This is a genomic window from Corallococcus caeni, assembly GCF_036245865.1.
Classification (GTDB): Bacteria; Myxococcota; Myxococcia; order Myxococcales; family Myxococcaceae; genus Corallococcus; species Corallococcus caeni.
Genome location: NZ_BTTW01000013.1, coordinates 173014 through 230684 on the forward strand (window position 1 = coordinate 173014; position 57671 = coordinate 230684).

Consider the following 57671-nt stretch of genomic DNA (forward strand, 5'->3'; position numbering starts at 1 on the left):
AGGGCCAGACGCTCACCCGCTACTCCGCCCCCAAGGCGCAGCTGTTCGCGCTCATCATCGACGGCATCCTCACGCAGCGGCTGCCGTGGGACCTGGTGCTGCTGGGCGTCTTCATCGCGCTGATGCTGGAGCTGTGCGGCGTGTCCTCGCTGCCCTTCGCGGTGGGCGTGTACCTGCCCATCAGCAGCAGCGCCCCCATCTTCGTGGGCGGCATGGTGCGCCACTTCGTGGACAAGCTGCGCGGCGGCAGCGCGGCGGAGTCCGAGTTCTCCCCCGGCACGCTGATGTCCTCCGGCTACATCGCGGGCGGCTCCATCGCGGGCGTGCTCATCGCGTTCCTTGAGATCGCCAGCGACGGCGCCTGGACGCGCGCCATCAACCTGCCCGCCCTCTTCGGGCACGAGAACGCGGTGGGCGCGTTCCTCAACGCCGTGGGCGAGAGCGAGCTGGCGCACCCGACGTGGTCCAACGTCTGGGGCCTGGCCTTCTTCGCCGTCCTCACCGCGGTCCTCTTCCGCTCCGCCCTCAAGGGCAAGAGCGGCGCGGAGGCCCCGCCGCCGTCGCACTGACGGCGCGCTACAGCGCGGGCACCGACGGCGGCACCTCCGGGTCGCCGCCGCCGGAGTCCGCCGCCCCCTTCGCGCAGACGTACTCCGCGCGCAGCGGCGTCACGATGCCGAAGGTGAAGGCGTAGACGAACGGGCTCCACCACGGCCAGTACACGTCCACCCGCGACAGGCCATGCCGGCACTCCGCCGCGGCCACGTTGGACGTCGTCAGCCCCTCCACGAAGCTCGCCCCGGTCTGGGTCTCCGGTGCGCCCTCGCGCGGCGCCGGACTGCGCACGCTCATGCGGAAGCACCCCGTGAGGGACGCCAGGACCAGGGCGGACGCGGCCAGTCGCTTCATGGACGGGGACTCCGGCAAGCAAAGGGGCCCCCTGCCTAACACACCCGGGATTCACCGCCAGTCCGCCCGGCGTTGCCCAGCTGTCACTTCAACCCTCTGGATTCTGGGCGTTTCTCGGATTGGGAGCCGACAGGAGACAGGAGTACACTCCGGGTTCCCCCAGCGGGGCCTTCCGCCCCATCCGGATTCTTCCAGGTTTCATGGCACAGCCCCAGAAAGTCACGGACGCGAACGCGGAGCCGGAGCAGTCGCCGGAGGTTCGCGAGAAGGTGGAGCTGGCGAAGACGTTCGCGTTCCACCTGCTCAAGGGCATCAAGCAGATTGGCATGTACCGCCACAACGAGGCGCGCTTCCCGGAGTTCCTCTCCAAGGCGCAGGAGGCCATCTCCTCGTACACGGAGAAGTACGGGCCGCTCTCGCTGAAGGTGGAGCAGCAGAACTTCATGCTGTACGGCGAGGCGCTCTTCTCCGAGGAGTCGCCGCTCCCCTACAAGTTCTTCCGCGACGGCATCCGCCAGCTCATCTTCCGGCCGGGGCTGCCGCTGGAGGAGCTGGTCACCCTCACGCTCATCGCGCTGTCGGAGCCGGAGCGCGGCGCGGACGACGTGCTCGCGCAGCTGTGGCGCGCGGGCATGCAGCAGGTGGAGTACGTGGTGGTGGAGGGCTTCTCCATGGAGGGCGCCTCCGAGGACGAGGTCCAGGTGGAGGTGGACAAGGTGGTGGGCTACCTCTACTCCCGCCTCCAGACGAACTCGGATGACTTCCTGCGCTTCGCGCGCGTGTCCGCGGAGGACCTGGACGCGAAGCTGGACGGCGTGGAGCAGATCCGCGGCCTCGTCGTGGGCGGCCGGCACGCCACGGACGACCTGAAGGCCCGCATCCAGCGGGAAATCACCGAGGAGGAGAACGCGCGCCTGTTCCCGAAGCTCGTGGGCGCGGTGTTCCAGGTGGTGGAAGGCGGCGTGGATGATCCGGTGCTGCTGGAGGAGATCTTCCTGCAGCTCTTGGACATGCTGCTGCTCCAGGACGACTTCGCCACGGTGAACCAGATCGTCCTCAAGCTGCGCGCGCTCTCCCAGCGCGAGGGCGGCGAGGACCTGGGGCGCCTGCTCAACAACTTCCTCCACAAGATGGGCGAGGAGCAGCGCCTCACGCGGCTGGGCGAGTCGCTGAAGACGACGCGCACGCGGCAGCCGCAGGACGTGACGCGCTACCTGCAGGCGCTGGGCCCGGACTCCGTGCTGCCCCTGCTCAGCGTGCTGGAGACCATCGAGCTGCCGGAGAACCGCCTCCTCCTGGGCGACGTGCTGGCCACCTTCGCGAGGGAGCTGCCGGAGCCGTTCGTGGCGCGCCTGCTGTCGGACCGGCCGCAGACGGTGCGCGACATGGTCTACATCCTGGAGAAGAGCAACCACCCGGAGCGGGTGAAGATGTTCGGCCAGGTGATGAAGAGCCCCAACCTGGTGGTGAAGCTGGAGGTCATGCAGATCATCGGGCGGGGCCGCACGGCGGAGGCCCGGCGCATCATCGCCGACGCGCTCACCGACGGCGTCTCCCAGGTGCGCATGCTGGCCGCGAAGCTGTTGCCGGAGTTCGACCGCGAGCGGGCCTTCACGGACCTGGTGCGGCTGGTGCGCGACCCCGGCTGGGACAAGAAGACGTCCGACGAGAAGGCCGCCGTCTACGCGGCCATCGGCGCCACCAACCTGCCCGCGGCGCTGTCCATGATGCAGCAGCTGCTCACGGTGAAGCCGTCGCTGCTCAACAAGCGGCGGGTGATGGAGGACAAGCTGCTGGCCATCACCGGCCTGGGCGGCGCGGGCTCCATCCAGTCCTACAAGATGTTGCAGGCCGTGGTGGAGGACAAGACGCAGCCCCTGGACGTCCTCACCGCGGCACGCAAGGCGATGTACCAGACGCGCAAGGCCCTGTTCGGGGACTCGGCGCTTCCGGAAGAGGCGAGCTGACACCATGGCCGACAACCTGAAGATCAATCAGACCCAGGACGAGAACCTGGGGGAGTACGGGCGCGAGCACAACGAGAAGCTCCAGAACCTGTCGCGCTCCATGCTCGCGGGCCTCTACATGCTCGTGCGCTCCGTGAAGATGTACGACCCGGAGAACGCCGTCTTCGAGAAGCCGCTGCACCAGCTCCAGGACATCATCAACCAGATCATCGGCAAGGAAGGCCGGCTGGAGCTGACGGGCGTCAAGGACTCCTTCTACCTCAACGGCATGCTGGTGAAGGTGGACCTCAACTCCATCGAGAACCAGCGCTACCTCTTGTCGGAGCTGCGCGCCAAGGACGTGGGCGGCATCACGCTGACCAAGCCCGTCACCACGCAGGAGCTGAAGAACTTCGTCTGGATCTTCAGCAAGGAGCAGTCCTCCACCGCGGAGGAGGACGGCCTGCAGGGGCGCAAGCTCCTCAACATGCGCGTGGCGAAGTTCTCCAAGCTCAAGGAGAAGCTGAACAAGGACATGGACACGCCGGGCGACCAGAAGGTCGACCGCAAGAAGTACGCGATGACCGTGTACGCGCGCGCCGTGTTCTTCCTGCAGAAGTACCTGGAGTCCGTGCGCGCGGGGAAGCCCATCGGCTCCTCGCGGGCGCTGCGCCTGGTGCAGGACTTCGTGGACATCTCCTACGATCAGCGCACCCACTTCCTGGGCATGACGACGCAGAAGCGCGAGGAGGACTACCTCGTCTACCACCAGGTGAACGTGGCGCTGATGTGCATCGTGTTCGGCGCGGAGCTGGGCCTCACCAAGCCGCAGCTGCGCGACCTGGGCTACATCGCCCTCTTCCACGACGCGGGCATGACGACGCTGCCGGAGGAGCTGTCCACCAAGCGCGGGGCGCTCACCGCGGACGAGAAGACGGCGGTGGCGCGCGCGCCGCTCATCAGCGTGCGCAACATCCTGATGGAGAAGGGCTTCAGCCGCTCCACGCTGCTGCGCGTGGTGACGACGTTCGAGCACAAGACGGACTACGGCACCGCGGTGCGTGACGCGCGCGGCAACATCCAGATGATCATCCCCAAGACGAACCTGGGGGTGTACGCGAAGATCATCGCCATCTGCGACGCGTACGACGCGCTCACCTCCCGCAGGCCCTACCGGGACGCGTACGGCCCGGAGGTGGCGCTGATGCTGATGTGGACGGAGATGCGCCAGAAGTTCGACCCGGAGCTCCTGGCCGTCTTCATGCGGGTGATGGCCATCCAGCCCATCAAGGTCCTCTCCCGCCGCCAGCAGCAGCTCAGCGTTTCCGGCCTGTAGCCTTCGCCGCCGGCTTCTTCGCCGCGGGCTTCGCCTTCACGGGAGGCCCGGCGGGGATGTTCGCCTCACGCAGCAGCGCGAGCGCCTTCGTGAAGTCCTCCGGGAGGGGGGCTTCCAGGTCCAGCCGCTTGTGGGTGCGCGGGTGTTCGAAGGCCAGTCGCCACGCGTGCAGCGCCTGGCGGCCCAGCGCCTCCTGCGCCTGCGCCACCGCGCCCTTCGCCTTGCGGCCCGCGCCGTAGAGCGCGTCGCAGAGCAGCGGGTGCCCGGCCTCCGCCAGGTGGACGCGGATCTGATGCGTGCGGCCGGTGAGCAGGTCCACCTCCACCAGCGCGGCGCCGTCGAAGGACTCGCGCACGCGGAACAGGGTGATGGCGGGCTTGCCCTCCTTCACCTTGCCGGTGAACTTCTGGCGGTGGATGGGGTGGCGGCCGTAGAGCGTCTCAATCCGCCCTTCCGCGGGCGGCACGCCGTGCACCAGCGCCAGGTACGTCTTCTGGACCTCGCGCGTCTTGAAGGCCTTCTGGAGGGCCACCAGGGCCTGCTCGTGCTTGGCGACGACGAGGCAGCCGGTGGTGTCCTTGTCCAGCCGGTGGACGATGCCGGGACGCAGCTCGCCGCCCACGCCGGCCAGGTCCTTCACGCGGTGCAGCAGCGCGTTGACCAACGTGCCGGAGGCGTGCCCCGCGCCCGGGTGCACCACCATGCCGGCGGCCTTGTCCACGACGACGAGGTCCCGGTCCTCGTGCAGCACGGACACGGGCAGCGCCTCGGCCTGGGGAATCGCGGCGACGGGCGCGGGGACGTGGAGCGACAGCAGCTCCCCCCCGCGCAGGCGCTGCGCGGCCTTGCCGGGCTTGCCGTCGGACAGCACGTGGCCGTCGGCGATGAGGCCCTGGAGGCGGGAGCGGGTGAGGTCCGGGAACGCGCGGGCGAGGTACGCATCCAGCCGCTCGCCCCGGGCTTCCGGGAGGGCGCGGTGCTCGCGCGTGTCGGGTGAGGCCACGGCGGAGGGCGCTACCAGATCTTCGACTTCACGTGCGCCTTGGAGCGCAGCACGATGTCGTTGATGGCGCGCTCGAAGAAGTTCGCCTGGGTGCTGATCTCCGCGCTCACGCGGCTCTTGTAGAGCGCGCGCCCCTCTTCCAGTTCCTCCTTGAGGACCTCGAAAAGGTTGTCCTGCTCGATGCCCTTGATGATCTTCTGCTCGTTGTAGAGCGAGATATCGGAGGCGATCGCGCGAGCGAGTCGCATCGCCTTGACCTTTTCCTCTTCCGTCATCGTGCCACTACTTAGGCACCCACCCCGTGCGAGTCAACTTTTCCCGTCGCACGGGAGGGTGCCCGGCCGCCGCCGGGTCAACGGCCCGACTTGGCGGGTTTCTCGGAGAACAGCGCCAGGTAGCTCTTGGACACGCGCAGGGGGTCCAGGCCCAGCTCGCGGGCGAGGTTCATGAGGATGCCGCGCAGGTACACGGTGGTGGGGAGCGCGGTGTAGCGGTCCGCCTCCACGTTCTCCAGGTGACGCACGGAGATGCGGGTCCGGTCGGCGAGTTGCTGGATGGACAGGCCGCGGGCCTCGCGGACGCGGCGCAGCAGCTCGCCGTTGAACTCGGCGTCGGCGGGGATGTCCACGCCCCGGGGGCGGGCCTCGCGGACCTTGGCGGCCACCTGGGCCAGCGCGGACTCGGCGGTCGCGATGGCGGAGTCCTGCGCCAGGACCTGGGCCTCCCCGAGCTTGCGGACCGTGGGGCCCTTCACGCTGCCCGGCCCCGTGGGGCCGTGGGCGCCAGGACGCGAGTCGATGGGGCGCGACGTCAGGGGCCGCACGGCGGCGCGGGAGGCACCCGTGGCCGGGGTCCGGGCCAGCGCGGTGGTGCTGGCGTCCGGGGCGGGGTTCGGATCCGACTCGCCCTGGGTGGTCGTCACGGCCGCCGCGCTGGTGGCGTCCGGCGTGGGGCTCGGGGCCACGGCCGCGGGCTCCGGAGGCGCCGTCACCGCGCTGGCCTCTGGAGCGGACCGCGAGGCCGGGGCCTCCGTCGAGGCTTCGACGGCGGGAGCCTGGGGAGCGTCCTCGGAGACCGGCGGGCTCGAGACGGCGGGAGAAGGAGCCGCCTCCACGCGGTCCGGGGCCGTGGCGGATCCGTCAGCGACCGGCGCGGATCCGGTGGACCCCGTACCGACCGCGTCGGTGTTCACCGGGGAACCCACGGGCGCGGTGGCGGCCTCGTCAGCATCCACCGTGGAACCCGCGAGCGCGGTGGCGGAACCGTCGGCGGCGGGCACGGGGGTGGATCCGGTCGCGCTCGCCACGGGGGCCGACAGCGCCGGGGCGGCGGCCTCCGTGCGCTCCGGGGTGGAACTTGAGGAGGCCTGCGCCGCCACGTCCTGCGCGGGAGCGGACGTGCTGGACGCCTCGGCCTCCACGGCCTTCGGCTCTCCGGACGGCTTCGCGTCCACAGCGGGCGCCGGAGCTTCGGCGGCTCCCCTGCCCTGCCCGCGCAGCGGACCCGCCGGGACATAGACGAACGACAGGCTCCGGGTGAACGAGGCACGGAAGGCCTCCACCACCGCCACGCCCCCCACCCTCACCGGCTCGGGGGGCACGCCTGGAGCGTCCTTCGCCGAGGACTCCTGCCGCTTCGACTCCTCACCCCGCATCCGCTCCTCGCTCTTTCCGGGCGTCTCGCTCGCGCGCGGCGCCTCCCCTTCCGTGTCGCTCACGGACGCCGCGGCCTTCAGTCGCGACTCCGCCTCCAACCGTTCGGCGTCCACCGCGCCCGCGGCCTTCGCCAGCGCCGCGGCGGCGGTGGCCAGGGCCTCCGCGACCCGCGCGGCCGAGTCCACCTTGTCCGCGGCATCCGCCGTCACGGCCGCCTTCGCGAGCCGCTCCGTGGACAGCCCGATGGAGCGGTCATACTCGACGCGCAGGTCCGCGTCGGTAAGCATCTCCATCGCTTCGTTCATCCGTTCACGCAGCGCGTCCACCTGGTCCGGATCCCCCAGCGCGTACACCGCGATGGACTCCGGTGAATACAACTCCATCAGGCGCTCGTGGGCCGCGCGGATCTCCGCGTCGGAGGCCGTGGGCGGCACCTCCAGGAGCTCGTAGTAGGTCTGCTGCGCGAAGGGCTTCATGGGATGGCGGACTCGGGGGAAGGGCCGTCGAGCGTCAGGATGCGCGCGGCGATGCGCTGGAGCCCCTGGGCCACCGGCGAGTCGGGCCGCTCGATGAGCACCGGCTTGCGCTTGCGCACCGCGCGCCACGCCTCGTCGTCGTAGCGCAGGGCGCCCAGGTCATCCATGTCGATGCCGAAGAACTTCTTCCACGCGGACACCATCGCGGCGCCCACCTTCTCGTCCGCGTCCGTGCGCGCCTGGTTCACGACGAGCCGCACGCGGAACGCCGCCAGCTCGCGCTCCAGCCGCTCCGCGTCCGAAGGGGCCTTGCGCCGCACCTGCGCGACGACGTCGTGCAGCGTCCGCAGGGCGCCCTCGCGGGTGGACAGCGCGCCTTCGACGAGGTCCTGGATGCCGTAGCGCGCCTCCGTCTGCTGGAGCTTGCGGAAGAAGGCCGCCTTGACGAAGCGGTACGCGTTCTCCACGGACGTGGGCTCCGGCAGCACGACGAGCAGGCCGTGGTCCGCGATGAGGAAGAAGTCGAGCGTGTTGAAGCTGGTGCCCGCGCCCAGGTCCAGGATGAGGTAGTCCGCCGTCGTCTGCGACAGCAGCGTGCGCAAGAGCTTCTGCTTCTGCGCGTACTTGAGGTTCGCCGCGTCCAGCGAGTCCTGCGCGCCGGCGATCAGCGACAGCCCGGGCACGCCAGTGGAGACCATCACCTCTTCGAGGTTGGCCTTCCCGCGCCGGAGGAAGTCCGACAGCGTGGCCTCCGGAGGCCCCACGCCCAGGCACGTGTGCAGGTTGGCGCCGCCCAGGTCCGCGTCCACGAGCAGCACCTTGTGGCCGGCCTGCGCGAGCGCGACGCCCAGGTTCGCGGACACCATCGACTTGCCGATGCCGCCCTTGCCGCCGCCCACCGCGATGATCCGCCGCGAGCGGGCGCGCCGCGCGAGGCCCGCGGGCCCTGCAGGCGACACGTCATTGGCCGCACGCGGCGAAGCGCCAGCAAGCGAGGCGGGAGCGGATGGAGGCAAGGGGGCGGGCTTCACGAAGGCTCGCATCAAAGCCCGTCCTACCGCCCGAGTCGACACCCCGCCATTTCACGGCCGTTCCCCACGGCCCCGGTGCCCGCGCCCCGGCGCCAGGAGGCTCGGGGAGCAGGCGGCCGGGGAACCGTTCGCTGTCACTCGTCGAGCAGCTCGACGTTCCAGTACGACACGTCCGCGAGGTGCAGGAACGGCAGCCACTCACGGTAGGTGACCTTGCGGATGGCGCCGCGGAACAGCGGCGTCCAGCGCGGGCGCACGGGCTTCTTGAGCAGCCGCATGCCGGCCTGCTCGGGCGTGCGTCCGCCCTTCTTCAGGTTGCAGGGGACGCAGGAGCACACCACGTTCTCCCACGTCGTCTTGCCCCCCTGGGTGCGCGGGTTGACGTGGTCCAGGTTGAGGTCGCTGCGGGGCAGCTGCTTCGCGCAGTACTGGCAGGTGTCGTTGTCGCGCGCGTAGATGTTGAGGCGCGAGAAGCGCACCTTGGCGCGCGGCAGGTGGTCATACGCGCCGAGCACGAGCACGCGCGGGACGCGGATGGTGCGGTCGATGGTGGTGATGCTGTCCTGGGTGGCGCTGAGGGCGGCCCAGTCCTCGAACTCATACAGGCGGTACTGCTCGTCGATGGCTTTGGCGACGCCCTGATACAGCAGGGAAAAAGCCCGTTTGACCGACGTCACGTGAACCGGCTGGTAGTACCGGTTTAAAACGAGCACGGCGCTGTTGATCATGGCTGGTTTCCCGAACGGGCGGCCGCCACAGCCTGCGCGACCTGCCCCAGGTCCTCCTCTGAGAGACATCGGACGTCGAGAACAACCTCGTCATCCGCAATCCTGCCAATAACGGGCACCTCGGCTTCGCGCAGACGTTCCAGGAATACTTTCGGCGCTTCTACGGTGAGGCTGCAAGCGTAGGAAGGCAACCGGGCCAGAGGCATGGCACCTCCACCCACCTGTCCATCCACGGACACGACCCGGCCCACGACGCCGCGCGCCGCGAGCAGGGCCGCCAGCCGTTCGGCACGGGCTTGCAACAAAGCTGGCTGCTGGGTGAGCAGGCTTTGGGTGGGGACCGCGTCCGGGCGGCCATCCCGGTACAGCTCCAGCGTCGCCTCCAGGGCCGCGACCGTCATCTTGTCGACACGCAGCGCGCGTGTGAGCGGGTGGGATTTGATGCGCTGGAGCAGGTCCCCGCGGCCGACGATGACGCCTGCCTGGGGGCCCCCGAGGAGCTTGTCGCCGGAGAAGGCAACGACGTCCGCGCCGTCGCGGATGGCCTGGCCCACGGTGGGCTCCGGAGTGAGGCCCGGGCCGGACAGCGGCACGAGCGCGCCGGAGCCCAGGTCCTGGAAGACGGGCACGTCACGGGAGCGTCCCAGTTCGGTGAGTTCCGCGAGGGACGCCTCTTCCGTGAAGCCGACGAGCGCGAAGTTGGAGCGGTGGACCTTCACGATGAGGCCGGTGTCCGGGGTCAAGGCGTTGGCGTAGTCCGCGCGGCGGGTGCGGTTGGTGGTGCCGACCTCCACGAGCTTCGCGCCGGACTGGCGCATGACGTCCGGGATGCGGAAGCCACCGCCGATTTCGACGAGCTCACCGCGGGACACGACGCACTCACGGCCGGAGGCCAGCGCGGCGAGGACGAGCAGCACGGCGCCCGCGCAGTTGTTGACGACGATGGCGTCCTCCGCGCCCGTGAGCGTGCGCAGGTGGCCGATGAGGGGCGCGTAGCGGCTGCCGCGCTCCCCTTCATCCAGGTCGTATTCGAGGTTGGAGTAGCCGCGCGCCACGGCCACGACACGCTCCACGGCTTCCGGGGCGAGCGGCGCTCGGCCCAGGTTCGTGTGGAGCACGACACCCGTGGCGTTGATCACGCGCCGCAGGTTCGGCGTGGCCAGGGACGAGAGCGCCGCCTCCACGTCCGCGTCCTCGAAGGGACGCGGGTCTCCCGCGAGCAGCCTGGAGCGCACGCGTTCGACGGCGAGCCGCAGGGCCGCTACTGCACGGGCATGAGGAAGATTCGCGAGCCGGGGCTCCAACGACGGCCGCCGCAGGAGTTGTTCAATGGAGGGAAGGCCACGCAGGAGCGCGTTCTTGCCTTCGGGGGGGTTCGACACGGCACCCATGGCTCCGGAGTCTACCCGGACCTCCGTGCCCGCGGGCATGCCCCACGGCTTTTCCCCATCGCAAAGCCATACATCAATGCCAGACATCTTTCTCCTGCAAGGGCCTGGTTGGCGTTCGCTCAACCGGGGACACCGTTCCGCTGTGCCTGCAATGGCCGCCTCCCCCTGGGTCAAAACCCGCTGTCCACTGGCCCTGTCGGAGCCCGGGATGTTTCGTGAGACATTCGCGGGGTTCTCAACGTTTTCATGCCCTCCAGGGCGATGATGGAAACCATGACGTCACCCTCGGACGACAAGCGGGCCCTGCTGGCGAAGCTCCTCCAGGAGAAGGTCGCGGCCCCCAGGCGCGCTCCGCTCTCCTTCGCGCAGGAACGGATGTGGTTCCTCGAGCAGTGGAGCCCGGGTGGAGCGTCGCTGAACATGCCGGTGGCCGTGCGGCTCACGGGCGAGCTCCAGGCGCCGGTGCTCCAGCGCGCGCTCCAGGCGCTGGTGCTCCGCCATGAGGCGCTGCGCACCACCTTCTCGCTGGCGGACGGACGGCCCGTGCAGGTCGTCGTCCCCACGCTGGAGGCGGCGCTCCCGGTGGAGGACCTGGAGGCGCTTGCCCCGCCAGAGCGGGAGGCCCGGGCCGTCCAGCGCGTCGCGGAGGTGGCCCGTGAGCCCTTCGACCTGGGACGGGGGCCGCTGTTCCGGGCGCGCCTCTTCCGGCTGTCCGCGCGCGAGCACCTGCTGCTCTTCGCCATGCACCACGGGGTGTCGGACGCCTGGTCCATGGGCGTCGTCGTCCGCGAGCTGACGGCGCTCTACGCGGCCTTCCTGGAGGGGAAGGCCTCCACTCTGCCGCCGCTGCCGTTGCAGTACGGCGACTACGCCGGCTGGCAGCGCCGGACCCAGGAGGGCGCGGAGGCGGAGGCGCGACTCGCCTGGTGGCGCGAGCGTATCGACGCCCACGCGCTGCTGGAGCTGCCCACGGACAAGCCGCGTCCGGCGGTGCTGGGCACGCGCGGCGCGCGCGAAGCGCTCCAATTGCCCGCCGCGCTCACCGCGGACCTCAAGGCCTTCGCCCGGAAGGAAGGCCGCACGCTGTTCGTCACCCTGCTGGCCGCGTTCCAGACCCTGCTCCACCGCTACACCGGCCAGGAGGACCTCGCCGTCGGAACGCCCGTGGCCAACCGTCCCCGCGCGGAGCTGGAGGGGCTCATCGGCCTGTTCGTCAACACGGTCGTCCTGCGCACGGACCTGTCGGGCGCCCCGTCGTTCCGGGAGCTGCTGGCGCGGCTCCAGCCGGTGGCGCTCGACGCCTTCGCCCGCGAGGAGCTCCCCTTCGAGCGGCTGGTGGACGCCCTCAAGCCGGGCCGCGACCCGAGCCGCGCGCCCCTCTTCCAGGTGATGTTCGTCCTCCAGAACGCACCGCTGCCGCCCCTGGAGGCGCCCGGCCTGCAACTGGAGGCGCGTCCGGTGGACACGGGCTCCGCCCAGTTCGACCTGACGCTCATCGCCGAGGACCTGCCCCAGGGGCTGCGCCTCACCGCAGAGTACGCCACGGACCTGTTCGAGCCCGGCACCGTCCGCCGGATGCTGGCGCACCTGAGCCGCCTCCTGGAGGGCGCCCTGGCCGCGCCGCAGGAGCCCCTGTCGCGGCTGCCCCTGCTCACCCCGGACGAGCGCGAGCAGGTGCTGGGGACGTGGAGCGGCGGCAATGCGCCCTACCCGCACGAGGACGGCCTGCACACCCTCTTCGAGGCCCAGGCGCGCCGCACGCCCGACGCCGTCGCGCTCAGCTTCGAGGGGGAATCGCTGAGCTTCCGGCAGCTGGACGCTCGCGCCAACCAGTGGGCCTGGCACCTGCGCGGGCTGGGCGTGGGGCCGGAGACGTACGTCGGGCTGTGCGCCTCGCGTTCGTTCGACATGGTGGTGGGCATGCTCGCGACGCTCAAGGCGGGCGGCGCGTATGTCCCGTTGGATCCGACCTATCCCGCGGCGCGGCTGGCCTTCATGCTCCAGGACTCCGCCGTGAAGGTGCTGCTGGCCCACCGGCCCCTGCTCGCGGGACTGCCTCCCGCGCCGGGCGCGCGCGCGGTGTGCTTCGAGGACGGGGCCCCGGACGCGGACACCTCGCGGGCGCCCCCTGGAACGCCGCTACCGGACGGCCCCGCCTACGTCATCTACACCTCCGGCTCCACCGGCCAGCCCAAGGGCGTCGTGGCCACGCACCGCGCGGCCTGCAACCTGGTGGTGCACGAGGCGCGCGTCAGCGAGCTGGGCCCGGGCTCGCGCGTGCTCCAGTTCTCCAACCCCGGCTTCGACGTGTCCGTGGAGGAGATCTTCGCCACCCTCACCGCCGGCGGCACCCTGTGCCTGGCGCCGGTGGAGCGGCTGATGCCCGGCGAGCCGCTGCACCAGCTGCTGAAGCAGCAGGCCATCACCGTGCTCAACGCCACCCCCACGGCGCTCGCGGCCACCGACGCCACGGGCCTGCCCGCGCTGCGCACCGTCTTCTCCGGCGGCGAGGCGTGCACCGCGGAGCTGGTGGCGCGCTGGGGCGAGGGCCGGCGCTTCATCAACGGCTATGGCCCCACGGAAGTGACGGTGACGGCCACCGCGACGGAGGTCCGCCCGGAGGGCCGCGCGCCGCCGCTCGGCCGCCCCATCCCCAACGTGCGCGTGTACGTGCTGGACGCGCGGCTGTCGCCGGTGCCGGTGGGCGTCCCCGCAGAGCTGTGCGTGGGCGGCGTGGGCCTGGCCCGCGGCTACCTGAACCTGCCGGGCACCACCGCCGAGCGCTTCGTGCCGGATCCCTACGCGTCGGAAGCCGGCGCACGCCTCTACCGCACGGGAGACCGGGTGCGCTGGCGGGCGGACGGGGAGCTGGAGTTCCTGGGCCGGCTGGATGGCCAGGTGAAGCTGCGGGGCTTCCGCATCGAACTGGGAGAGATTGAAGCGGCGCTGCGTCAGCACACCGCGGTGGAGGAGGCCGCCGTGCTCATCCAGGACACGCCCGCGGGGGGCCAGCGGCTCGTCGCGTGGCTCGTCCCGGCCACGGCGGGACCACCGCCCACCGCGAAGGCGCTGCACGTCTTCCTCCAGGAGCGGCTCCCGCCGCACATGGTGCCGTCCGCCTTCGTCGCCGTGCCCGCGTTCCCCCTCACCGCCAACGGCAAGCTGGACGTGCGCGCGCTGCCGCCGCCCACGTCCGGGCAGCTGGACTCGGGGCGCACGTTCGAGGCGCCGCGCACGGAGCGGGAGGAGCAGCTGGCCCGGCTCTGGAGCGAGGTGCTCCAGGTGGAGCGCGTGGGCCTGGATGATCCGTTCTTCGAGCTGGGCGGCAACTCGCTGCTCGCGCTGCGGCTGCACCAGCGGCTGCGCGCGGAGCTGGGCGTGGAGCTGCCGCTGACGGTGCTCTTCCAGCACTCCACGGTCCGGGCCCTGGCGGAGCGCATGGCGCAGGGCGGTGGCTCCGACAGCGGCGCGAAGTCCGGACGCGACCGGTCGCGCCGGCGGCAGGCGTTCGCGCGCAGGATGGTGGCCGCGCCCGCGCGGGACGAGGACGACCCGGACCTGGAGCCGGAGCTGGACCTGGAGCGGGACGGGGATGGCGATGTCTGAGGAGACGGCGGACACGGTGGAGCGCATCGCCATCGTCGGCATGTCGGGACGCTTTCCGGGCGCCCCCACGCTCGACGCCTTCTGGGACAACCTCCGGCGCGGCGTGCACTCCCGGCGCGAGCTGACCGAGGCGGACCTGGAGCAGGCCGGGGTGCCCAAGGCCCAGCGCGAGCGGCCGGACTGGGTGCGCGCCGCGTATCCGCTGGACGCGCCCACGCACTTCGACGCGGGGTACTTCGGCTACAGCCCGCGCGAGGCGGAGGTGCTGGATCCGCAGCAGCGCGTCTTCATGGAGACGGCGCTGGAGGCCCTGGAGGACGCGGGCTACGACCCGGAGCGCTTCCCGGAGGCCATCGCCGCCTTCGCGAGCACCAGCACCAGCTCGTACCTGTTCCAGGCCCTGCTGCGGCGCCCGGAGCTGTTGCAGACGGTGGGCCTGTACAACCTGTCGCTCGCCAACGACAAGGACTTCGTCGCCACGCGCACCTCGCACCGGCTGGGCCTGCGGGGGCCGAGCGCCACCGTGCAGACGGGCTGTTCCAGCGCGCTGGTGGCGGTGCACCTGGCCTGTCAGAGCCTCCTGTCGGGTGAGTGCGAGATGGCGCTCGCGGGCGGCGTCTCCGTGGCGTTCCCGCAGGCGGCCGGGTATGCGTACCAGCCGGGGATGATCATCTCCCCGGACGGGCTGTGCCGCGCGTACGACGCCCGCTCGCAGGGCACCATCTTCGGCTCGGGCGTGGGCGTGGTGGTGCTCAAGCGCCTGTCGGAGGCGGTGCGGGACCGGGACACCATCCATGCGGTCATCCTGGGGTCGGCCGTCAACAACGACGGCTCCGCCAAGGCGGGCTTCACCGCCCCCAGCGTGGAAGGCCAGGCGGCCGCCATCGCGGAGGCGCTGGGCGTCGCGGGCGTGGAGCCGGAGGACCTCCAGTACGTGGAGGGGCACGGCACGGCGACGGCGCTGGGCGACCCGGTGGAGGTCGCCGCGCTCAACCAGGCCTTCGGCGGCGCTCGCTCGGGCACGCGGCGCTGCGTGCTGGGCACCGTGAAGGCGAACATCGGCCACCTGGACTCCGCCGCGGGCGTGGCGGGGCTGCTCAAGACGGTGCTGGCCCTGAAGCACGCGGTCATCCCGCCCACGCCCCACTTCCAGCAGCCCAACCCCGCCATCGACTTCGACGGCGGCCCCTTCTTCATCACCGCCGAGCCCCGGCCGTGGGACGGGGCGGTGAAGCGCCGGGCCGGGGTCAGCTCGTTCGGACTGGGAGGCACCAACGTCCACGTCGTGCTGGAGGAGCCGCCGCGCGCGAAGGTCGCCGGCACCCGGCGCGCGTGGCACGTGCTGCCGCTGTCCGCGCGCACGCCCCGGGCGCTGGACGAGGCCACCGCGAGACTCGCCGCGCACCTGGAGCGCGCTCCGGGCCTGGAGCTGGCGGACGTCGCGTCCACGCTCCAGCGGGGCCGCCGCACGCACGAGCACCGGCGCGCGCTGCTCTGCCGGGACCTGGAGGATGCGCGGGCCGCGCTGGCGGATCCGCGCCGCCACCTGGGGGGCTTCAGCGTGAACACGCGCCGCCCCGTGGTGTTCCTCTTCCCGGGCCACGGCAGCCACCACGTGGACATGGGCCGCGCGCTGTACGCAGCCGAGCCCGTCTTCCGCAAGCACCTGGACGCGTGTCGTGACGCGCTGGCCGCGCACCTGGACCGAGACCTGCGCTCCGTGCTGTTTCCGGATCAGGCAGTGCAGGAGGCCGAAGCGCTGCTGGAGCGGATGACCTTCGCGCAGCCCGCGTTGTTCGCGGTGGAGTACGCGCTCGCGCAGCTGTGGCGCTCGTTCGGCGTGGAGCCGGAGGCCATGGTCGGTCACAGCACGGGCGAGTACGTGGCCGCGTGCCTCGCGGGCGTCTTCTCGCTCCCGGACGCGCTGGCGCTGGTGGCCGCGCGCGGACGCCTCATGGACGCGCTGCCTCCTGGCGGCATGCTGTCGGTGTCCCTGCCGGAGGACGCGCTCGCACCGCTGCTGCCGCCGGGGGTGTCTGTCGCGGCGGTGAACGCGCCCGCGCTGGTCGTGGTGGCCGGGCCTGCCCCCTCGCTGGAGGCACTGGAGGCGACGCTGGCCGCCCGGGGCGTGAGCACCCGGCGGGTCCGCGCCCTGCACGCGTTCCACTCGGAGGCCGTGGAGCCCATGGTGGCGGGCTTCCTCCAGGAGCTCTCGCGCGTGCGCCTGTCGCCGCCGAAGCGGCCGTACGTCTCCAGCCTGACCGGGACGTGGATCACCGCCGCGCAGGCCACGGATCCACGAACCTGGGCGCGCCACCTGCGCGAGCCCGTCCGCTTCGCGCAGGCCGCGACCCCGCTGCTCGGGGGCGCGGAGCGGCTCTATCTGGAAGTCGGTCCGGGCCAGGCCCTGGGGACGTTCGTCCGGCAGTGCGCGCCCGCGGGCAGCCCTCCTACCGCGCTCACGTCACTGCCCCGCCCACGCGATGGCCAGGACGCGCACCTGCACCTGACGGAGACCGCCGCACGGCTGTGGCTTGCCGGCGCCTCCATCGACCTGGCGACGCTGTACGGCAAGGAGCCCCGCCGCCGCGTTCCGCTGCCTCCCTACCCCTTCCAGCGGGAGCGCTTCGACCTGCTCGCGGTCGCGTCCGTTCCGGGCGCCCGGCTTCCAGCCTTCGCCGTGTCCGAGGTCCCCCGCGAGGACGTCACGCCCGCGCTCGAGTGCGCGGTGCCCACGTGGCAGCGCGTCGCGGGCGCCCCCGTCCCCCGATTCGACGCTCAGCGCTGGCTGGTGCTCGAGGACGCGAACGCCCCTGGCGGCAGCATCGCGCGGCGGCTGGAAGCATTGGGCGCGGACGTGCTCGCGCTGGGACCGGGCGCGTCCTGGGCACGGCTCGAGGCGCGATGGGCGGCTGGCTCAGGGCCGGAGCACGTCGCGTTCCTGTGGCCCCTGGCTCCGGCGGAGGGCCCGGGCGCGGTGGACCGCGTGCTTCACGGGCTGCTGGAGCTGGCGCGGCGGTTGGGGCTGGCAGCGGTCAAGCGGCCCGTGACGCTGGCCGTGCTCACGTGCGGCGCTCAGGACGTGACGGGCGAGGAGCCCCTGCGCGCATGGCAGGCCACCGTGACCGGCGTGTGCCGGGTGCTGTCCCAGGAGTCCCCGGGGCTGCGCTGCCGCGCCATCGACGTGAGCGCGCCACGGCCGGAGGAAGGTCCGCGCTGGGCGGAGCGGCTGGTGGCGGAGCTGGGCGCGGGTGGACCGTCCGTGGTCGCGCTGCGTGGGCCGCACCGCTTCACGGAGTCGTTCGAGCCGGTCGTCCCGCCACGCGCGGCGACATCCCCCTCGCCCTTGCGCGAGGGCGGTGTGTACGCGGTCCTGGGGGACCTGGAAGCCGGAGGCCTCGCCGTGGCCGAGGCGCTCGCCACCACCGCGCGGGCGCGGCTGGTGCTGCTGACCGATACCGTGCCACAGGCCTCCCTCCTGGCGCGCCTCGGGGGCCTCGAGCGCGCGGGGGCGCAGGGCATGCTCCTCGCGCCGATGGGCGCGGGTGAGCCCGAGCCGCTCCTCCAGGGGCTGCTCGCCGCCGAGGCCCGCTTCGGTGCGATCCACGGCGTCTTCTTCGTGCCGGAGGGCACGGCGGGCGCGGCCAGGCAACTCCTGGCGGAGGCCACTCCCGAGGCGTGGGCACCTGTCTTCCGCTCCCGCGTGGGAGTGCTGGGCGCGCTGGCCGGGGCCCTCCAGGGGCGTGCCCCGGACTTCGTGACGGTGTGCTCCTCGCTGACGGCCGTGGTGGGAGGCGTGGGGCGTGGCGTGCTGGCCGCCGCGCATGCCGCGATGGACACCTTCGCGGCGGAGCAGAACCGGGGCCCGGGCCCGCGCTGGTACGTGGTGGACCTGGATGCATGGCGGGAGGAGGTCATCCCGATATGGCTGGGCCTGCTCGCCGCCTCGGCTCAAGGGGGACGCTGGTGGATCTCCCGCGGCCCGCCGCGCGCGGAGGAGCCGGAGGCCGGTGGGACTTCCGGGACGGCCGCGGATCCGACGGACGGCTCCCGGCCCCGGGACACCGGACGGCATCCGCGCCCGCCGCTGGCGACGCCGTACGTGGCCCCCCGTGGGGACACCGAGCGCCGCGTGGTGGAGCTGTGGCAGGAGATGCTGGGCATCGACGCGCTCGGCGTGGACGATGACTTCTTCGAGCTGGGCGGCCACTCGCTGCTGGCCACCCAGGTGCTCGCGCGCGTGAGGTCCGCCTTCGCCGTGGAGCTGCCCCTGCGCGCGTTCTTCGAAGCGCCCACGCCCGCGAGGCTCGCGGAGCGCGTGGACGCCGGAGCCGCCGGCTCATCCGCGAGCGTCCTCCCGCCGCTGATGCCCGTGCCCCGCGACGGACAGCCCCTGCCGCTGTCCTTCTCCCAGCAGAGCCTCTGGTTCCTCGAGCAGCTGCACCCGGGAGGCAGCGCCTACAACATGCCGTCCGCCCTCCGCCTGGAGGGCCGCGTCGACATGGCCGCGCTGGAGCAGGCCTTCACGGAGCTCGTCCGCCGGCACGAGGCGCTGCGCACCACCTTCCACGCGGACGGCGGCGCGCCCCTGCAGCGCATCCACCCGCCGACGGCCTTCCGGCTGGCGGTCCTGGACGTGTCGTCCCACGGCGCCCCCGAAGCGGAGGCGCATCGGCTCGCGGCGGAGGAGCAGCTGCGTCCGTTCGACCTCGCCGCGGGGCCCCTGCTGCGCGCGGTGCTGATCCGCCTGGGAGAGGCGCGGCACGTGCTGGTGGTGACGATGCACCACATCGTCTCCGACGGCTGGTCGCTGGGCGTGCTCGTCCGGGAGATGGTGGCGCTCTACCAGGCCTTCGCGTCCGGACAGCCCTGCGCGCTGGCCCCCCTGCCGGTGCAGTACGCCGACCATGCCGCCTGGCAGCGCGCATGGCTTCAGGGCGAGGCCCTGGAGTCGCGGATCCGCTGGTGGCGTCAGCAGCTGGAAGGCGCTCCTGCGTTCCTGACGCTGCCCACCGACTTCCCGCGTCCGCCGGTGGCGTCCTTCCGGGGCGACGCGGTGCCCGTCGCCATGCCGCGCGCGCTCTCCGAGTCCCTGGCCGCGCTGTGCCAGGCCGAAGGCGTCACCCCGTTCATGGCCCTGCTGGCCGGCTTCCAGGTCCTGCTCGGCCGCTACTCGGGCCAGGACGACGTGAGCGTCGGCAGCGCCATGGCCGGCCGCCGCTTCGCGGAGCAGGAAGCGCTCATCGGCTTCTTCGTGAACACGCTGGTGTACCGCACGCGCCTGCACGCGGACCCCACGTTCCGCGAGCTGCTCGCCCGCGTGCGAGACACGACCCTGGAGGCGCACGCCCATCAGGACCTGCCCTTCGAGAAGCTCGTCGAGGCGCTGCGTCCGGAGCGGGACCCTTCGCGCTCGCCGCTCTTCCAGGTGAACTTCACGTTCCAGAACATGCCCATGGGCACGCTGGAGGCGCCGGGGCTGCGCTTCGAGCCCATCCCCCTCGAGGGTGGCACGGGCCGCTTCGACCTGACGCTGGTGCTCACCGACACGCCGCGGGGCCTGACGGGCGTGCTGGAGTACGCCAGCGACCTGTTCCGTCCGGGGACGGCGCTGCGTCTGGTCACCCAGCTGCACGTGCTGCTGGATGCGGCACTGCGAAGCCCCCACCTGCGGCTGTCCGAGCTGCCCCTGCTCACGGACGCCGAGCGCCGTGAGCTGCTGGTGGACTGGAGCGCCAGCGACGCGGACTTCCCACGCGAGGCGAGCCTGCACTCGCTGTTCGAGGCGCAGGTCCAGCGCACGCCGGACGCGCGCGCGGTCGTCTTCGAATCGCAACACCTCACGTACCTCCAGCTGGACACGCGCGCCAATCAGATCGCGCACCAACTGCGCGCGCTGGGCGTCGGCCCCGAGGTCATCGTGGGGCTGTGCGTGGAGCGCTCGGTGGAGGGCGTGGTGGGGATGCTCGCCATCCTCAAGGCGGGAGGCGCCTTCCTCTGCCTGGATCCTGCCCACCCCGCCGCGCGACTCGCGCTGATGCTGGAGGACTCGGGGCTCCAGGTGCTGTTGACCCAGGACGCGCTGCTGGACGTGCTGCCCCTGTCCTCGTCCTGCGTGCCGTGCTGTTTCGACACCGACGCGGCCGCCATCTCGCGCCGCCCCACGACGCCACCGCAGGTGGAGGTCCACGCGGGGCACCTGGCCTACGTCATCTACACCTCGGGCAGCACGGGCCGGCCCAAGGGCACGCTCCTCGCGCACCGGGGTCTGTGCAATTCGGCGCTCGCGGCCGTCAGGGCCCATGACCTGTCCCCCACGCGCCGCGTCCTCCAGTTCGCGTCCCCGACCTTCGATGCCGCCGTCCTGGAGACCTTCGCGCCGCTGCTCGCGGGCGCCACGCTGGTGCTGGCCCCCCGGGAGCGGCTGCTGCCGGACGCGCCCCTGCGAGCGCTGTTGACCGAGCAGGAGATCACGACGGTCACGCTGACGCCGTCGGTGCTGGCACAGTTGACGTCCGAGGACCTTCCCAGCCTGCGCACCGTCATCTCCGCGGGCGAGGCCCTGTCTCCGGAGATCGCCCGGCGCTGGAGCGAGGGCCGCACCCTGCTCAACGCCTACGGTCCCACCGAAGCCACTGTCTGTGCCTCCATCACGCCAGGGCCTGTCCGAGCCGACGCGCCCGGCATCGGCAAGCCGTGGCCCAACACGCGGCTCTACGTGCTGGACGCGCACCTGCGGCCGGTGCCCGTGGGCGTGCCCGGGGAGCTGTTCATCGGGGGCGTGGGACTGGCCCGTGGCTACCTGGGCCGTCCGGAGCTCACCGCGGGGCGCTTTGTCCCCGACCCCTTCGGCACGGAGCCCGGCGCCAGGCTGTACCGCACCGGAGACCGCGTGCGCTGGAGACAGGAAGGGGACGTCGAGTACCTGGGCCGGACCGACCTCCAGGTGAAGCTGCGCGGCTTCCGCATCGAGCTGGGAGAGGTGGAGGCCGCGCTGCAAGCGCACGCGGCGGTGCTCCAGGCCGTGGCCCTGGTGCGCGAGGACGCACCGGGGCTGCCCAGGCTGGTCGCGTACGTGGTGCCCACCGGAGACGGGCCCCCGGACGTGGCCGAGCTGCGCGCGTTCCTCCAGCAGCGTCTGCCGGAATACATGGTGCCCGCGACGCTCGTCGTGCTGGACGCGTTACCGCTCACCTCCAGTGGCAAGGTGGACCGTCAGGCCCTGCCTTCACCCGAGCTCCGCGCGAGCGGTACTCCGGGCCATGTGTCCCCGCGCACGCCCACGGAAGTGCGGCTCGCGGCGCTCTGGGCGCCGCTGCTCCAGGTGGAGCAGGTGGGCGCGGAGGATCACTTCTTCGAGCTGGGAGGCCATTCGCTGCTGGCCACCCAGCTCGTCTCCCGGATCCGCGCGGACTTCGGCGTGGAGCTGGCGCTGCAAGCCCTCTTCGAAGCCCCGACGCTCTCCGCGCTCGCACGCAGGCTGGACGCCGCCCGGCCCGAGGACGCCTCGCACGCACCGCCCCTGCTCCCGGTGCCGCGCACGGGCGCCCTGCCGCTGTCCTTCGCGCAGCAGCGCCTGTGGCTCATCGAGCAGATCGAGCCCGGTGGCACCGCCTACAACATCCCCACGGTGCTGCGCGTCCGCGGACGTCTGGACCGGAGCGCGCTGGGCAGGTCCTTCAGCGGGCTCGTCGAACGGCACGAGTCCCTGCGCACCGTCTTCGCCACGCACGACGGCGAGCCCGTGCAGGTCATCCAGCCTCCCACGGAGTTCGCGCTCCCAGAGGTGGACCTGTCGGACGCGCCGAACGCGGAGCGCGCGGCCCGGGTCCGGCAACGCGCCGAAGCGGAGACGCAGCGTCCGTTCAATCTGGCGGAGGGGCCGCTCCTGCGAGCCCTGCTGCTGCGAGTGGGCGAAGAGGAGCACGTGCTGGTGGTGACGATGCACCACATCGTCTCCGACGGCTGGTCCATGGCCCTGCTCGTGCGCGAGGTGGCCTCCCTCTACGCGGCCTTCTCCTCGGGCCTTCCTCCCTCGCTTGCGCCCCTGCCCCTCCAGTACGCCGACTTCGCCTCCTGGCAGCGGCGGTGGCTGCAAGGCGACGTCCTCTCGCGCCAGCTCGACTTCTGGCGCCAGCACCTCCTGGGGGCTCCCGCCCTGCTGGAGCTGCCCACCGACAGGCCCCGCCCCGCCGTCCAGTCCTCTCGCGGCGCGTACGTCCCCGTCCAGCTTCCCCAGCCCCTCACCTCCCGCCTCCTCACCTTCTGCCAGCAGCAGGGCGCCACCCCCTTCATGGCCCTGCTCGCCCTCTGGCAGTTGCTCCTCTCCCGCTACTCCGGCCAGCACGACCTCAGCGTCGGCGCCCCCATCGCGGGCCGCACCCGAGCCGAGACCGAGGGCCTCATCGGCTTCTTCGTCAACACCCTCGTCCTGCGCTCCCGCATCTCCCCTCACCTCTCCTTCCGTCACCTCCTCTCCCAGGTCCGCGCCACGACGCTCGCCGTCTTCGAGCACCAGCACCTCCCCTTCGAGAAGCTCGTCGAGGAGCTCCAACCCCAGCGCTCCCTGCGTCACTCTCCTCTCTTCCAGGTGATGTTCACGCTGAGGAACACGCCGGACGCCGCCATCCAGGTGGACGGGGGCGCGTCCGCGCTGGAGCTGAGTCCAGTGGAGTCGGACGTCGTAGCCGCGAAGTTCGACCTGAACCTCTCGCTGGCGGAGACACCCGAGGGCCTGGCCGGGGAGATCCTCTACCGCACGGACCTGTTCGACGCGGCCACCCTCGTCCGCATGGGCGAACACCTGCGCACGTTGACGGAGGCCGCGCTCGCCGCGCCGGATGCACCGGTGGGCGGCCTGTCCCTGCTGTCCGCCGGGGAACGCGCGCGGTTGCTGGAAGGCTTCAACGCGACCTCGGAGGCCTTCGTCGCGCCGGGCCCCCTGCACGCGCTCATCGAGGCGCAGGCCGCTCGCCACCCGGAGCGGCCCGCGGTGGCCTGCGGTGATCAGGTGCTCACGTATGGAGCGCTGGACACGCGCGCCAACCAGTTGGCGTGGCGGCTGCGCGCGCTGGGCGTGGGGCCCGAGGTGCGCGTCGGGCTGTGCCTGGAGCGCTCGGTGGACATGGTGGTGGCCCTGTTGGGGGTCTGGAAGGCCGGGGGTGCGTACGTCCCGCTGGAGCCGTCCCAACCCGCGCGGCGGTTGCGGTCCCTGGTGGAGGAGGTCGCGGCGCCCGTCGTCGTGACCGCGTCCCGTCACGCGGAGGCCTTCACTTCGCTGGCCACGCAGGTGGTCCGGATGGACACGGACGCGCAGGAACTCGCGGCCCAGCCACGGGAAGCGCCCATCCACGGCGCCACCGCGCGGTCCCTGGCCTACGTCCTCTTCACGTCGGGCAGCACGGGCCGGCCCAAGGGCGTGGCCGTGGAGCATGCCCAGCTCTTCCAGTACGTGCGGGCCGCCACCGAAAGGCTGCGGCTGGAGGAGTGCGCGAGCTTCGCGCTCGTCTCCACCTTCGCCGCGGACCTGGGCAACACGGTCCTCTTCCCCGCGCTGTGCACGGGAGGCCTGCTCCACGTGCTGCCGCAGGAGCTGGCCAGCAGTCCCAAGGAGGTGGCCGCGTACTTCCAGCGTCACGCGGTGGACTGCATGAAGATCGTCCCGTCGCACCTCGCGGCGCTGCTGACGGCGGCCGAGCCCTGTCACGTCCTGCCCCGGAGGAAGCTGGTGCTGGGAGGCGAGTCCTCCTCGCCGGCCCTGCTGGAGCAGGTGCGCGCGCTGGCGCCGCACTGCGAGCTGTTCAACCACTACGGCCCCACGGAGACGACCGTGGGGGTGATCGCGGGTCCTGTGGAGGTCCAGCCCCAGGCACCGGTGCCGCTGGGCCGGGCCCTGGCGCACACGCGGCTGTACGTCCTGGACGAAGGGCTGCGGCCCGTACCCGTGGGCATCCCGGGCGAGCTCTTCATCGGAGGCGCGCAGGTGACCCGCGGCTACCTGGGACGGCCGGAGCTGACGGCGGAGCGCTACCTGCCGGACGTGCACAGCCCGCTGCCAGGCGCGCGCATGTACCGCAGCGGGGATCGGGTGCGCTGGCTGCCGGACGGGCGCGTGGAGTTCATCGGTCGCGCCGACTTCCAGGTGAAGGTGCGCGGCTTCCGCGTGGAGCCGGGAGAAGTCACCACGGCCCTGAGCGAGCACCCCGCCGTGAGGGAAGCCTGGGTCGTGGCGCGTGAGGACATGCCCGGGGCCCCGAGGCTCGTGGCCTACGTCGTGAGCACGGCGGAGCCCGTGCCCGCCGGGGAACTGCGCGCCTTCCTCCAGCAGCGGCTGCCGGCCTACATGGTGCCAGCCGCCTTCGTGCACCTGGAGGCGATACCGCTCACCTCGAACGGCAAGCGGGATCGCAAGGCCCTGCCCGCGCCGGAAGACACGACCCGCGAGGCGGCCTTCATCGCCCCGCGAACCCCCACCGAGGAGCGGCTCGCGGCCCTGTGGGCCGGGCTGCTGCGCGCGGAGCGGGTCAGTGTGGAGGAGGACTTCTTCGAGCTGGGAGGCCACTCGCTGCTGGCCACGCAGGTGGTCTCCCGGGTCCGCCAGGCCTTCGACGTGGAGCTGCCGGTGCGAGCCCTCTTCGAAGCGCCCACCGTGGCCGCGCTCGCGGCGCGCATCGACTCCGCCGCGCGCACCCAGGCCCCCGTGCTGCGTCCCGTCCCGCGCGATGGAGATTTGCCCCTCTCCTTCGCCCAGCAGCGCCTCTGGTTCATCGACCAGCTGCAGCCGTTGAGCGCCGCCTACCACATGCCCACCTTCGTGCGGCTGGTGGGTCCCCTGGATGAGGCCGCGTTGCAGCGCGCAATGGATGAGCTGGTGCGTCGTCACGAAGCCCTTCGCACCACCTTCGTCCAGCACGAAGGCCAGCCGCTTCAGCGCATCTCGCCCACCGCGCAGCTGCCGCTCGTCGTCGTGGAGTCAGACGCCCGTACACTGGAGTCGCAGCTGCGCGAGGAGGCTTCACGCCCCTTCCAGCTCGACGTGGGCCCGCTGGCCCGCGCGAAGCTCTGGCGCCTGGGCCCCACCGAGCACGTGCTCGCGCTGACGCTGCACCACATCGTCTCCGACGGCTGGTCCATGGGCGTGCTGGTGCGTGAAGTGGCCGCCCTCTACGAAGCCTTCTCGCAGGGCAGGCCTTCTCCCCTGCCGCCCCTGCCCGTGCAGTACGCCGACTACGCCGTCTGGCAGCGGCAGTGGCTGCAAGGCGACGTCCTCCAGGCACAGCTGGACTACTGGAAGCAGCAGCTCTCCGGCGCCGCTCCGCTGGAGCTGCCCACGGACAAGCCCCGGCCTCCCGTGCAGTCCTCCAACGGCTCGCAGGTGCCCGCCGTGCTGCCGGCCGAGACGTCCAGCCGAATCAAAGCCCTGGCCCTCCAGGAGGGTGTCACGCCCTTCATGCTGCTGCTGGGCGCCTTCCAGGTGCTGCTCTCCCGCTACGCCGGCCAGGAGGACGTCACCGTCGGCTCGCCCATCGCCGGACGTCAGCGCGGAGAACTCGAAGACCTCATCGGCTTCTTCGTCAACACGCTGGTGCTTCGTGCACGCGTTGCCCCCACCCTCTCCTTCCGGGCCTTGCTCGCGCAGGTGAAGGAGACGGCGCTGGGGGCCTACGCCCATCAGGACGTGCCCTTCGAGCGGCTGGTGGAGGAGCTCCATCCTACGCGCGACATGAGCCGCGCTCCGCTCTTCCAGGTCCTCTTCTCCCTGCAAGGCGCGCCCAACACGGAGCCCCTTCGAGAGCAGGCCCTCTCGCTGTATCCCCTGGAGGCGGATACCGCCACCTCCAAGTTCGAATTGCAGCTCATCCTCTCCGACACCCCCGAAGGCTTCCGGGGCACGCTCGCCTTCAACACGGACCTCTTCGAGGTGAGCACCGCCTCTCGCCTGGTCGCGCACTTCGGCCGCCTCATGGACGCGCTGCTGGCTCGGCCTGACGCGCCCCTCGCATCCGTCTCCATGCTCAGCGAGGACGAGCGGCGCCAGGTGCTCGTGGAATGGAACGCCACCGCATCCGACTTCCCACGCGACGCCAGCATCCACTCGCTCTTCCAGGAGCAGGCGCTGCGGACTCCGGATGCCATCGCCGTCGAGGCGGAAGGGGCGACGCTCACCTATCGGCAACTGGATGCGCGGGCCAATCAGCTCGCGCGCTTCCTGCTGACGCTGGACCTGGGCACGGAGCCGCGCATCGGGGTGTGTCTCCACCGGAGCGTGGAGCTGGTGGTGGGGCTGCTGGGTATCCTCAAGGCCGGTGGCTGCTACGTGCCGCTGGATCCTTCCTACCCGGCCCAGCGGTTGGCGTTCCTGCTCGAGGATTCGGGAGTGGCGGCGGTGCTCACGCATCAGTCGCTGACGCCAGTGCTTCCGGAGTCCTCGCGCCCGGTGGTGTGCCTGGACTCCGACGGGGAACGGATTGCACGTCAGCCGGCGGAGGCGCTCCACGCGCCCGTCCGTGCGGAGCAGCTGGCGTATGTCACGTACACGTCGGGTTCGACGGGGACGCCCAAGGGCGTGGCCATTCCCCACCGGGGCGTGGTGCGGTTGTTGATCGGCTCGCGCTTCGTGAAGCTGGGGCCCTCGGAAGTCGTGTTGCAGCTCGCGCCGCTGGCGTTCGATGCGTCGACCCTGGAGATCTGGGGTGCGCTGTTGCACGGCGGCCGGTTGGTGCTCTTTCCCCAGGCGGTTCCGGCGCTGGAGGAGCTGGGCCAGGCCCTGCTCCGGCATCGGGTTTCGGTGCTCTGGCTGACGGCGGCGCTCTTCGACCAGATGCAGCAGGAGCAGCCCCGGGCCCTGGCGGCGGTGGCGCAGCTCCTCGCCGGAGGCGATGTGCTCCCCGTGCCGCGGGTCCGCGAGCGGCTGACCCTGTCGCGCGGCCTCGTGAACGGCTACGGGCCCACGGAGAGCACGACCTTCACCACCTGCCATGTGATGGCTCCCGGAGACGTCGTGGACGGCTCCGTGCCCATCGGCCGGCCCATCGCCAACACCCAGGTCTACGTGCTGGATGCGGCGATGCAGCCCGTCCCCGTGGGAGTGCCGGGCGAGCTGTACATCGGCGGCGACGGCCTGGCGCGTGGCTATCTGGGACGGCCGGCCCTCACCGCGGAGCGCTTCGTGCCGCATCCCTACGCGGCGTTCCCGGGCGAGCGGCTGTACCGCTCCGGGGACCGCGTGTGCTGGAGCGCGGGCGGCACGCTGAGGTTCCTGGGGCGCATGGACTTCCAGGTGAAGCTGCGCGGCTTCCGCATCGAACCGGGCGAAGTGGAGGCGGTGCTGCGCGAGCACGCCGCGGTGACCGACGCAACCGTGCTGGTGCGCGAGGATGTCCCCGGAGACAAGCGACTGGTGGCCTACGTCGTGCCCGCCGAGCTGGACACCGCGCGGCTGCGCGACCATCTGCGCCAGCGGCTGCCGGAGTACCTGGTGCCGTCCGCCTTCGTGACGATGAAGGCGTTGCCGCTGTCGGCCCACGGCAAGGTGGACCGCAAGGCCCTGCCCGCGCCGGAAGCCTCACGCGGCTCCGCGGCAAGCGAGCCTCCGCGCAACGCACTGGAAAGCCAGCTGGTCGCGCTCTGGGAGAAGGTGCTGGGCCGGGAAGGCATCGGCATTCACGATCACTTCTTCGAGCTGGGAGGCCACTCGCTGCTGGCCACGCAGGTGGTCTCCCGGGTCCGCCAGGCCTTCGACGTGGAGCTGCCGGTGCGAGCGCTCTTCGAAGCGCCCACGGTGGCCGCGCTCGCGGCGCGCATCGACTCCGCCGCGCGCACCCAGGCCCCCGTGCTGCGTCCCGTCCCGCGCGATGGAGACCTGCCCCTCTCCTTCGCCCAGCAGCGCCTCTGGTTCATCGACCAGTTGCAGCCGTTGAGCGCCGCCTACCACATGCCCACCTTCGTGCGGCTGGTGGGCCCCCTGGATGAGGCCGCGTTGCAGCGCGCAATGGATGAGCTGGTGCGTCGTCACGAAGCCCTGCGCACCACCTTCGTCCAGCACGAAGGCCAGCCGCTTCAGCGCATCTCGCCCACCGCGCAGCTGCCGCTCGTCGTCGTGGAGTCAGACGCCCGTCTACTGGAGTCGCAGCTGCGCGAGGAGGCTTCACGCCCCTTCCAGCTCGACGTGGGCCCGCTGGCCCGCGCGAAGCTCTGGCGCCTGGGCCCCACCGAGCACGTGCTCGCGCTGACGCTGCACCACATCGTCTCCGACGGCTGGTCCATGGGCGTGCTGGTGCGTGAAGTGGCCGCCCTCTACGAAGCCTTCTCGCAGGGCAGGCCTTCGCCGCTGTCTCCCCTGCCCGTGCAGTACGCCGACTACGCCGTCTGGCAGCGGCAGTGGCTGCAAGGCGACGCCCTCCAGGCACAGCTGGACTACTGGAAGCAGCAGCTCTCCGGCGCCGCTCCGCTGGAGCTGCCCACGGACAAGCCCCGGCCTCCCGTGCAGTCCTCCAACGGCTCGCAGGTGCCCGCCGTGCTGCCGGCCGAGACGTCCAGCCGAATCAAAGGCCTGGCCCTTCAGGAGGGTGTCACGCCCTTCATGCTGCTGCTGGGCGCCTTCCAGGTGCTGCTCTCCCGCTACGCCGGCCAGGAGGACGTCACCGTCGGCTCGCCCATCGCCGGACGTCAGCGCGGAGAACTCGAAGACCTCATCGGCTTCTTCGTCAACACGCTGGCACTGCGCATCCAGGTGGACGGGCAGAAATCGTTCGTCCACTTGTTGCGACAGGTGAAGGAGACAGCACTGGGGGCCTACGCCCATCAGGACGTGCCCTTCGAGCGACTGGTGGAAGAGCTTCAGCCCAAGCGCGACATGAGCCGCGCTCCGCTCTTCCAGGTCCTCTTCGCCCTGCAGAATGCTCCGGCCGCGCCTCTTCGCGAGCAGGCCCTGTCGCTGCAACCCCTGGAGGTGGAGGCCGCTACCTCCAAGTTCGAATTGCAGCTCATCCTCTCCGACACCCCCGAGGGCTTCCAGGGCGCCCTCGGCTTCAACACGGACCTCTTCGAGGTAGGCACCGCCTCCCGCATGGCCGCGCACTTCGGCCGCCTCGTGGACGCGCTGCTGTCTCAGCCGGACGCGCCCCTCGCTTCCGCATCCATGCTCGGGGAGGACGAGCGGCGCCAGGTGCTCGTGGAGTGGAACGCCACCGAGGCCAGCTACCCGCAGGACTCCACCCTTCCGGAAGTCTTCGCTCAAGTCGTCGCCCGCTTCCCGGACAAGCTCGCACTTGAGTTCGGAGACGCGCGCCTCACCTACCGGCAGTTGGATGAGCGGGCCAATCGCCTCGCCCACCACCTGCGCGGCCTCGGCGTCACCACCGACTCGCGCGTGGCCATCGCTCTGGAGCGCTCGCTGGAGCTCGTCGTCGGTCTGCTCGCCATCCTCAAGGCCGGCGGTGCCTATGTGCCGCTGGACCCGAGCTACCCGCGTCAGCGTCTTGAGGCCATGGTCGAGGACGCCCGTCCGCGGCTCCTCCTCACGTCCCGTGCACTCCTGGCGAGGCTCCCTGCGGCATTGCTCTCCTCCGCGACAGCGGGCGGCACGTCCGCCACTACGAAGTCCCATGCGTTGAGCACCGTGGTGCTGGAAGACGTCCAGCTGGAGGACTTGCCCTCCCATGCTCCTGCGTCGTCCGCGCAGCCACTGAGCCTCGCCTATATCGACTTCACCTCGGGCTCCTCCGGCAGACCCAAGGGTGTCGGCACGCCTCACCGCGCCGTCCTCCGTACCCTCTTCGGCACGGGCATCACCCACTTCGGGCCTGACGCGTCCTTCCTGCTGCTGGCCCCCATCTCCTTCGACGCCTCCACCTTCGAAATCTGGGGCGCCCTGCTTCATGGCTCCCGCCTCGTCATCGCCCCGCCCGCTCCTCCCTCCCTCGAGGAGTTGGGCGCCCTGCTTCAGCGCTTCAACGTCACCACCCTCTGGCTCACCTCCGGCCTCTTCTCGCAGATGGTCGACGGCCACCTTGAAGGCCTTCGCACCCTCAAGCACCTGCTCACCGGTGGCGACGTCGTCTCGCTTCCTCACGCGCGCCGCGTCCTCGACGCCCTCCACCTGCCCGTCACCAACGGCTACGGCCCCACCGAGTCCACCGTCTTCGCCACCACCTTCCAGTTGGAAGACGCCTCGTTCCCCGGTGCCTCGCTGCCCATCGGCCAGCCCCTGGCCAATACCCGCGTCTACATCCTCGACGCCCACGGCCTCCCGCTTCCCATCGGCCTGCCCGGTGAGCTCTTCATCGGCGGTGACGGCCTCGCGCGCGGCTACCTTGAGCAGCCCTCACTCACCGCGGAGCGCTTCGTACCCGACCCCTTCTCCTCCTCGCCCGGTGCGCGCCTCTACCGCACCGGCGACAAGGCCCGCTGGCGTCCGGACGGCTCGCTCGAGTTCCTCGGCCGCCTCGACTCCCAGGTGAAGCTGCGCGGCTTCCGCATCGAGTTGCCCGAAGTCGAAGCCGCCCTGCTGCTCCACCCCGACGTGCGCCAGGCCGCCGTGCTGCTTCGCGAGGACGTCCCCGGCGACAAGCGCCTCGTCGCCTACGTCACCGCCCCGGACACCCTCGCCACCTCCAGCCTTCGCGCATTCCTCCTGCGGCACCTGCCCGAATACATGGTGCCCTCCGCCTTCGTGCGCCTGGACACCCTCCCCCTTACCGCCCACGCCAAGCTCGACCGCAGGGCCCTGCCTCTTCCCGACGCCCACGCCTCTCCTCACCCCTACGTCGCCCCGCGCACGCCCACCGAAGCACTGCTGGCCACGCTCTGGGCGGAGCTGCTCCACAAGGAGCAGGTCGGCATCCACGACGACTTCTTCGCGTCGGGTGGCCACTCACTGGTCGCCGTCCGTCTGGCCGCGAGCATCCGCGCGCGGACCGGCAAGAGCCTCCCGCTCGCCGCGCTCTTCCAGGCCCCGACCCTCGAGCAGCTCGCGGCCGTCATTGATGGCGGGCCTGCCCCGACGTCCTCGCTCGTCGTCATCCAGCGTGGAGGGACCCGCCAGCCCTTCTTCTGCGTCCACCCCGCGGGAGGCAACGTCCTCGCTTTCGCGGACCTCGCGCGGCGTCTTGGGCCCGAGCAGCCCGTCTACGGACTCCAGGCACAGGGCCTCGACGGCCGGCTGCCGCCACTGGACTCCATCGACGCCATGGCCCGGCACTACGTCGCGACACTCCGTTCCGCCCAGCCTCACGGCCCCTATCGACTGGGAGGCTGGTCGCTCGGCGCGGTCATCGCGGCGGAGATGGCACGCCACCTCCATCAGGCCGGCGAAGTCGTGGAGCTGCTCACCCTCATCGAGCCCAGCCCGGCCCACGCCGCGATGGGCGATGCCGACTCGGAGCTGGCCCTTCACTTCGCGCTGGACCTGGCCCGCCTCGCCGGACTGCCTCCGCGCCTTCCCGCGCAGGTCATCGAGGGAGGACCGGAGGCACTGCTGCACCACCTGCACGCTGAAGGTCAGCGGACCGGGCTCTTCTCCGCGGAGTCCGGACTGGAGGAGCTCCGCATCCTCCTCCGCGTCTTCACCGCCAACGTCCGCGCGCTCGCGAGGCACACGCTCGCCCCGCTTCCGGTGCCCGTCACGCTCATCGTCGGCGTGGACTCCGGCAGTCCGGACGCGCGCGGCTGGGAGTCCCTTGCTCCCCGCCTGGACGTCGTCCCAGTCCCCGGTGACCACTACACGCTGCTGCATCCCCCCCAGGTGGAGGGGCTCGCGCGCATCCTCGCGCCGCTGTTGGAGCACCCCTCCCCCGCCACCCCCCTTCAACCCGATGAGCCCCCATCCCCGCCGTCCCGCGTGGAAGGAGAGACGCCTTGAGCGCGATACGAGCGACCCCCGCCGCGATGGTCCACGCCGACGTCACCGAGTCCTCCTTTCCGGAGCTGCCCCCGGCCCTGCGGGCCGCCTTCGAGGCCCTGCCCGAGGACGAGGTCCGCTCCCGGCTGGAGGGCTTTGTCACCCTCACGCTTCAGCGGCTGCGGGCCCCTGCCTCCAGCCCCGTCCCCCCGTCCGTCCCCGCCCGTGTCATCGCCAGGGCCTTCGAGGCGCCGCTCCCGGAGGAGGGGCAACCCATCGAGGCCATCCTCGAGGATGTCGCCGAACACGTGATGCCCCACGGACGTGACAAGCGCTCGCCCACGTGGTTCGCGCAGCTGGACGTCCCGCCCACGGACTACTCCGTCTTCAGCGGTCTGCTCATCCGCGCCCTGGCGCAGGACCCCATCACCTTCTCGTCCGCGCGCTCGGGCACGTTCGTCGAGCGGCAGGTCCTCGGCTGGCTCACGTCGCTCGCGTTTCCGGACATCCCCCAGGCCGGAGGCTGCTTCACCTCCGGCGGGACGCAATCCAACTTCCAGGCCCTGCTCATCCTGCGCAACGAAGCGCTGCGCCGCGCGGGGGCGGACGTCAACGCGCTGGGGCTCGTGGAGGCGCTGTCGCGCACGGGCCACCGGGGGATGCGTGTCTTCGCGTCCGAGGCCTCGCACCCCAGCATCTTCGCCGCCGTCCGCCAGCTGGGGCTGGGAGACGCGGGACTGCACCGCGTTCCTACCGACCCGGAGGACCGGCTGTGTCCGAGCGCCCTGGAGGCCGCGCTGGTGGAGGCGCGGCGCCAGGGCCAGCTTCCCGCCGTGGTGGTGCTGACCGCGGGAAGCTCGGGAGTGGGCGCCATCGACCCCTTGCGCGAGGGCATGCGGCTCGCCCGTCAGTACGGCGCGCTCGTCCACGTGGACGCGGCCCACGGCAGCCTGATGCTCTTCTCCCAGCGCCACCGGGGCCTGCTCGACGGCCTCCAGGACGCGGACACCGTCACGCTGGATCCCCACAAGGTGCTGGGCCTCAACGCGCAGCTGGGCGGCCTGCTGGTGCGCGACGCGCGGCTGCTCACGCTGCTGGGCAAGGTGAGCCTGGACTACTTCGTCGCGAGCGAGGTGCCCGACCTGGGCGAGGTGACGCTGGACGGCTCGCGCGCGCTCAACTCGCTGGGCGCCTGGCTGCTGCTGCGCCACTTCGGCCGTGAGGGCTACGGCCGGCTCGTGGACCACCTCTTCGCGCTCGCCCGGGACTTCACGCGGCGCCTGAGGAACAGCGGCTGCTTCGAGCTCTTCCCTGACACGCCGGCCATGAACATGCTCGCCTTCCGCCTCATCCCGAAGGCCGAAGGTGGGACGCCCGAAGGGCTCGCGAGGGAGAACGCGCGCAACGACGCGCTGCTGTCACGGCTGATGCAGAGCCGCAAGTTCGCGGTGAGCTGCTACCGGCACGCCAGCGGCCGCCTGTACCTGCGGGCCGTCTTCATCAACCCGGCCTCCCGGCCTGAACACATGGCCGCGCTGGCCGACGCGCTCATCCAGCTCGCCCGCGAGGAGGCCCGGTAGCCCCGGGCCGTCGGGGGACCCGGGGGAAGGCTCCGGAGCCGCCTACCAGGCGGCGTCCACGCTCCGGTAGTAGTCGCGGAAGTACGGCACCATGCGCTCGCGGTCGTTGTCGACGACGTAGACGAACTCCGGCGGCAGCACGTAGTCGGTGCCAATCTCCTCGTAGACGGTGGTGATGGTGCGCTTGAACATGCGAGCGAACGTCTCATGCCAGCCGACCTTGGGGATGCGGATGCCGTGCTCCCAGCCGGCTGCGGCGTAGTGCCGCGCCGTCTCCTCCATGGCCTCCTCGCGCGTGAAGCGGTTGATGGGCTTGCGCTCGGGGGGGAAGACGTTCTCCATCAGGCCGTCCTGTCCCAGGATGAGGCCGGCCATGTGCTGCGCCACGAGCGGAGAGAGGAACAGCCCGTCGCGGTAGGTGCCGGAGGCGATCCACAGGCCCTGCACCGACGTCCCGCCGATGAGCGGCAGCGTGTCGATGGCGATGGGGCGGTTGCCCACCGCCGTGGAGATGAGCTTCGCGCCCTGATAGCCCTGGTGGATCTGCTCCATCATGCAGTCCATCAGGAAGAACACGTCCGACACGGTGGGCCGGTCCGCCGGCGCGAGCATCGTGTTGTTGGTGGCGCCCACGTAGACGCGGTTCGCGCCGCGAGGCACGACGTGCAGGCCGCAGGCGAAGGCGCGGTTGGGCGTGCGGATGACGCTGGGGTTGAGGGGGAAGTCCGTCGTCTCCAGCACCAGCGACGTGCCCATGCCGGGCAGCAGGCGGGGCACGCGCCGGGCCAGGTCCGGCAGCGAGTCCAGCACCTTCTGGCTCTGCACGCCCGAGGCGAGCAGCACGTGCTTCGCGGACAGCTTCTGGCCATCCGCCAGCTGCACGCCCACGGCGCGGCCGCCCTCCACGACCAACGCGCTGACGGTGTCCTCCAGGAAGGAGACGCGCGACGAGCGCACCGCGGCGCCGGCCAGGCCCGCCAGCAGGCGGCTGGAGTCCAGCGAGCCCTCATCCGGCATGAAGAGCGCGGCGGTGGGACGGCTGTCGCCGGCGGGGTGCATGCCGGTGATGTGGAGGGGGTTCACGTCCTCGAAGCGCTCCTGGTACTCCTGGAGCGTGCGGCGCATGACGGTGAAGTTCTCATCCTCGATGAGCCCGGAGCGGTTGTTGGCCACGACGAAGGTGCCGGGCGTGATGGCCAGCCGGTCCGCCTCCGGGAGCTGCGCGTTGAGGGCGGCGAGCCACGTGGGCCACAGCTTACGGGCCTGGAGGCCCAGCCCCAGCTTGATGGGGCCGTACTTCCCGGCCACGGACGCCCGGGTGATTTCACCGAAACATCCCATCATCGCGCCGGCCGCCGGCGAGGCACCGTAGGTCCGGGCCACGGGGCCGATGACCGCGACGCGGACCTCCGGGTCCCGGGCAATCAGCGCATTGGCGGTGGAAAGCCCCAGGACCCCATTGCCAATGATGAGAACGTCGAAGCTGCCAGCCATGACGGAATGCTCCTGCTCGAGGTGTGCGTCAGCCTGGGCCGCGCCCCGAGAAAGTATCACGCCGTCTTCCGCGTTACCCGGGCTCGCCGTCTTTCCCCGGACCCTGAGGTGTCACTCCTGACTGGGATTGGATGTATCACCAGCCGCCGTAGGGCACGGTGATGGCTTCCATGTAGTGGCCATTCGGGTCCTGGAAGTAGACCCCGCGACCTCCGTCATGGGTGTTGATCTGGTTCTCCTGCCGGCCGAACGGGTCCGCCCAGTGCTGGATCTTCCGGTCGCGGATCTTCGCGATCAGCGACTCGAAGACCTCCTCCGTCACCAGGAACGCGTAGTGCTGGGCGGAGATGGCGTCCTGCGTGGTCATGTAGTCGAGCGACGCCCCATCCGTCAGCTTCACCACGTGGAAGTGCCCGAAGCGCGTGGGCTCCGGCAGTCCGAGCAGCTCCGCGAGGAATCGCGCGGACGCGACCTGATCCTTCGCGTGGATGATCGTGTGGTTGAATTTGACAGACATGGCGGGCCCCCTGCGGAAGGAGCCCGCTATAACGCGCGCCCGCGCTGGAGTGCCAGCGGCCACAGCTTCGCCAGTTCAGCGCGCAGCACTGTTGCGCTGGCGTAACGCTCCTCCGGCCGCTTCCGCATCAGCTTGAGGACGGCCTGCTCGAAAGCTTCCGGCAGCTCCGGACGCAGCTTCCTCGGCGGCACGGGCGCCTCCTGCACGTGCATCAGCATCAGCGGCACGGGCTGCGCGTGACGGAACGGCAACTGCCCGGTGAGCAACTCGTACGCCACGACACCCAGCGCATACAGGTCCGTGGCCGGTGACACCTCCGCCCCTGTCACCTGCTCCGGCGCCATGTACTCCGGCGTCCCCAGCGTCGCGCCCTGGGCCGTGTTGCCCATCACGTGCGCGCTCTTGGCGAGCCCGAAGTCCATCAGCTTCAGCACCCCCGTGCGCGTGATGAACAGGTTCCCAGGCTTCACGTCCCGGTGCAGCACGCCGTGCGCGTGCGCGTGCTCCAGCGCCACCGTGGCGTGCGTCAGCCACCGCAAGGCATTGGCCAGCGTCGGGCGCCCCTCCAGCATCACCTGCCGCAGGTCCTTCCCATCCAGCAACTCCACCGTCAGGTAGTGCCGGTCCCCATCCGAGCCCACGTCGAAGACGTGCAGGATGTTCACGTGCTCCAGGGCGCGGGCGTGATCCACCTCCTGGCGGAAGCGCGTCACCATCGCCTCGTCCGCGTACGGCACCGCCAGCACCTTGAGCGCCACGCGCTGGTGATTCTTCAGGTCCAGCGCCTGGTACACCGCCGATGTTCCGCCCACGCCCAGCCACTTCTCCACCCGGTAGCGCCCCGCCACCACCTGCCCCGGGACGAGCCCCTGGCTCGCGGGCGACGGGGGCCGCGGCGTCACGGCCCCCTGGATCAACGTGCCGCCTGGAGACACGGGCGTCCGCACCTGCGGCAGCGTCGGCTCCGAGCCGTCCTCGGCCACCGCGTTGCCCGGACGCGCGTTCAGCGCCTCCGGGCCCAGGTAGGTCAAACCTCCGCTGTCTCTGTCCTTGGGCTCCACCCGTCACGACTCCAACAGCGAGACGGGGGCCGGCGCACCCGCGCCTTCGATGTCCAGGTGCGGCGTGGGCAGGTTGTACTCCGCGGCGGCGATGGTGGCCTCCACCATGATGGGGCCGGAGATCTCCGACGGCTCGCCCTGGCAGAGCACCTCCACCACGTGCTCCAGCGTCCACTTGCCCATGCGGCCCACCTCCAGCCGCGGGCCGTTGAACTTCGCCGTGTCCGACAGCGCGTCACTCGCGGAGAGCTTCGCTTCCACGGAGTCGCCCAGGTAGCCGCGCGCCAGCGTCAGCACCCGGTCGATGACCGAGTTCCAGGCCTGGAGGTGCGTGCGGTCCTGCGCCTCGTCGATGATGTCCAGGCCCACCTGCAGCCGCTCCATGCGCTCCAGGAACTGGTGCACCAGCTTGCCCCGGATGATGCGGCCGTGCTGCGGGGCGATCATCTCCACCGCGGGCGTGAGCTTCCGGATGGCCGCCACCGCGCGCACCAGCGCCGAGTTCACCGGCATGTAGATTTGATGGAACGCCCGGATGCCCGTCCAGTCGGACTCGTCCGCCCACAGGCCCTGCGCCTTGCTGTCCGTGAGGCCGCCGAAGAGGTCCCCCGTGAAGAGCACCCGCGTCTGCGGGTCGTAGAGCATCACCGCGCCCCGGAAGTGGCAGAAGGGCGACGGCACCGGCAACAGCTTGTGTCCCGTGGGCACGCTCAGCCCGGCCGTGAACTTCTCCGTCGGGATGAAGCGGTTGCGCGGCAGGTTGAAGTGGACGATGAGCCGCCAGGTGTCCTCGGAGCACAGGATGCTCGCGCGCGGCGAGTAGCGCGCGGAGATGATGTTCGCCGAGGACCCCACGTCCGGGTCCTGGTGGTTGATGAAGAGCGCCGACAGCCGGTCCATCCCACCAATCAGCGACACCACCTTCGTGTGGATGGTGGAGAAGTCGCTGCTCGACCCGGGGTCGATGAGGAGGTTGAACTCAGAGGGTTTCTTCGTCCGCGCGTCCGTGCCCCGAAACCGGCGCAGGTACGGGTTGGCGAAGAAGATGCCGCCGGGCTCACGCTTCCCGACCCAGAAGGTCTCGGGGGCGATCTCCACGGCGGTGCGGTTGAGGTCTATCTGTTGAGGGCTGGGGGCGCTGGGCTGGCTCATGGCGTGTTTCCTTCACGCAAACGAGAGGGGGATTTGCCCCATAAACCTATCAGCCTATCCCTGCCCCCGAGCCCTTTCCCTCGCCCACGGCCAGGAGGGCATGAGCGCCGCTTCTCGCTCTGCCCCCACCCGGAAATCAGGACCAATTCAGTACTCGCCAGACTCCTTGCCTGGCCGGTCGTCGAAGAGCTGCACCCAGCGTCCGTCGAAGCCGCCGTTCTGGGGCAGATACCACCCGCCCTGCAACCAGAAGCCCTGCTCCTGCCCGTCGATGTCGTCCGTCACGCCCGAGTGCACGAAGTAGTCGTGCTGCCACCAGTACGCGTTCGCGGAGGCCGGGTAGCCGCTGGCGCTCGCGCGCGTCTGGCCTCGCGAGTCCACCACCGTGCTCGCCCAGGCCTTGTCGCCGAATGAGCCGCCGCCACCGCCCGTGTCGGACGCCTTGTCGTTGAGCTCGAACGTGCCGAAGAACCACGCCTTCGCCGGGTAGCCCTCGCGGTCGTCCTCCCCTTCCACGTCGCGCGTCTTCGAGAAGAAGCGCTGCATCCCCGCGCTCACCTCCGCCTGCCCCGCCTCGTTCACCACCGGGCTCTCCAGGTAGAAGAAGCGCGGCGAGTCCGGCAGCCAGTGCGTCGCGTAGCCGCCGAACTCCCAGTGCGTGGGGAGGATGTCCGCCAGGTCCTGCAGCTCGTACGTGACGCGCTTCACGGCGGGCCAGTTGGCGGAGGTGCCGTTGTCGTAGCGGCTGGCCTGCGCGTCCGCCGTCGAGTACCGCACCGGCTGCGCGTTGAACGCCGCCACCGCCGCCGCGTCGTCCTCCGGCACGAACGCGAAGTGCAGCTTCTTTCGCCCGTCGTCGTTGTTCACGTCCGCCTCCGCCTTCCCGCCCGACGCCATCCGGCCCGCGAAGAACGAATACGGCTCCGTCACGAAGCGCAGCTCCTGCCCGTGCGGCGCCAGCAGCTTGTCGGACCACTCCGCCTGCCAGATGAGCAGGTGGCTGCCCGTGCCCGTTTGCATGAAGTTCAGGTCCGTGCTGCCCTGCCGGCGCACCACGTTGCGCTTGTGCTGCGTCACGACCGCGAACGCCACGGACTCCCCGCTGCCCGGGTTGCCCACCACGTTGCGAAGCTGGAGCTCGACGCGCTCCCAGTCGTGGAGCTGCCAGTTGCCCGCCGCGTTCTTATCCAGCGCGTGATACAGGTGATACACGAGGACGAGGTTCTTCCCCCCGTCCATGTACTCCAGCAGCGACGTGTAGAGCGTGGGCCGGATGCGCCATTTGTCGAAGGCGCTGGGCCCCGTGCGCGACGCGTCCACGTACTGGTTGATCTGCTTCCAGTGCAGCTTGTTGTTGGAGAAGTCCCCGTCCTGGTCGAAGTCGAAGCTCGTCAGCCAGTCGTAGCCGTGCTTGCCGTCGTTCGCGTTCGCGCGCTTGAAGATGACCGGCGCGTAGTAGCGCAGGAACGCCTGGCGCTGCGCGTTCGTCAGCGACCAGGCCTGCGCCTCGGCTTGCGCCGGGAAGCACAGGCCCACCAGGGTGAACAGCGCGACCGCGAGGGGAGCGATTCTCGTTCGGAGGGGGAACATGGCGGCCGACGAAACCACGGCCCGCCCCTCCCCCTCCACAAAGAATACGCGAATTCAGGCTTCAGCCAGGATTACACACTAACGCGAGGCACTGGGCATCACCGGCACCTTGGGCGCGCGGCCGTAGAGGAGCTGGTAGGTGTTGTAGGAGCGCAGCACGCGCTTGATGTAGCCGCGCGTCTCCGCGATGGGGATCTCCTCCACCCACGCGTCCAGGGGCAGGTCCGGGCTGGCCGCGCGCCAGCGGTTCACCGCGCCGGAGCCCGCGTTGTAGCTGCCCACCGCGTAGGGCGTGTGGCCCTTGAACTGTTTGATCAGGCCGCCCAGGTAGTGCGCGCCGAAGCGGATGTTCAGCTCCGGCTGGAGCAGCGAGTCCACGGTGAACTTCTTCACCTTGAGCTCGCGCGCCACGCCCTTCGCCGTGGAGGGCATCAGCTGCGTGAGGCCCATGGCGCCGGCCCAGGACAGGGCCTTGGGATCCAGCGCGCTCTCCTCGCGCATCAGCGCCTGGAGCAGGTCCGGCTCCACGCCCGCGGTCGCGGTGTGCTTCTCGATGAGGTCGCGGAACGCGTTGGGATAGGCCACCTCCCACACCGGCCGCGTCTGCGCGGTGATGCGGCCGCTCAGGTCCTTGCGCAGCGCGAGCCGCGCGATGGCGTGCGCCGAGCGCGCGTCGCCGGACTGCGACAGCACCATCACCAAGAGCCGCATGGACTCCGGCGGCTGGTTGGTGCGGTTCACCAGCATCAGCTCCGAGGACACGGAGTCCGGGAAGCCCAGCCGCAGCAGCTCCACGCCCGCGCGGAAGTGCGGGTCGTCCCCCATGGGGCCCGCGAACATGGGCCAGGGGCTGGCCGCCTCCGGCACGTCGAAGATGGACGCCGACACGCGCTCCAGCCGCTTCGGGTCCAGCTCACCCAGCTTCGAGCGCGCCATCAGGCCGTAGTACGTGGCCGGGTGCTCCACCGCGAGCTTCTCCATCAGCTCCGCGGCGCCCTGGATGTTGCCGCGCTCCTCCAGCGTGCGGGCCCGCCAGTAGCGCGCGCGCTCCACGTCGTAGGACTCGTCCGCGTTGGCGAACTGCTCCTCGATGCGGTCCAGGAAGGAGAAGCCCCCGTCCTCCACCTTCGACGTGCGCGCCACCCAGAAGGCCTTGAAGAGCGCCTCGCCCAGGAAGTCGCCCTTGGGGTACAGCCGGGCCACCTCGTCCAGGCGCGCCATGGCGTCCTTGGGGCGGTTCGTCTTCACGTACAGGTCCGCCGCGTAGAAGAGCGCGTCGTCCGCGAACGAGTGGTCCGGGAACTCCTTCGCCAGCCGCTCGTAGGTGTCCGGGCCGTGCTGCTGATCCACGATGGAGCGCGACGAGCCCAGCACGTACAGCGCGCGGGCCAGCAGGTCGCGGTCCTTGCACTGCTCCACCACCGGCGTGAGCACCTGGATGGCGGCGGTGTGCTGACGCTCCTTGCGCTGTCCCTTGCCGAAGGCGAAGTGCGCGCGGCACGCGAGCGCGTCCGGCAGCTTCAGCGTCTTGAGCATCGGCTCCAGGATGGCCATGCCCTGCTTGTTGCGGTGCGCTTCAATCAGCGCCTCCGCGCGGCCCACCTTGGCGTCCGTGGGCGGCGTCAGCCCCTTGAGGCGCTTCTCCACCTGCTTGACGATGGGCGACAGGGGCTGGCTGGCCCACAGCTTCCACAGCGCGGCCTTCTCCGCGGCCTTGTCCTTCTTCTCCACCGCCAGGTCCGCCGTGGCGATGAGCGCCTCCGCGCCCACGTTGCGGCCCCAGCCCGTCATCATGCGCTGGGTGAGCGGCGTCAGCGCCTCCATGGCGCCGTCGTAGTCCTTCTTCTTGCGCAGCACGCGCGCCAGGCCCAGGCGCGCGTCCACGTACATGCGCGAGCCCTCCGGCACCTGCTTGAAGCTCGCCGCCGCGTCGTCCAGCCGGCCCTGGGACTCCAGCGCCACGCCCGCGTGCGTGAGGCAGCGGTCCTTCAGCGCCGGGTAGTCGTTGGCGAGCGCCGCCATCTCCGTCGCCGCCGCCTTGTCGTCCCCGGCCCGCACCGCCGACAGCGCGCGCAGGTAGCGCACCGGCAGGCTGTCACCCTCGCCCTCCAGCAGGGTGCGCGCCCGGGTGTACTGGCCCTTGTCGAACGCGTCCTTCGCGTCCCGCTTCTTGCCGTCCGTGAAGTACGGCGTCAGGTCCTCCAGCCCGTAGCGGCGCCCGCGGTGCACCACCGGCGTGGGCGGCGCGATGCCCGGGAAGGCCGGGTTGAACACCTGCACGTAGCCCACCGGCGACGGCGCCTTGTCCGCGTCCGGCGGCGGCGTCAGCTGCGCCTCCGACGGCGCGCTGTCAGTGCGCGTCGTGGGGGCCTGATCCGTGTCGTCATCGGCCCCCGGGCCGGCCGGAGCCGCGGAGGGCGCGGTCGGCGCCGGAGCCGTGGCGGCCGGAGCCGTGGCGGGAGTGGGGTCGGCGGGGGCGGGAGCCTGCGCGGACAACAGCGCCGCGGAAGCAAGGAGGGCGAGATGCTGGAGGGACACTTTCATTCGCGGGGGCCTCGGGGACCCTGGGAGATGCGCTCGGGCACGCCCGAGGACAACTGGGGATGGATGGAAAATTTCCAGCCCCTGACAGAGGTTAGACTGTCCGCCTGCACATGGATATCCGCACCCAGAGCGCACTGCTCGCTTCCATCATCGGTCTGGCGCTGGGCGTGTCCATGTTGTTGCGCCCCGGACGGCCCCGGGTCCTCACGCTCTACTCCGTCTTCACCCTGACGGTCGCCGGGTACTACCTCAGCCTCTTCTTCCACAGCATCTTCCCCGCCCAGGACTACCCCTGGGTGTCGCGCATCGCACTGGGGGCGACGGTGCTCGTCGTCTCCCTGGTGCCCGGGGCGGCGGTCGCCTTCTTCCTCGAGTTCCTGGGGGTCAGCAAGGGCGCCCATCAGGTCGGCCGGCGGCTCGCCCTCCTGTCCGGCGTGCTGGGGCTGACGGTCGCCGTTACACCGTTGGCGGACAAAGCATGGGCGCGGGTGGCGATGGGCGCCTGGGTGCTGGGCACCCTGTTCACTTCCGTGTCCTTGCTGGTGCACCGGGTGCGCACGACGGAGTCGCGCATCGAGCAGTTCCGGCTGGCGTACCTGGCCATTGGCGCGGGCGCTGCGGTGGTGTTCAACGGGCTGGACTTCCTGTCGCGCTACGACATCCCGTTCCCCACGCTGGGGCCCGTCTTCGCGACGCTCTACCTGTTCTTCCTGGCGCAGACGCTGTTGCGGCTGCGGCTGATGGACCTGCACGAGCTCTTGGGGAAGATCGCCTCGCAGACGGTGCTGGCCATCATCCTGGCCGCGGTCTTCACGGTGCTCACCGCGTGGGTGGACGAGAACACGTCGCTGTTCGTCTTCAACACGGTGGTGGCCGCGTTCGTCATCCTCATCCTGTTGGATCCGCTGCGCACCAAGGTGGAGGAGATGGTGGTGCGCATCTTCTTCCGCGAACGCTTCGCGCTCTTGGGCACGCTGAGCACCCTGCGCGTGCGCATGGCGTCCGTCATCGAGATTTCAGAGCTGGCGCGCGTGGTGCTGGACGCGCTGCACGAGACGGGGCGCGTGACGCACGCGTCGGTGTACCTGATGGCGGAGGACCGGCCCGGGTACCGGCTGCTGGATTCGCGCGGGCCGCTGCCGGTGGCGCTGCTGGACACGGCCGCCGCGCGCGGCGTGCTGTTCGCGGTGGCCAGCGGGCAGAAGGCGGTGCTGCTGGAGAACATCGAGCGGCGCATCTCCGTGATGCGGGTGCAGGCGGTGGAGGGCAAGCGCTTCCGCGATGAATTGAAGCGGCTCAACGACACGCGCGCCGCGCTGCTCCAGATGAAGGCGGGCATCTGCGTGCCGCTGCTGGGCAACGACCGCGTCATCGGCTTCCTGAACCTGTGGGACGAACGGGTGCCGGAGGCGTACGCGTCGGATGAAATCGCCCTCATCCTGGAGGTCTCCGAGCGGATGGCGACGGTGCTGGAGAACTCCAAGCTGTACGAGAAGATCCGCGAGCGCGACCGCCTGGCCGCGCTGGGTGAGATGGCGGCGGGCCTGGCGCATGAGATCCGCAACCCGCTGGGCGCCATCAAGGGGGCGGCGCAGTGCCTGGACCCCAAGCAACTGCCGGGCGAGGACGGCGAGTTCCTGGACGTCATCGTGGAGGAGGTGAACCGGCTCAACGGCGTGGTGACGGCGTTCCTGGACTACTCCCGGCCGCTGAAGCAGAGCTTCGGGCCCACCGACCTCAACGAGGTCGTGACGCGCACGATGCGGCTCATCCAGAACGACATGCCGGCCACCGCGGAGCTGGCGGTGGAGCTGGACCTGCGCCTGCCGCGCGCGGAGGGCGACGCGGAGCAACTCAAGCAGGTGCTGATCAACCTGGTGCAGAACGCGGTGCAGGCGATGGGGCAGCAGCCGGGCCGCATCACGGTGCGCACGGAGAAGCCGGAGCGCTTCGGCGACTTCCGCAGCGCGGGCGGTGAGTTCGTGGAGGTGCGCGTCTCCGACAACGGCCCGGGCATCCCGGCGGATCAGCAGCCGCACATCTTCGTGCCCTTCTTCACGACGAAGCAGAAGGGCACGGGCCTGGGGCTCGCCATCTGCCAGCGCATCGTGAAGAACCACGGCGGCACCATCAGCGTGCAGAGCAAGGTGGGCGAAGGCACCGCGTTCATCATCCGGCTGCCGGCGCTCCCGGCCGAGCCGGTGGAGGGCGCGCTGCCGGAGGGCACGCCCGCGCCCCCGACGCGCCCCTCGCAGCCCGCCCTGCCCGTCCCGGAGGAGCTGCGCGAAGCCGCGCCCGCCCCGAAGCCGTCGGAGCCCAAGCCGAAGAAGGAGAAGCGCCGCCGCGCGGGGTGAGCCCCCCGGCATCCCGTTTCCGGGGAAGACCCGGTAGGCTGGCGGACGCCATGCAGGCGTGCCCCTACTGCCAGACGACGATGCGCAACACCTACTCCCGGGGCCTGGTGCGCGACGAGTGCGGTGCGTGCGGCGCCGCCTGGTTCGAGGAGGAGATGCTGGCGCGCGTCGTCGGCGCGCCCACGCTGACGGCCGTCTTCGAGCAGGCGAAGGGCAAGCCCGGACGGTGCAAGGGCTGTGAGGCGTCGCTCCAGTACGTCCCGGGCTGTCCGTCCTGCGGGCGTCAGGCGCCCACCTGCCCCACGTGCGGCGCGGCGCCTCTGCCGGTGGTGGAGCTGCGCGACGTGGCGGTGGACGTCTGCGGGAAGTGCCGGGGCGTGGCCCTGGACGCGGAGGAGCTGGCCCGGCTCCAGAAGGCCGCGGAGCCGGAGCCCCGCCCCCAGCCGCCGCCCACCGCCGACTTCGAGCACGAGTACGAGGACCGGCGGAGCCTGAACCTGCTGCCCAGGGTGCGCATCGGCGACGAGCCGGCCTGCGTGACGTGTGGCCGGCGGATGGATGCGCGCTACGGCTTCGTCTGGGAGGAGCGGCTGTACTGTGGAAGCTGCGCGCCGGAAGGCTCCGCGCCGTACACGGACGAGCTGACCAAGGCCCAGCCCAGCGAGACCTACGGCCGCCGCGCGCGGCACCTGAACAACAGCGCCGCGGAGTCCGCCGTCGTGTGGCTGTTGTCGAAGATCTTCAAGTAGCCGCGCGGCTGTGACAATTCTGGTTACAAACCGGCGCCCCGAGTAGCGCATTTGTCACATTGATAAATCCATCCAAGCTGTTGCACCCTGCCCGGGCAGGACACCCAACCAGGGGGAAGATGGATGAAGTTGACATGTCTCATCGTGGCCGCGCTCGTCTCAATCCCACTTCACGCGGACGCAAAGGAAGCCCTCCAGATCCAGCTCTCGTCCGAGGCGACGAAGTTCCCGGCGGACGTGCCCGTGGACCTGAAGGTCACGCTCACGAACGTCTCTGACAGCCCGGTTCGGATCCTCGGATACCACACGCCCGTCATCGAGGGGATCGAAGCGGACATCCTCTCCGTCTCATTGGAGCGCGAGCCGGTGGAGTACATCGGCCGGCTCTACAAGCGCGCGGCGCCCACCGACCGCGACTACCTGACGCTGAAGCCGGGTGAGAGCGTCTCTGGTGTTGCATCGCTCTGGGACAACTACGACCTGGCCGTCTCCGGGACCTACACGATCCAGTACAAGACGGAGGTCTTCATCAGCCCCCGGTCCGACATGGAGCTGGCCTTCTCCAACGTCATCTCCGTGTACATCGAAGGGCGCAAGCCGCGCCCCAACCCGGATGACCTGGACGGCGAGACCAAGATCGTCGACGGCAACAACGAGAAGTTCAAGGGCTGCAGCGACTCGCAGAAGAACGCGATCATCTCCGCGCGGCAGCATGCGCTGAACTACGCGGACGACTCCTATGACTACCTGGTGGCCGGGACGGTCGACACCCGATACACCACCTGGTTCGGCGACTTCGATGGCTCCCGTTACGGCACCGTCCGGGACCACTTCCGCAAGATCCGCGACGCCGTGGACGGCGAAGACATCAAGTTCTACTGCAATTGCAACAAGGACGCGTTCGCCTACGTCATCCCCTGGGAAAACTTCAAGATCCACCTCTGCAAGGACTTCTGGCCCGCGTCGACGACCGGCACGGATTCCAAGGCCGGGACGCTGATTCACGAAATCAGTCACTTCTGGTCGGTCGCCAGCACCCGCGATATCGCGTACGGGCACTCCGCGGCCATGGACCTCGCGGACTCGAAGCCTCACAAGGCCATCAAGAACGCGGACTCCCACGAGTACTTCGCGGAAGCCACGCCGTACAGCCCCTACAATCCCTGTGCTCCGACCGTGACCTCGCACACGGGCGCGCCCATCACCGCGACGTGGGACGGGGCGAACTGCCACGTGATGAACATCCCCGCCGGAGCGTCGCCGTTCATCTACAACAACAGCTACTACGTCAACGCGGGCTCCAGCACGTCGTGTCCGGCGCCTTCCACGTGGGACGGGGCGAATTGCTACATCCTTCCCTACCCCTCCTGGAGCACCGGCTACTTCGTCTGGTCCGGGAGCCTCTACCTGACGCCTGGGCCCGGCAATGCCTGCCCCTCGCCGACCTGGTTCGACGGGGCCAACTGCTACGTCATGCCGCTGCCCTGGGGCTCGACGCCCTTCAAGTGGTCGAACAACCTCTACATCACGCCGCTGCCCTCGTGCCCCATCGGAGGCTTTGATGGCGCGCACTGCTATGTCGGCGCGGCGCCCGCCAGCCGCACGGCGTCCATCTGGGGCTCGTCCTTCTATTACAGCCACTGAGGGCCGGCCCGGACATCGTGTCATGACGGGTTGTCATTCCGGGCACCGGGCGTCCGCGACACCCGGTCCACCGCCCGGCTGAGCTCGCGCGGTGCTCCCTCTGGGGCCGCCGCTGGCCCCTGGCTTGCTCAAGGCCTCCCTGTTCCAAACAGGGAGGCTTTTCCGTGAACCGTGGAATGCAGAGGTACCTCCAGGGCCTGTCCGTCCTGCTTGTCTTTTCGTGTGCCCTGACGGCCGCGTTGCTCGTGAACCAGGGGATCGCGGTCCTGGTTGTGCCCGGCGTCCGGGACACGTGGGCCGCTGCTCCAGCGCGTTCGAACGCTCCTCCCGCTCCGGCGCTGGATGCGACGCGATTGGCGCAACTGACCGGCCTTTCGTTCGTCACCGGAGTGATGGTGGATCCGGATCGTCCGCCGGATCTGCGCCGGAGCACGCTGGGCATCCGGTTGCTGGGCACCCTGGTGTCACAGGATCCCCGGTGGTCCATGGCCTCCATCCATGAGCTTCCGGCCGGCAGCGCGCGCAGCGTGATGCTCAGTGACGCCATCCAGGGCGCCCGCGTCTTCGCCATCGAGAGGGAGCGCATCCTGCTGCTGGTGGACGGGCGGCTCGAATACATCGACGGCACGGGGAGCGTGGCGCCCGTTCCGGTGAACATCCAGCCCGGCGCTGCCCTGGGCCGGGGCATCCGCGAGACGGGCGCGGAAACCTACGCCGTGCCCCGCGAGGACGTCACCGAAGCACTCACGCACCTGGATGAACTGATGATGCAGGCGCGCGTCGTCCCCTCCTTCCGGGACGGCCGCACGGTGGGCTTCAAGCTGTTCTCCATCCGTGAAGGGTCGCTCTATTCACGGCTGGGGCTGCGCAACGGGGACGTGCTCCAGCGCATCAACGGCCTGGACCTGGACAGCCCCGACAAGGCGCTGGAGGCCTTCCACACGCTGCGCGATGCCCGGCGCGTCGAGCTGCAGATCGAACGCGGCGGCGCCCCGGTCCGGAAGGTCTTCGACGTCCGGTAGGCCCCTACGCCTGCGCCGCCGCCAGCTTCTCCTGCGCGGCCTCCCATCGGGCATAGAGGTCCTCCAACTCCTCCTTGCCCGCGCGGTGCGCGTCCATCAGCGGCTTCGCCCGGGCGAAGTCGTTGTAGAGCACCGGGTCCGCCAGCTGTCCCTCGCGATCCTTCTGCTCGGCCTCCACCTTCGCGATGCGCTCCTCCAGCTTCGCGATCTCCTTCTTGATGGGGCCCTCCACCACGGACCTGCGCTGGCGCGCCTCCGCCTCCAGGCGCTTGCGCTCCTTCTCCGACACCGGCCCCGCGCTCGCCGCTCCGCCCTTCCCGTTCGACGCGCCCGTGTCCGCGCCCTCCGCCGCCAGGCGCTGCTGCTCCTGGTGGTAGAGGTACTCGTCCAGGTTGCCCGGGTGCGACGTGAGCTTGCCGTCCGCCACCTCCCAGACGTGCGTGCACAGGTTGTTGATGAAGCTGCGGTTGTGGCTCACGAACAGGAGCGTGCCGCCGTACAGCTTCAGCGCTTCAATCAGCATCTCCGACGAGTCCAGGTCCAGGTGGTTCGTCGGCTCGTCCATCAGCAGGAAGTTGGATGGAATCAGCAGCAGCTTCGCCAGCGCCACGCGCGCGCGCTCGCCACCGCTCAGCACGCCGATGGGCTTCTCCACGTCGTCGCCGCTGAAGAGGAACGCGCCCAGCACGCCGCGCACGTAGCTCTCCGGCTTGTCCGCCGCCAGGGGCCGCACCTCTTCGATGATGGTGTTGCGGCGGTCCAGCTTGTCGGCGTGGTGCTGCGCGTAATAGCCCACCACCACGTTGTGCCCCAGGGACACCTTGCCGGTGTCCGGCGCCAGCTCCCCCGCCACCATCTTGAGCAGCGTCGTCTTGCCCGCGCCGTTCGCGCCCACCACGGCGATGCGCTGGCCCCGCTCCAGCCGCGCGTCCAGCCCGTCGTAGACGGTGAGCGCGCCGTAGCGCTTGGTGATGCCCTCCATCAACACCACGTCCCGGCCCGAGCGCTCCACTTCCGGGAAGCGGAACTTCATCGTCTGGCGCTCTTCCAGGACCTGGACCTTCTCCAGCTTGGCCAGCATCTTCGCGCGGCTCTGCGCCTGCTTCGCCTTGGTGGCCTTCGCGCCGAACCGGTCGATGAAGCCCTGCAGCTCCGCGCGGCGCTGCTCCACCTTCTCCGCCCGGGCCTGGAGGAGCACCATCTCCTCCGCGCGCTGGCGCTTGTAGTCCTCGTAGTTGCCGGCGTACTCGCGCACGCCCTCCATCTCCAGCGACACCACCCGGTTGATCTGCCGGTTGAGGAAGTCGCGGTCGTGGGAGATGAGCACCATCGCCTTGTTGGAGCGGCGCAGGAACCCGTCGAACCACGCGAGCGTGGGCACGTCCAGGTGGTTCGTGGGCTCGTCCAGCAAGAGCAGGTCCGGGTCCTGGAGCAGCAGGCCCGCCAGCGCCGCGCGCATCCGCCAGCCGCCGGAGAGCGCCTGGGTGGGCTTGGACAGGTCCGCGTCCTTGAAGCCCAGGCCCTTGAGGATGCGCTCGGCGTGGTGCCGGCCGTAGCGGTTCTCGAAGTCGTCCAGCTCCGCGTGGAGGTCCGCCAGCGTCTGCGCCAGCTCCAGCTGCTCCTCCTCGTCCGTGGCCTGGGCGAGCGCGCCTTCCGTGTCCTTCAGGCGCGACTCCAGCGAGTCCCGGCCGGGCACGGTGCTCATCACCGCCTCCACGACGGTGCCCTCCGGCAGGCCGGCGATCTCCTGGGGCAGGTACCCCGCCCGGGCCCGGCGGCTGTACTGGACGGTGCCCCCGTCCGGCTGGCTCACCCCGGCGATGATCTTCATCAGGGACGACTTGCCCGTCCCGTTGGCCCCCACCAGGCCCACCCGGTCCCTGGGACCAAGGGTGAAATTGTCCTCGTCGAAGAGGACCTTCTTTCCGTAGGCGAGGCTGATGTCCTGGGCGATGACGAGGCTCATGGCGGAGGGGGGAGATAACAGCCGGCAAGCCCTACGGGAACGGTTCTGATGCCTGCCTGACTGCCCAGGGAGCACATCTCCCCGGTTGGGCGGAAGGCGGGGCTTGCCTATACTCCCGGCACCCATGGCCGCCCCCTGCCCCCACTGCGGTAGTACCGAAGGTCAAGATCACCTGTGCGCGGCGCAGAGCCTCCAGCTCCTGGGCCAGGTCCTGGACGGCCGCTACAAGATTGAGAGCGTCCTGGGTCAGGGCGGCATGGGCATGGTGTTCCGGGCCACCCAGACGTCCGTGCAGCGCCCGGTGGCCGTGAAGACGCTCAACCCGTCGCTCGCCGCGGCGCCCCAGTTCTTCGAGCGCTTCCGCCGCGAGGCGGAGATCGCCAGCCGGCTCAGGCACCCGAACGTCATCACCATCTTCGACTTCGGCCGGGCCGCGGACGGCACCTGCTACTACGTGATGGAGCTCCTCAAGGGGGAGAGCCTCAAGGAGCTGGTGAAGCGCGAAGGGCCCATGACGCTGCGCCGCGCGGTGAACCTGCTGGAGCAGGCCACGCTGGGGCTGGCGCACGCGCATGAAGAGGGTTGCGTCCACCGCGACCTGAAGCCGCACAACATCATGGTCCAGGCGCTCGACGGGAAGGACTTCGTCAAGGTGCTGGACTTCGGTCTGGTGAAGGCGCTGGAGCAGGACGAGGAGGAGCAGCTCACCTCCACGGGCCAGGTGCTGGGCACCCCGCAGTACATGCCGCCCGAGCAGGCCGGCGGCGAGTCCGTGGACCAGCGCTCCGACCTCTACTCGATGGCGGGCGTGCTCTACTTCTGCCTCACGGGCAGCTCGCCCTACGGCGCGAACACGGTGCGCAAGGCGCTGACGGCGTCGCTGACGCAGCCCGTGCCCCCGGTGAACAGCAAGCGCCAGGGCGCGCCGGTCCCACCGGAGCTGGATGCCTTCTTCACCAAGGCGCTCGCGCCGGAGAAGGAGGACCGCTACCAGAACGCGCAGGAGTTCATCGACGCGCTGCTGGACGCGGTGGAGGGCCTGTCCGCCGACGAATTGGACGCGCACCCCACGGGCGGCACGCCGGGTGTGGAGCGAGGAACGGGCAGCCGCAGCCGCGCAGGCTCTGGAAGCCGCGCGGGTTCGGGGAGCCGGCTGGGTTCGGGGAGCCGCGCGGGCCGTGCACCCGCCACCGGCAAGACGGGCTCCCGCGCGGGCCTGGCCCCGCCCCGGGGGACCACCCCGGCGGGAGCGCAGGCCGCGCCGCGTGGGACGTCCAACGCGAACAGCCCGGCGCCGGTGGCCGCGAACCGGGCCCGTCCCCCTGCCCCCCGCCAGGTGGAGCCGGAGCTTCCGCCCCCGCCCAAGGGCATGTCCGGGGGTATGAAGGCGGCGATCATCGGCGTGCCGTTGCTGCTGATTGGCGCGGGTGTGGCGGTGGTGATGACGCGCGGAGGGGGTGAGACGACGCCGCCCCCCGTGGCGATGACGCCTCCGAGAGCGCCTGTCGAAGCGCCGCCCGCGCGTGTGCAGGAGCCGGCCGCGACGCCTCCTCCGGCGGCGCTGCCGCAGGACGTGACGGTGGAGTTCACCTCCACGCCTTCCGGCGCGGCCATCTTCGACGGGGAGGCGCAGATTGGCACCACGCCCACGAAGCTGATGCTTCCGCGGGAGAAGGCCTCCGTGCTGCGCTTCAAGCTCACCGGGCACCAGGACCAGGAGAAGACCCTGGACTACAGCCGGCTCGCGGACACGTCGGAGCAGCACGTGAACGTGCGCCTGGATCCCGTGCGCGCCGCGCCGCCGTCCCGGCCTACGAAGCCGTCGAAGCCCTCTGGGGGCAACGACCCGGGCATCGGCGTGTTCGAGTAGGCCGCGGGTTCGACTGCCGTCACCTCAATCGGCCAGGGTCATTTGCCCTCTGTGCCTTCAATCGACCGTCGGCGAGCAAGGTGAAGAGGTCACCTGCTCGCATTGCACGACGTGATTCGTCGCGGGTCAGCCACTCGCTCCGAAGGTGCTGCCTCATCCTCCGCGGAAGATGCCATCGGCGCCTCCTCCCGCGGCGCTGCCGCAGGACGTGACGGTGGAGTTCACCTCCACGCCTTCTGGCGCGGCCATCTTCGACGGGGAGGCGCGGATTGGCACCACGCCCACGAAGCTGATGCTTCCGCGTGAGAAGACCTCCGTGCTGCGCTTCAAGCTCACCGGCCATCAGCACCAGGAGAACACCCTCGTGGAGCCGGGTGCGCCCCATCCCCGGATGGGCACGAACTTCATGAACTGGGCGCGGGTGAAGCAGGGCGACACCTTGCACGGTCTCGCCCAGCTCCCCTGACGCGTTATTCGTCGATCCAGTCCTTGGTGTACGGGTCGATGGCCGTGTCCCACGTCGCCTTGGGCTTCGCGCCGCTGACGTCGACCTCGATGTACGGGTAGCCGCCGAGCGCGTTCGAGCCCAGCGTGCCCTTGGACTTCCAGGTCAGCCCCAGGGACGCATTGGTGCCGCCGCCCACCAGCGCCGCGTCGTAGACACCCTTGACCCAGAAGTACATGTAGTCCGGGTCGTACCAGTAGCCGGTGATGGTGCGCTGGGTTGTCGCGCCCTCGAGCCCCGCGAGGGTGACCTTGTGCAGGATGCCGTCCCAGTCCAGGCCGTTCGGGTACGTCCACGCGCTCATGCTCGTCACGGCGGGGAGGCCGCCGTTCTTGTCGCGGATGTTGGCGGCCGGGGACCAGTTGCCGCGGATGTGGCTGCCCCACTTGTACGTGCCCTGGCCGATGGTGCGCTCGCCGAAGGTGATGGTGCGCGTCCAGACGGGGTTGACCGTGGTGCGGGGGATGGCACCGCTGAAGACGACGCACATGGAGGCGAAGCTGGTGCAGCCCGCGCCCTCGCCGCCGGTGGTCTCACCGGGCTGCCGCGACTTGATGGCCGGCTCCATCATCAGGGCGTAGCGCTTGTCGGTGCCGCTGGTGGAGTGCAGGGTGACGCGCGCTTGGACAGCCTTCCAGGTCGCCTCGCTGAGGATGAAGTCCGCGCGGCCGATGAGCTGGGCGGAGTTCTCCACGGCGATGGGCACGCCGTTGGGGCCGCGCACGACGACGCCGATGCCGTGGTTCTTCTTGCGCAGCGCGATGTCGTTGGACGCCTCCGCGACGGTGTTCATCCGGCCCGGGTAGGTGCCGAGGATGGTGCCGCCCGCGCCCACGTTGATGACGTCCTGGGCTCCGCCCCCGCCCGTCTGGCCGGTAGGGTAGCCCGCCACGGCGGTGACGCCGGTGCCGTCCTTGTTGCGGCTGAAGAAGTCCACGTAGGCATGGCCGATGGAGTGCGACAGCCCGACGAGCTTCTGGTTGACGTGGGCGCTGCCGAAGGTCTCGCTCTGCAGGAGCGCGGCGAGCAGGGCCTTGGGGCTGGCGTAGGCGGCGTTGCTGAGCAGCGGCGCCGCGCCGTCCGCGCCGTCCGCGGGGACGAAGTAGATGCTCATCACGTACTCCTTCGCCGGAGGCGGCGGGGGGTTGCAGGGCGGGCCGTTGCCGCCGCAGACGCCGCACGCGTCCTCCTCCAGGCCGCTGCCGATGACGCCGTCGCACCCGATGCACTCCGAGTCGTCGCCGCCGCAGACGCCGCAGGCGTCGTAGACGCGGCCACTGCCCATGACGCTGTCGCAACCGGGGCAGGTGGAACCGTCGCCGTTGCAGACGCCGCAGAGGTCGTAGACGTGGCCGGGGATGCCGTCGCAGGGCGGGCAGGACGACGAACCGGTGGCGTCGCCGCCGCAGACCCCGCAGGCGTCGTAGGCGGTGCCGCTCCAGGGGATGCCGTCACAACCCTCGCAGCTGGAGCTGTCGCCGCCGCAGACACCGCACACGTCGAGCTGCTGGTTGCTGCCCATGACACCGTCGCAGCCGGGGCAGGTGGAGCCGTCGCCGTTGCAGACGCCGCAGATGTCGACCGTGTCGCAGATGGGACCGCCGTCGGAGCCGGTGCCGCCGTCCGTGCCGGTGCCCGCGTCCACGACAACGCCGCCGTCGGAGCCGGTGCCGCCGTCCGTGCCGGTGCCCGCGTCCACGAAGACGCCGCCGTCGAACCCGGTGCCTGCGTCCACCGTGCCCGCATCGATGGAGACGCCGCCGTCGGAGCCGGTGCCGCCGCCACAGTCACAGCAGCTCTGGGGGCCGTCGTAGACGGTTTGGCAGCCGCCAGCGCAGGTGGCGTCGCAGTTCGCCTTCTGCGACGCCTGACAGCTGTCCATCACGCTGCAGGTGTTGCTCTCCGGGCACCACGACGCAACCGTGGAGCCGTTCGTCGGACAGTAGAGGTGATAACCCGTCCGCGACGAACAGCCGGGCGCGCACGTCACGACGCCCGCGTCGAACACAGGGACGCTCGCGTCCAGCGTCACCGTGCCCGCATCGAGCCGGTCGGGCACCGACGCATCGCGGGTCGTCACGGCGGTGGCCCGCGGTCGCGCGGCTCCCGGCTCGTCGTCAGCGCGCTCGTCCGGTTCGGTGCTGACACCGCAGCCAGCCAGGAACATCCAGGTGATGAAACACAGAACTCTTTTCATGAAGCCTCCCCCGCGGACCCCCGCGCCTTCCAGGCGCGTGTCGCCTCGCAGGAGACCAAACATGACAAGCGGGTCTGACGGCAATGTCAAATCTAGGTGATTATTCCGTCCATGCGGTTTTTGACGCAGGGATACAATCTTTAAACACAGACGACGCGCGCTTCGTCATGGGCGCGGGGATGGAGGCGGCCCGACGCGGCACAGCCGCTCCACCTCGCCTTGTGTGGGCGGTGGTGCCACCGCGTCCTCCGCCCGGGGGCCTGCGACGCAGCGGTGCTCCGGGCGGGCCAGCACGCTCTGGCGGGTGCGCTCCAGCCCCGCCGCGCACGGGTCCAGCGCGTGGTTGTCGCACAGCGAGAACACTCTGTGGCGCGCGGTGCCCTCCCACGCGTCCAGGCAGCCCGGCGGGGCGTTGTAGGCGAGCACGCCCCCTGCGCGGTTGGGAGTGGAACCTGAGCAAGTCACGCGCCGCTGCGTAAGAACGGAGTCATTTCAAGGGTTTGGCCGCGGGGCAACGCGAGCTGACCGTTCAGCCCCTGTCCGGTACCTCTATGCCTCCCAATCACCGGAGACGGGGCACATGGAATGGTCAACTGAACAGAGGCGCTGGCTCGTGAAGGTCCTTCAACCGGAGAGGACCGTCTCGTCGCTTCCGGGCGGCGGCAAAGTATCTGCCGAGACATGCGCCGCCTTGCTTGGCCTCGAGCCGGAGACGTACCGCGCCGAGCTCGCTCAGAGCCAGAAGGGAGCAAGAGAAGCCGCACAGGGGCTGCTCGCGGAACCCGAGTTCAGCCGGATGCTGGAAACACTGCCGCTGCGCAAGAGCGCACGCCTTGTCACGTTCGGCGACAGTCACACGGCGGATCCTCAATCCTGGGCGGTCATTCTCCAGGAGCTGGTGGCTGCTCAGCGTCCCCATGATGCCGTCTCAGTGGCCATCAACGCGGTAGGCGGTGAGACGACCACGCATGGGTTGGTGCGGATAGGGACCGCCCTCCTCCAGGAGCCGGATTGGCTCATCTTCTTCATCGGCGTGAATGACGCGCGGACTCAAGGCCCGAACGCGGGCAAGACGCTCGTTGACGCCCGTGAGACTGCGCGCAACCTTGAGGAGCTTCGCTCCCGTGCTGCACAGGGGACGCAGGCACGTCGCCTGTGGGTGACGCCTCCCCCGGTCCTTGAGGATCGCGTGTCGAAGCACTGGGGGCTGTCCCGCTTCGGAGTCCACTTCCGCAACGAGGACGTCCGCCGTGTCGCGGAGGCCATCCGTGCCCTCGAGGAGCCCACGGTCGACCTCTTCGCGGCCTTCGGCGCAGCTCCACCGCCTGAGCTCTTCACGGAGGATGGCTTGCACCTTTCGCTTGCCGGTCAGCGAAAGGTCGTCCTTGAGCTCATGCGAACCTGGAGCCGCGTTCAATGACATTCTTGGTCACTGGCGCGACAGGGAATATCGGCTCTCTCGTCACCCATCGCCTCATCAGAGACGGGCATCGTCCCCGCGTCTTCGTCCGGGATGCAGCCAGAGCACGGGCGCTGTTCGGCGACGCGGTCGACATGCACGTCGGCGACCTGGCCAGGCCAGGCCCCGCTCTACGGGAGGCACTCGCCGGCAGCGACGGCGTGTTTCTGCTCAACAGCGGGCCACGCCTCGCCGGTCGGGACCGAGCCGTCGTTCAGGTCGCTGTGGATGCAGGTGTGAAACACATGGTGAAGCTCTCGACGCTGGACGTCCGGACCGGGGTGGGGACCGGCCCATGGCACGCGCGCGGCGAGGACGCGGTCCGGCAGAGCGGTATCCCGTACACGTTCATCCAGTCAGCCGCCTTCATGTCGAACGTGCTCGGTTGGGCGCAGTCGATTGCCACGGAGGGGGTCCTCCGTTCCTCGACCGGGCAAGGGAGGATCGCCTTCATTCATCCCGACGACCTCGCCGACGTCATCACCCACGCACTCACGACGGGTGAGCACATCGGAGAGTCCCTGGTGGTCACCGGACCCGAGGCGCTGAGCTACGCAGCCATGGCGGCCAAGATTGGCGCGGTCATTGGGAAGGAGGTCCGCTACGAGGAACTCTCAGACGAAGAAGCCCACGAGGCTGCACTCGCATACAGCGGTGGCCGGCAGTATGCGGACGCGCTTGTGGACATCTGGCGTGCCATCCGAGACGGCAGGCTGACGACTGTCTCTGACGGCGTTGAGCGGGTCCTCGGCCGCAAGCCCCTCGCCTTCGACCGCTGGATCAATCAGAACGCCGAAGCCTTTCAGTGAGGGGTCATGGCCGGTCCAGGTAATGGAGGACCGTCCGGATGACTTCGCCCTTGGCGCGATCAACCGTGAAGGGAGGGCGCGCCTGGGGCACAGCGTGTATCAGCGCCTCGACCAGGTGAGGCAGGACGAACAACATCCGGTCGCCCGCATGCGGGCGGGACGTCCCGACCTCGGGCGATGGAATCACCCGCTCGAAGGCCATCTGAAGGGCTTGCTTGAACCCGAGCGAGGAAGCCGGGACCGCGGCGGAGATCATCTCGTGGAGCTCAGGCTCTACGAGGTGGGCATCCGCCAGTCCTTCCACCAGGCAGGCCGCGAACTCGTCGAGGGTGCTCGAAGCGCATTGCGCCACGGCACGTTCCATTCGGTGTTTCACATCCTCCACATGGCGCTCATGGAGGGCATTGAAGATGGCCTGCTTGTCCGGGAAGTACTGGTACAGAGAGCCGATGCTGACCCCCGCCACCTCCGCGATGCGGTTGGTGGTGACCGCGCCGGCTCCGTGCCTCTTGAGCACTCTGGGGACGGCATCAAGGACGGCCTCCACCGTCTGCCGCGAGCGCTCCTGCCGCGGCTGACGACGGCTCTGCGTGCTCTCTTCGTTCTTCATCCGCGGACCTGTTCAGGGACGACCACGCAAGTGACAGCTCAAGCCACCGAACGCCAGGCGAACAGCAGTTGGAACCTTGTAGATACGTGAAAGTACGATCTGGTGCCAACAGCCCCGCGTCCCACCCTCACCAGAACCGCCACGTCGCCTTGGAGTAGAGCCAGGCCTTGGGACTGCCCACGAGGGTCACTTCCGCTGAGTGCAGGAAGTCCCCGAAGCTCAGGGGCAGCATGTAGGAGTGCACGGGCCGGAGCCTGCGCGCCACGCGGTCTTGCTCGTTCTTGGCGGCCTTCGTGGCGTAGTTGTCGACGGTGAGGCCCTGCTGCCAATGCTCGAAGAGACGCTCGCGGATGCCGCGCACCGTCTCCTCTCCGGTGACCATCGCGGTGATCTCGCCGTCATATTCCATGCTGCGGTAGGTCCAGTTCGACGAACCGACGAAGGCGACCTGATCGTCGAAGAGCGCCAGCTTGCTGTGGACGTAGGGCCATTGCGGCTTCTTCGCGTTCGCGGCGTTCCTCGGCAATACCTCACTGCCTGCCAGGTCCGTGCTGATGGGACCGTACATGACGGTCGGTGCTTCGAGTTCCGCGATGTCATCGAAGCTGCATGACTTCGTCTGACCGCC

32 protein-coding genes (2 of these 32 only partly in view) are annotated in these 57671 nt (G+C 70.4%); 14 read left to right on the forward strand and 18 right to left on the reverse strand.

Going from position 1 to position 57671, the window contains the following annotated elements:
* Positions 1-569, forward strand: partial view of an OPT family oligopeptide transporter gene (locus AABA78_RS36945; protein WP_338270182.1) — the 3' portion only. 1897 nt of this gene lie to the left of the window's left edge; only the last 569 of its 2466 coding nucleotides appear in the window; its start codon lies beyond the left edge, outside the window; its stop codon occupies positions 567-569.
* Positions 570-576: 7 nt separating this feature from the next.
* Here AABA78_RS36945 and AABA78_RS36950 read toward each other — a convergent pair whose 3' ends face one another.
* Positions 577-909 (reverse strand): hypothetical protein, encoded by a 333-nt coding sequence (locus AABA78_RS36950; RefSeq protein ID WP_338270183.1) that lies wholly within the window; start codon positions 907-909, stop codon positions 577-579.
* 200 nt (positions 910-1109) lie between these two features.
* On the opposite strand from AABA78_RS36950, the gene AABA78_RS36955 reads away from it, so the two are divergent.
* Positions 1110-2876 carry a HEAT repeat domain-containing protein gene (locus tag AABA78_RS36955; RefSeq protein ID WP_338270184.1) on the forward strand — a complete coding sequence of 589 codons (1767 nt, stop codon included), beginning with the start codon at positions 1110-1112 and terminating at the stop codon, positions 2874-2876.
* Between the two features lie 4 nt (positions 2877-2880).
* A complete protein-coding gene (locus AABA78_RS36960) occupies positions 2881-4191 on the forward strand; it encodes an HD-GYP domain-containing protein (protein WP_171414309.1) in 1311 nt (436 codons plus the stop codon).
* Here the strand turns inward: AABA78_RS36960 and AABA78_RS36965 are convergent.
* The 6 genes from AABA78_RS36965 to selA form a co-directional block, all read right to left on the reverse strand.
* Positions 4172-5194, reverse strand: a complete 1023-nt coding sequence (locus AABA78_RS36965; RefSeq protein WP_338270185.1) for an RluA family pseudouridine synthase — start codon at positions 5192-5194, stop codon at positions 4172-4174. The genes AABA78_RS36960 and AABA78_RS36965 overlap by 20 nt on opposite strands.
* 11 nt (positions 5195-5205) lie before the next feature.
* Positions 5206-5469, reverse strand: coding sequence for a hypothetical protein (locus AABA78_RS36970; RefSeq protein ID WP_120526362.1), 264 nt, complete (start codon positions 5467-5469; stop codon positions 5206-5208).
* A gap of 77 nt (positions 5470-5546) precedes the next feature.
* Entirely contained in the window at positions 5547-7325 is a 1779-nt protein-coding gene (locus AABA78_RS36975; RefSeq protein WP_338270187.1) for a helix-turn-helix domain-containing protein, read from the reverse strand.
* Positions 7322-8368: a P-loop NTPase gene (locus AABA78_RS36980; RefSeq protein ID WP_216622905.1), complete on the reverse strand. Its 1047-nt coding sequence runs from the start codon at positions 8366-8368 to the stop codon at positions 7322-7324. Before AABA78_RS36980 ends, AABA78_RS36975 begins: the two co-directional genes overlap by 4 nt.
* 122 nt (positions 8369-8490) lie before the next feature.
* Positions 8491-9084 carry an HNH endonuclease gene (locus tag AABA78_RS36985; protein ID WP_171414316.1) on the reverse strand — a complete coding sequence of 198 codons (594 nt, stop codon included), beginning with the start codon at positions 9082-9084 and terminating at the stop codon, positions 8491-8493.
* A complete protein-coding gene (selA, locus tag AABA78_RS36990; protein WP_338270230.1) occupies positions 9081-10475 on the reverse strand; it encodes an L-seryl-tRNA(Sec) selenium transferase in 1395 nt (464 codons plus the stop codon). Before selA ends, AABA78_RS36985 begins: the two co-directional genes overlap by 4 nt.
* A gap of 273 nt (positions 10476-10748) precedes the next feature.
* Here selA and AABA78_RS36995 point away from each other — a divergent pair, with 273 nt between their 5' ends.
* From AABA78_RS36995 to AABA78_RS37005, 3 genes are read left to right on the forward strand one after another with little or no spacing between them, the layout of a single operon-like run.
* Positions 10749-14081 (forward strand): non-ribosomal peptide synthetase, encoded by a 3333-nt coding sequence (locus AABA78_RS36995; RefSeq protein ID WP_338270189.1) that lies wholly within the window; start codon positions 10749-10751, stop codon positions 14079-14081.
* On the forward strand, positions 14068-31941 hold the full coding sequence (locus AABA78_RS37000; protein WP_338270190.1) for a non-ribosomal peptide synthetase/type I polyketide synthase: 17874 nt from the start codon (positions 14068-14070) through the stop codon (positions 31939-31941). Before AABA78_RS36995 ends, AABA78_RS37000 begins: the two co-directional genes overlap by 14 nt.
* A complete protein-coding gene (locus tag AABA78_RS37005) occupies positions 31938-33500 on the forward strand; it encodes a pyridoxal phosphate-dependent decarboxylase family protein (RefSeq protein WP_338270192.1) in 1563 nt (520 codons plus the stop codon). The genes AABA78_RS37000 and AABA78_RS37005 overlap by 4 nt, the downstream gene beginning before the upstream one ends.
* Before the next feature lie 42 nt (positions 33501-33542).
* Here AABA78_RS37005 and AABA78_RS37010 read toward each other — a convergent pair whose 3' ends face one another.
* From AABA78_RS37010 to AABA78_RS37035, 6 genes are all read right to left on the reverse strand, one after another.
* On the reverse strand, positions 33543-34994 hold the full coding sequence (locus AABA78_RS37010) for an NAD(P)/FAD-dependent oxidoreductase (protein WP_338270193.1): 1452 nt from the start codon (positions 34992-34994) through the stop codon (positions 33543-33545).
* Positions 34995-35130: 136 nt separating this feature from the next.
* Positions 35131-35511 (reverse strand): VOC family protein, encoded by a 381-nt coding sequence (locus AABA78_RS37015; protein ID WP_338270194.1) that lies wholly within the window; start codon positions 35509-35511, stop codon positions 35131-35133.
* Between the two features lie 26 nt (positions 35512-35537).
* Positions 35538-36572 carry a serine/threonine-protein kinase gene (locus AABA78_RS37020; protein ID WP_338270196.1) on the reverse strand — a complete coding sequence of 345 codons (1035 nt, stop codon included), beginning with the start codon at positions 36570-36572 and terminating at the stop codon, positions 35538-35540.
* A gap of 3 nt (positions 36573-36575) precedes the next feature.
* Positions 36576-37724, reverse strand: a complete 1149-nt coding sequence (locus AABA78_RS37025) for an oxygen-binding di-iron domain-containing protein (RefSeq protein ID WP_338270197.1) — start codon at positions 37722-37724, stop codon at positions 36576-36578.
* Positions 37725-37871: 147 nt separating this feature from the next.
* On the reverse strand, positions 37872-39314 hold the full coding sequence (locus tag AABA78_RS37030) for a hypothetical protein (protein WP_338270198.1): 1443 nt from the start codon (positions 39312-39314) through the stop codon (positions 37872-37874).
* A 78-nt stretch (positions 39315-39392) separates the two neighbouring features.
* Positions 39393-41858 carry a flagellar assembly lytic transglycosylase gene (locus tag AABA78_RS37035; RefSeq protein ID WP_338270199.1) on the reverse strand — a complete coding sequence of 822 codons (2466 nt, stop codon included), beginning with the start codon at positions 41856-41858 and terminating at the stop codon, positions 39393-39395.
* Positions 41859-41968: 110 nt separating this feature from the next.
* On the opposite strand from AABA78_RS37035, the gene AABA78_RS37040 reads away from it, so the two are divergent.
* The 4 genes from AABA78_RS37040 to gspC all read left to right on the forward strand — a co-directional run bounded on the left by AABA78_RS37040 (position 41969) and on the right by gspC (position 47627).
* Positions 41969-44212: a GAF domain-containing sensor histidine kinase gene (locus AABA78_RS37040; protein WP_338270201.1), complete on the forward strand. Its 2244-nt coding sequence runs from the start codon at positions 41969-41971 to the stop codon at positions 44210-44212.
* 50 nt (positions 44213-44262) lie between these two features.
* A complete protein-coding gene (locus tag AABA78_RS37045) occupies positions 44263-44961 on the forward strand; it encodes a TFIIB-type zinc ribbon-containing protein (RefSeq protein ID WP_338270202.1) in 699 nt (232 codons plus the stop codon).
* Positions 44962-45084: 123 nt separating this feature from the next.
* Positions 45085-46605: a M35 family metallo-endopeptidase gene (locus AABA78_RS37050; protein ID WP_171420957.1), complete on the forward strand. Its 1521-nt coding sequence runs from the start codon at positions 45085-45087 to the stop codon at positions 46603-46605.
* 176 nt (positions 46606-46781) lie between these two features.
* Positions 46782-47627, forward strand: a complete 846-nt coding sequence (gspC, locus tag AABA78_RS37055; protein ID WP_338270231.1) for a type II secretion system protein GspC — start codon at positions 46782-46784, stop codon at positions 47625-47627.
* Positions 47628-47631: 4 nt separating this feature from the next.
* Here gspC and AABA78_RS37060 read toward each other — a convergent pair whose 3' ends face one another.
* Positions 47632-49593: an ABC-F family ATP-binding cassette domain-containing protein gene (locus AABA78_RS37060; protein WP_338270204.1), complete on the reverse strand. Its 1962-nt coding sequence runs from the start codon at positions 49591-49593 to the stop codon at positions 47632-47634.
* 124 nt (positions 49594-49717) lie between these two features.
* On the opposite strand from AABA78_RS37060, the gene AABA78_RS37065 reads away from it, so the two are divergent.
* Together AABA78_RS37065 and AABA78_RS37070 are read left to right on the forward strand one after the other, a co-directional pair.
* The gene (locus AABA78_RS37065) at positions 49718-51463 is read left to right on the forward strand and encodes a serine/threonine protein kinase (protein WP_338270205.1); all 1746 of its coding nucleotides are present in this window, start codon (positions 49718-49720) and stop codon (positions 51461-51463) included.
* Between the two features lie 169 nt (positions 51464-51632).
* The gene (locus tag AABA78_RS37070) at positions 51633-51929 is read left to right on the forward strand and encodes a hypothetical protein (protein ID WP_338270206.1); all 297 of its coding nucleotides are present in this window, start codon (positions 51633-51635) and stop codon (positions 51927-51929) included.
* Positions 51930-51933: 4 nt separating this feature from the next.
* On the opposite strand, the gene AABA78_RS37075 is transcribed toward AABA78_RS37070, so the two are convergent.
* Together AABA78_RS37075 and AABA78_RS37080 are read right to left on the reverse strand one after the other, a co-directional pair.
* Positions 51934-54165 (reverse strand): hypothetical protein, encoded by a 2232-nt coding sequence (locus AABA78_RS37075; protein ID WP_338270207.1) that lies wholly within the window; start codon positions 54163-54165, stop codon positions 51934-51936.
* Positions 54166-54330: 165 nt separating this feature from the next.
* Complete coding sequence (locus AABA78_RS37080; protein WP_338270208.1) at positions 54331-54591, reverse strand: hypothetical protein; 261 nt, start codon at positions 54589-54591, stop codon at positions 54331-54333.
* Between the two features lie 154 nt (positions 54592-54745).
* On the opposite strand from AABA78_RS37080, the gene AABA78_RS37085 reads away from it, so the two are divergent.
* Together AABA78_RS37085 and AABA78_RS37090 are read left to right on the forward strand one after the other, a co-directional pair.
* On the forward strand, positions 54746-55585 hold the full coding sequence (locus AABA78_RS37085; RefSeq protein ID WP_338270209.1) for an SGNH/GDSL hydrolase family protein: 840 nt from the start codon (positions 54746-54748) through the stop codon (positions 55583-55585).
* A complete protein-coding gene (locus tag AABA78_RS37090) occupies positions 55582-56433 on the forward strand; it encodes an NmrA family NAD(P)-binding protein (protein ID WP_338270210.1) in 852 nt (283 codons plus the stop codon). Before AABA78_RS37085 ends, AABA78_RS37090 begins: the two co-directional genes overlap by 4 nt.
* 4 nt (positions 56434-56437) lie before the next feature.
* On the opposite strand, the gene AABA78_RS37095 is transcribed toward AABA78_RS37090, so the two are convergent.
* Positions 56438-57043 carry a TetR/AcrR family transcriptional regulator gene (locus AABA78_RS37095; protein ID WP_338270211.1) on the reverse strand — a complete coding sequence of 202 codons (606 nt, stop codon included), beginning with the start codon at positions 57041-57043 and terminating at the stop codon, positions 56438-56440.
* A 127-nt stretch (positions 57044-57170) separates the two neighbouring features.
* A protein-coding gene (locus AABA78_RS37100) for a phospholipase D-like domain-containing protein (protein ID WP_338270212.1) crosses the window boundary here: on the reverse strand, positions 57171-57671 show its 3' end. It continues 1239 nt past the right edge of the window; 501 of the gene's 1740 nt are visible here — the last part of the coding sequence; its start codon lies off the right edge, out of view; its stop codon occupies positions 57171-57173.

What these genes read in the sequence shown, in the direction of transcription:
- AABA78_RS36950 (WP_338270183.1), bottom strand. Translation starts at nt 909, where the DNA reads ATGAAGCGACTGGCCGCGTCCGCCCTGGTCCTGGCGTCCCTCACGGGG.
- AABA78_RS36955 (WP_338270184.1), top strand. Translation starts at nt 1,110, where the DNA reads ATGGCACAGCCCCAGAAAGTCACGGACGCGAACGCGGAGCCGGAGCAG.
- AABA78_RS36960 (WP_171414309.1), top strand. Translation starts at nt 2,881, where the DNA reads ATGGCCGACAACCTGAAGATCAATCAGACCCAGGACGAGAACCTGGGG.
- AABA78_RS36970 (WP_120526362.1), bottom strand. Translation starts at nt 5,469, where the DNA reads ATGACGGAAGAGGAAAAGGTCAAGGCGATGCGACTCGCTCGCGCGATC.
- AABA78_RS36975 (WP_338270187.1), bottom strand. Translation starts at nt 7,325, where the DNA reads ATGAAGCCCTTCGCGCAGCAGACCTACTACGAGCTCCTGGAGGTGCCG.
- AABA78_RS36980 (WP_216622905.1), bottom strand. Translation starts at nt 8,368, where the DNA reads ATGCGAGCCTTCGTGAAGCCCGCCCCCTTGCCTCCATCCGCTCCCGCC.
- AABA78_RS36985 (WP_171414316.1), bottom strand. Translation starts at nt 9,084, where the DNA reads ATGATCAACAGCGCCGTGCTCGTTTTAAACCGGTACTACCAGCCGGTT.
- selA (WP_338270230.1), bottom strand. Translation starts at nt 10,475, where the DNA reads ATGGGTGCCGTGTCGAACCCCCCCGAAGGCAAGAACGCGCTCCTGCGT.
- AABA78_RS36995 (WP_338270189.1), top strand. Translation starts at nt 10,749, where the DNA reads ATGACGTCACCCTCGGACGACAAGCGGGCCCTGCTGGCGAAGCTCCTC.
- AABA78_RS37000 (WP_338270190.1), top strand. Translation starts at nt 14,068, where the DNA reads ATGGCGATGTCTGAGGAGACGGCGGACACGGTGGAGCGCATCGCCATC.
- AABA78_RS37010 (WP_338270193.1), bottom strand. Translation starts at nt 34,994, where the DNA reads ATGGCTGGCAGCTTCGACGTTCTCATCATTGGCAATGGGGTCCTGGGG.
- AABA78_RS37015 (WP_338270194.1), bottom strand. Translation starts at nt 35,511, where the DNA reads ATGTCTGTCAAATTCAACCACACGATCATCCACGCGAAGGATCAGGTC.
- AABA78_RS37025 (WP_338270197.1), bottom strand. Translation starts at nt 37,724, where the DNA reads ATGAGCCAGCCCAGCGCCCCCAGCCCTCAACAGATAGACCTCAACCGC.
- AABA78_RS37030 (WP_338270198.1), bottom strand. Translation starts at nt 39,314, where the DNA reads ATGTTCCCCCTCCGAACGAGAATCGCTCCCCTCGCGGTCGCGCTGTTC.
- AABA78_RS37035 (WP_338270199.1), bottom strand. Translation starts at nt 41,858, where the DNA reads ATGAAAGTGTCCCTCCAGCATCTCGCCCTCCTTGCTTCCGCGGCGCTG.
- AABA78_RS37040 (WP_338270201.1), top strand. Translation starts at nt 41,969, where the DNA reads ATGGATATCCGCACCCAGAGCGCACTGCTCGCTTCCATCATCGGTCTG.
- AABA78_RS37045 (WP_338270202.1), top strand. Translation starts at nt 44,263, where the DNA reads ATGCAGGCGTGCCCCTACTGCCAGACGACGATGCGCAACACCTACTCC.
- AABA78_RS37050 (WP_171420957.1), top strand. Translation starts at nt 45,085, where the DNA reads ATGAAGTTGACATGTCTCATCGTGGCCGCGCTCGTCTCAATCCCACTT.
- gspC (WP_338270231.1), top strand. Translation starts at nt 46,782, where the DNA reads ATGCAGAGGTACCTCCAGGGCCTGTCCGTCCTGCTTGTCTTTTCGTGT.
- AABA78_RS37060 (WP_338270204.1), bottom strand. Translation starts at nt 49,593, where the DNA reads ATGAGCCTCGTCATCGCCCAGGACATCAGCCTCGCCTACGGAAAGAAG.
- AABA78_RS37065 (WP_338270205.1), top strand. Translation starts at nt 49,718, where the DNA reads ATGGCCGCCCCCTGCCCCCACTGCGGTAGTACCGAAGGTCAAGATCAC.
- AABA78_RS37070 (WP_338270206.1), top strand. Translation starts at nt 51,633, where the DNA reads ATGCCATCGGCGCCTCCTCCCGCGGCGCTGCCGCAGGACGTGACGGTG.
- AABA78_RS37075 (WP_338270207.1), bottom strand. Translation starts at nt 54,165, where the DNA reads ATGAAAAGAGTTCTGTGTTTCATCACCTGGATGTTCCTGGCTGGCTGC.
- AABA78_RS37085 (WP_338270209.1), top strand. Translation starts at nt 54,746, where the DNA reads ATGGAATGGTCAACTGAACAGAGGCGCTGGCTCGTGAAGGTCCTTCAA.
- AABA78_RS37090 (WP_338270210.1), top strand. Translation starts at nt 55,582, where the DNA reads ATGACATTCTTGGTCACTGGCGCGACAGGGAATATCGGCTCTCTCGTC.
- AABA78_RS37095 (WP_338270211.1), bottom strand. Translation starts at nt 57,043, where the DNA reads ATGAAGAACGAAGAGAGCACGCAGAGCCGTCGTCAGCCGCGGCAGGAG.